52 protein-coding genes (1 of these 52 cut by a window edge) are annotated in these 56713 nt (G+C 74.7%); 35 read left to right on the forward strand and 17 right to left on the reverse strand.

All coding sequences use genetic code 11. The features are described 5' to 3' along the window. Window positions 1–34: 34 nt before the first annotated feature. Window positions 35–1210: an alpha/beta hydrolase gene (locus tag ACFU74_RS07090; RefSeq protein WP_380753023.1), complete on the reverse strand. Its 1176-nt coding sequence runs from the start codon at window positions 1208–1210 to the stop codon at window positions 35–37. Between the two features lie 313 nt (window positions 1211–1523). Between ACFU74_RS07090 and ACFU74_RS07095 the strand changes: the two genes are divergently transcribed. The 7 genes from ACFU74_RS07095 to ACFU74_RS07125 all read left to right on the forward strand — a co-directional run bounded on the left by ACFU74_RS07095 (window position 1524) and on the right by ACFU74_RS07125 (window position 9896). After that, window positions 1524–2552, forward strand: a complete 1029-nt coding sequence (locus tag ACFU74_RS07095; protein ID WP_380753026.1) for a substrate-binding domain-containing protein — start codon at window positions 1524–1526, stop codon at window positions 2550–2552. Beyond that, the gene (locus ACFU74_RS07100) at window positions 2549–3589 is read left to right on the forward strand and encodes an ABC transporter permease (RefSeq protein ID WP_380753028.1); all 1041 of its coding nucleotides are present in this window, start codon (window positions 2549–2551) and stop codon (window positions 3587–3589) included. Before ACFU74_RS07095 ends, ACFU74_RS07100 begins: the two co-directional genes overlap by 4 nt. After that, on the forward strand, window positions 3586–4476 hold the full coding sequence (locus tag ACFU74_RS07105; RefSeq protein ID WP_380753031.1) for an ATP-binding cassette domain-containing protein: 891 nt from the start codon (window positions 3586–3588) through the stop codon (window positions 4474–4476). Before ACFU74_RS07100 ends, ACFU74_RS07105 begins: the two co-directional genes overlap by 4 nt. Continuing rightward, window positions 4473–5579, forward strand: coding sequence for an ROK family glucokinase (locus tag ACFU74_RS07110; RefSeq protein ID WP_380753033.1), 1107 nt, complete (start codon window positions 4473–4475; stop codon window positions 5577–5579). Before ACFU74_RS07105 ends, ACFU74_RS07110 begins: the two co-directional genes overlap by 4 nt. Window positions 5580–6356: 777 nt before the next feature. Then, window positions 6357–8147, forward strand: a complete 1791-nt coding sequence (gene ggt / locus ACFU74_RS07115) for a gamma-glutamyltransferase (RefSeq protein WP_380753036.1) — start codon at window positions 6357–6359, stop codon at window positions 8145–8147. 108 nt (window positions 8148–8255) lie between these two features. After that, entirely contained in the window at window positions 8256–9059 is an 804-nt protein-coding gene (locus ACFU74_RS07120; RefSeq protein ID WP_380753038.1) for an exodeoxyribonuclease III, read from the forward strand. Between the two features lie 165 nt (window positions 9060–9224). Continuing rightward, window positions 9225–9896 carry a hypothetical protein gene (locus ACFU74_RS07125; RefSeq protein ID WP_380753041.1) on the forward strand — a complete coding sequence of 224 codons (672 nt, stop codon included), beginning with the start codon at window positions 9225–9227 and terminating at the stop codon, window positions 9894–9896. 120 nt (window positions 9897–10016) lie between these two features. Here ACFU74_RS07125 and ACFU74_RS07130 read toward each other — a convergent pair whose 3' ends face one another. Further along, window positions 10017–10781, reverse strand: a complete 765-nt coding sequence (locus ACFU74_RS07130) for a lysoplasmalogenase (RefSeq protein WP_380753043.1) — start codon at window positions 10779–10781, stop codon at window positions 10017–10019. A gap of 284 nt (window positions 10782–11065) precedes the next feature. Between ACFU74_RS07130 and ACFU74_RS07135 the strand changes: the two genes are divergently transcribed. Beyond that, window positions 11066–12778: a DUF2398 family protein gene (locus ACFU74_RS07135; RefSeq protein WP_380753045.1), complete on the forward strand. Its 1713-nt coding sequence runs from the start codon at window positions 11066–11068 to the stop codon at window positions 12776–12778. Window positions 12779–13666: 888 nt separating this feature from the next. On the opposite strand, the gene ACFU74_RS07140 is transcribed toward ACFU74_RS07135, so the two are convergent. The 4 genes from ACFU74_RS07140 to ACFU74_RS07155 form a co-directional block, all read right to left on the reverse strand. Further along, the gene (locus ACFU74_RS07140; RefSeq protein WP_380753048.1) at window positions 13667–13858 is read right to left on the reverse strand and encodes a hypothetical protein; all 192 of its coding nucleotides are present in this window, start codon (window positions 13856–13858) and stop codon (window positions 13667–13669) included. A 148-nt stretch (window positions 13859–14006) separates the two neighbouring features. Continuing rightward, complete coding sequence (locus ACFU74_RS07145) at window positions 14007–15653, reverse strand: BCCT family transporter (protein WP_380753051.1); 1647 nt, start codon at window positions 15651–15653, stop codon at window positions 14007–14009. Window positions 15654–15794: 141 nt separating this feature from the next. Then, entirely contained in the window at window positions 15795–16169 is a 375-nt protein-coding gene (locus tag ACFU74_RS07150) for a MerR family transcriptional regulator (protein WP_380753054.1), read from the reverse strand. A gap of 57 nt (window positions 16170–16226) precedes the next feature. Then, entirely contained in the window at window positions 16227–17051 is an 825-nt protein-coding gene (locus ACFU74_RS07155) for an alpha/beta fold hydrolase (RefSeq protein ID WP_380753057.1), read from the reverse strand. Window positions 17052–17442: 391 nt separating this feature from the next. On the opposite strand from ACFU74_RS07155, the gene ACFU74_RS07160 reads away from it, so the two are divergent. After that, the gene (locus ACFU74_RS07160; RefSeq protein WP_380753060.1) at window positions 17443–18807 is read left to right on the forward strand and encodes a sulfite oxidase; all 1365 of its coding nucleotides are present in this window, start codon (window positions 17443–17445) and stop codon (window positions 18805–18807) included. 21 nt (window positions 18808–18828) lie between these two features. Here the strand turns inward: ACFU74_RS07160 and ACFU74_RS07165 are convergent, their stop codons facing one another. Together ACFU74_RS07165 and ACFU74_RS07170 are read right to left on the reverse strand one after the other, a co-directional pair. Next, on the reverse strand, window positions 18829–19485 hold the full coding sequence (locus ACFU74_RS07165) for a TetR/AcrR family transcriptional regulator (protein ID WP_380753062.1): 657 nt from the start codon (window positions 19483–19485) through the stop codon (window positions 18829–18831). 126 nt (window positions 19486–19611) lie between these two features. Beyond that, complete coding sequence (locus ACFU74_RS07170; protein ID WP_380753065.1) at window positions 19612–20520, reverse strand: acyl-CoA thioesterase; 909 nt, start codon at window positions 20518–20520, stop codon at window positions 19612–19614. A gap of 149 nt (window positions 20521–20669) precedes the next feature. Here ACFU74_RS07170 and ACFU74_RS07175 point away from each other — a divergent pair, with 149 nt between their 5' ends. From ACFU74_RS07175 to ACFU74_RS07190, 4 genes are all read left to right on the forward strand, one after another. Then, a complete protein-coding gene (locus ACFU74_RS07175; protein WP_380753068.1) occupies window positions 20670–22082 on the forward strand; it encodes a winged helix-turn-helix transcriptional regulator in 1413 nt (470 codons plus the stop codon). After that, entirely contained in the window at window positions 22079–24832 is a 2754-nt protein-coding gene (locus ACFU74_RS07180; protein ID WP_380753071.1) for a DUF6493 family protein, read from the forward strand. Before ACFU74_RS07175 ends, ACFU74_RS07180 begins: the two co-directional genes overlap by 4 nt. A gap of 538 nt (window positions 24833–25370) precedes the next feature. Further along, on the forward strand, window positions 25371–25895 hold the full coding sequence (locus ACFU74_RS07185; RefSeq protein ID WP_380753074.1) for a TetR/AcrR family transcriptional regulator: 525 nt from the start codon (window positions 25371–25373) through the stop codon (window positions 25893–25895). Between the two features lie 115 nt (window positions 25896–26010). Beyond that, a complete protein-coding gene (locus ACFU74_RS07190) occupies window positions 26011–26367 on the forward strand; it encodes a hypothetical protein (protein ID WP_380753077.1) in 357 nt (118 codons plus the stop codon). Between the two features lie 5 nt (window positions 26368–26372). On the opposite strand, the gene ACFU74_RS07195 is transcribed toward ACFU74_RS07190, so the two are convergent. The 3 genes from ACFU74_RS07195 to ACFU74_RS07205 all read right to left on the reverse strand — a co-directional run bounded on the left by ACFU74_RS07195 (window position 26373) and on the right by ACFU74_RS07205 (window position 28867). Then, window positions 26373–27575 carry an MBL fold metallo-hydrolase gene (locus tag ACFU74_RS07195; protein ID WP_380753185.1) on the reverse strand — a complete coding sequence of 401 codons (1203 nt, stop codon included), beginning with the start codon at window positions 27573–27575 and terminating at the stop codon, window positions 26373–26375. Between the two features lie 271 nt (window positions 27576–27846). Then, a complete protein-coding gene (locus tag ACFU74_RS07200) occupies window positions 27847–28299 on the reverse strand; it encodes a MaoC family dehydratase (RefSeq protein ID WP_380753080.1) in 453 nt (150 codons plus the stop codon). 136 nt (window positions 28300–28435) lie between these two features. Continuing rightward, window positions 28436–28867, reverse strand: coding sequence for a pyridoxamine 5'-phosphate oxidase family protein (locus ACFU74_RS07205; protein WP_380753083.1), 432 nt, complete (start codon window positions 28865–28867; stop codon window positions 28436–28438). Between the two features lie 372 nt (window positions 28868–29239). On the opposite strand from ACFU74_RS07205, the gene ACFU74_RS07210 reads away from it, so the two are divergent. The 21 genes from ACFU74_RS07210 (at window position 29240) to ACFU74_RS07310 (ending at window position 49090) form a co-directional block, all read left to right on the forward strand. Then, a complete protein-coding gene (locus tag ACFU74_RS07210) occupies window positions 29240–30136 on the forward strand; it encodes a hypothetical protein (protein ID WP_380753086.1) in 897 nt (298 codons plus the stop codon). A gap of 138 nt (window positions 30137–30274) precedes the next feature. Beyond that, complete coding sequence (locus ACFU74_RS07215; protein WP_380753088.1) at window positions 30275–30898, forward strand: hypothetical protein; 624 nt, start codon at window positions 30275–30277, stop codon at window positions 30896–30898. A gap of 116 nt (window positions 30899–31014) precedes the next feature. Then, window positions 31015–31824 (forward strand): hypothetical protein, encoded by an 810-nt coding sequence (locus ACFU74_RS07220; RefSeq protein WP_380753091.1) that lies wholly within the window; start codon window positions 31015–31017, stop codon window positions 31822–31824. A gap of 50 nt (window positions 31825–31874) precedes the next feature. Next, a complete protein-coding gene (locus ACFU74_RS07225) occupies window positions 31875–32765 on the forward strand; it encodes an SAF domain-containing protein (protein WP_380753093.1) in 891 nt (296 codons plus the stop codon). A 1-nt stretch (window position 32766) separates the two neighbouring features. Next, complete coding sequence (locus ACFU74_RS07230; RefSeq protein ID WP_380753096.1) at window positions 32767–34041, forward strand: hypothetical protein; 1275 nt, start codon at window positions 32767–32769, stop codon at window positions 34039–34041. Further along, the gene (locus tag ACFU74_RS07235) at window positions 34031–35659 is read left to right on the forward strand and encodes a CpaF family protein (RefSeq protein WP_380753098.1); all 1629 of its coding nucleotides are present in this window, start codon (window positions 34031–34033) and stop codon (window positions 35657–35659) included. Before ACFU74_RS07230 ends, ACFU74_RS07235 begins: the two co-directional genes overlap by 11 nt. Further along, window positions 35659–36684, forward strand: coding sequence for a type II secretion system F family protein (locus ACFU74_RS07240; protein WP_380753100.1), 1026 nt, complete (start codon window positions 35659–35661; stop codon window positions 36682–36684). The genes ACFU74_RS07235 and ACFU74_RS07240 overlap by 1 nt, the downstream gene beginning before the upstream one ends. Next, window positions 36681–37559, forward strand: a complete 879-nt coding sequence (locus tag ACFU74_RS07245) for a type II secretion system F family protein (RefSeq protein WP_380753103.1) — start codon at window positions 36681–36683, stop codon at window positions 37557–37559. Before ACFU74_RS07240 ends, ACFU74_RS07245 begins: the two co-directional genes overlap by 4 nt. Window positions 37560–37618: 59 nt before the next feature. Beyond that, window positions 37619–37897 (forward strand): hypothetical protein, encoded by a 279-nt coding sequence (locus ACFU74_RS07250; protein WP_380753105.1) that lies wholly within the window; start codon window positions 37619–37621, stop codon window positions 37895–37897. Between the two features lie 38 nt (window positions 37898–37935). After that, window positions 37936–38313 (forward strand): TadE/TadG family type IV pilus assembly protein, encoded by a 378-nt coding sequence (locus tag ACFU74_RS07255; RefSeq protein WP_380753108.1) that lies wholly within the window; start codon window positions 37936–37938, stop codon window positions 38311–38313. Continuing rightward, a complete protein-coding gene (locus ACFU74_RS07260) occupies window positions 38310–38804 on the forward strand; it encodes a TadE/TadG family type IV pilus assembly protein (protein WP_380753111.1) in 495 nt (164 codons plus the stop codon). Before ACFU74_RS07255 ends, ACFU74_RS07260 begins: the two co-directional genes overlap by 4 nt. Window positions 38805–38962: 158 nt before the next feature. Continuing rightward, window positions 38963–39439, forward strand: a complete 477-nt coding sequence (locus ACFU74_RS07265) for a hypothetical protein (protein ID WP_380753114.1) — start codon at window positions 38963–38965, stop codon at window positions 39437–39439. Further along, entirely contained in the window at window positions 39439–43458 is a 4020-nt protein-coding gene (locus tag ACFU74_RS07270; protein ID WP_380753117.1) for a LysM peptidoglycan-binding domain-containing protein, read from the forward strand. The genes ACFU74_RS07265 and ACFU74_RS07270 overlap by 1 nt, the downstream gene beginning before the upstream one ends. Window positions 43459–44097: 639 nt before the next feature. Next, window positions 44098–45957: a hypothetical protein gene (locus tag ACFU74_RS07275; protein ID WP_380753120.1), complete on the forward strand. Its 1860-nt coding sequence runs from the start codon at window positions 44098–44100 to the stop codon at window positions 45955–45957. Window positions 45958–45993: 36 nt separating this feature from the next. Then, entirely contained in the window at window positions 45994–46449 is a 456-nt protein-coding gene (locus tag ACFU74_RS07280; protein WP_380753123.1) for a hypothetical protein, read from the forward strand. A gap of 58 nt (window positions 46450–46507) precedes the next feature. Then, on the forward strand, window positions 46508–47104 hold the full coding sequence (locus ACFU74_RS07285; RefSeq protein WP_380753126.1) for a hypothetical protein: 597 nt from the start codon (window positions 46508–46510) through the stop codon (window positions 47102–47104). A gap of 376 nt (window positions 47105–47480) precedes the next feature. After that, window positions 47481–48365 carry a Scr1 family TA system antitoxin-like transcriptional regulator gene (locus tag ACFU74_RS07290; RefSeq protein ID WP_380753129.1) on the forward strand — a complete coding sequence of 295 codons (885 nt, stop codon included), beginning with the start codon at window positions 47481–47483 and terminating at the stop codon, window positions 48363–48365. Then, window positions 48362–48544, forward strand: coding sequence for a DUF397 domain-containing protein (locus ACFU74_RS07295; protein ID WP_380753132.1), 183 nt, complete (start codon window positions 48362–48364; stop codon window positions 48542–48544). Before ACFU74_RS07290 ends, ACFU74_RS07295 begins: the two co-directional genes overlap by 4 nt. A gap of 14 nt (window positions 48545–48558) precedes the next feature. Continuing rightward, entirely contained in the window at window positions 48559–48729 is a 171-nt protein-coding gene (locus ACFU74_RS07300) for a DUF397 domain-containing protein (RefSeq protein WP_380753135.1), read from the forward strand. Continuing rightward, entirely contained in the window at window positions 48726–48908 is a 183-nt protein-coding gene (locus ACFU74_RS07305) for a DUF397 domain-containing protein (RefSeq protein ID WP_380753138.1), read from the forward strand. Before ACFU74_RS07300 ends, ACFU74_RS07305 begins: the two co-directional genes overlap by 4 nt. Further along, on the forward strand, window positions 48908–49090 hold the full coding sequence (locus ACFU74_RS07310) for a DUF397 domain-containing protein (protein ID WP_380753141.1): 183 nt from the start codon (window positions 48908–48910) through the stop codon (window positions 49088–49090). Before ACFU74_RS07305 ends, ACFU74_RS07310 begins: the two co-directional genes overlap by 1 nt. 74 nt (window positions 49091–49164) lie before the next feature. Here the strand turns inward: ACFU74_RS07310 and ACFU74_RS07315 are convergent, their stop codons facing one another. The 5 genes from ACFU74_RS07315 to ACFU74_RS07335 form a co-directional block, all read right to left on the reverse strand. Then, complete coding sequence (locus ACFU74_RS07315) at window positions 49165–49860, reverse strand: hypothetical protein (RefSeq protein ID WP_380753143.1); 696 nt, start codon at window positions 49858–49860, stop codon at window positions 49165–49167. A gap of 438 nt (window positions 49861–50298) precedes the next feature. Next, window positions 50299–51963, reverse strand: a complete 1665-nt coding sequence (locus ACFU74_RS07320; protein ID WP_380753146.1) for an IS1182 family transposase — start codon at window positions 51961–51963, stop codon at window positions 50299–50301. Window positions 51964–52093: 130 nt separating this feature from the next. Beyond that, window positions 52094–52852 (reverse strand): 3-oxoacyl-ACP reductase FabG, encoded by a 759-nt coding sequence (gene fabG / locus ACFU74_RS07325; protein ID WP_380753149.1) that lies wholly within the window; start codon window positions 52850–52852, stop codon window positions 52094–52096. A 103-nt stretch (window positions 52853–52955) separates the two neighbouring features. Continuing rightward, window positions 52956–54143 carry a thiolase family protein gene (locus ACFU74_RS07330; RefSeq protein ID WP_380753152.1) on the reverse strand — a complete coding sequence of 396 codons (1188 nt, stop codon included), beginning with the start codon at window positions 54141–54143 and terminating at the stop codon, window positions 52956–52958. A gap of 38 nt (window positions 54144–54181) precedes the next feature. After that, window positions 54182–55330 (reverse strand): acyl-CoA dehydrogenase family protein, encoded by a 1149-nt coding sequence (locus ACFU74_RS07335; RefSeq protein ID WP_380753155.1) that lies wholly within the window; start codon window positions 55328–55330, stop codon window positions 54182–54184. Window positions 55331–55458: 128 nt separating this feature from the next. Here ACFU74_RS07335 and ACFU74_RS07340 point away from each other — a divergent pair, with 128 nt between their 5' ends. After that, entirely contained in the window at window positions 55459–56184 is a 726-nt protein-coding gene (locus ACFU74_RS07340) for a TetR/AcrR family transcriptional regulator (protein WP_380753158.1), read from the forward strand. Here the strand turns inward: ACFU74_RS07340 and ACFU74_RS07345 are convergent. After that, on the reverse strand, window positions 56127–56713 hold the end of the coding sequence (locus ACFU74_RS07345; RefSeq protein ID WP_380753161.1) for a nitric oxide synthase oxygenase. It continues 670 nt past the right edge of the window; the window shows 587 of its 1257 coding nt (coding positions 671–1257); its start codon lies beyond the right edge, outside the window; the stop codon is at window positions 56127–56129. The genes ACFU74_RS07340 and ACFU74_RS07345 overlap by 58 nt on opposite strands.

Below are 56713 nucleotides of genomic sequence, written 5' to 3' on the forward strand. Positions count from 1 at the left end.
CTCCGGGGCCGCCGCCGTCGTCGGGGGTGCCGCTCTACTGGGCCGGGACGACGCCGGTCAGCCACTCGAAGACGCCCGGCACCATGTCCTTCCACACGTCGCTGGAGTGCGGGCCGGTGGTCTCGACCACCTGCACGGTGGTGGGCGCCTTGGCGGCGGCGGCGATCGCCTGGCCGTCCTCGTAGCCGTCGCCCTTGTTGCCCGAGACGTACAGCGCGACCTTGGGCGGCTGGGCGGCGCCCTTGACGATGGTGACCGGGTTGTTGGCCTCGCGCAGCGCCGGGTCCTTGCCGACCAGCGAGTCCTTCTCGGTCGCCGGGTCGTTGTAGCCCGAGAGGCTGACGCCGGCCCGGTAGCGGTTCGGGTGGGCCAGCGAGAGCTTGGCGGCGCAGTGCGCGCCCGCCGAGTAGCCGGCGATCGCCCAGCGGTCGGCGGACGGGTCGGCCCGGAAGTTGTCCAGGATCATCTGCGGCACGTCCCGGGTCAGCCAGGTGTCCGCGTTGACCTTGCCCGGCACGTCGGTGCAGCCCGCGTCGACGCGGTTGCCCAGCAGCAGGGTGCGCGGCGAGACCAGGATGAACGGCGCCACCTTGCCCTGCTGCATCAGCGGCTTCAGCTGCTCGGAGACCTTGAGCGTGCCGTACCAGGTGGAGGAGGAGCCCGGGTAGCCGGGGATCAGCTCGACCACCGGGAACTTCTTGTCCTTGAAGGCCGGGTCGTCGTACTGCGGCGGCAGCCAGACCAGCACCTCGCCGTCGACGCCGGACAGCGCGCCCTTGAGGTCGGTCTTCCGGACGTCGCCCGGCACCTTGGGGTCGTCCACGCTGCGGAAGGCCTGCTGGACCTTGTTGGCCGGCGGGTGGGCCGCCGCGTCGCTCGCCGGTGCGCCGCCCCCGCCGGCGGCCGCCGGGGCCGCGCTCTGGCCGGAGGCGGGCGCGGCGGGCTCCGGCGGGACGGGGGGTACCGCCCGCACGTGGTTGCCGGTGCCGAGCAGGTCGTCCCAGTTGCCGTAGATGAGGTTGGCGTTGTTGACCATGACGAAGACCATGACCACCGCGGTCGCCTGGCAGAACACGATCATGGCGAGCCTGGACAGGACGCGCACCGGCCCGGGGCCCTTGACCCGGCCCCAGTACCACATCGCCACCGCGATGGAGACCGGCACCAGGAGGACCGTGCAGAGGAGGAAAGGCGTACCTGTCAGTTGCATGAAGTTCTCGTATCCGGGTTCGAAGCCGCCCGGGCCCCACTCGCCCGGAGCGCCACCTCAATGGCATCAGACGGCATGGAACCGGGATCGGTTGCCGTCCGAATCTGTGCGGAACCTGAGAGGAACATCACGTTCGCACGCTGCCCCCCTTTTCGGGTCCGCCCCAGTGTGCCACCCTGGCGGGCTGCCCCCGGACCCCGCATCCAGCGCACTCCCAGGAATCCGGCCCGCGGGGCACGATACCGTCCGGACGGATCGCCCCACCGGGCGAGGCGGTGCGAAGGCGCGTCCGCCGGGAAGCGAGACTATGGGGATGAGCACAACCCGCATGAGTCCCGTCCGCCGGCTGAGGCCCGCCGCCGCCGCGCTGGCCGTCCTGGCCCTCACGGTCGCCGTCGCCGGCTGCAGCAGCACCGGAGGCAGACGCGCCGAGGAGGCCCGCGCCAAGGCCGCGGCCGTCGCCGGCGGCGCCGTCACCACCCCGCGCTGGAAGGTCGCCATGGTGACCCACGCGGGCGCCGGGGACGCCTTCTGGGACACCGTGCGCAAGGGCGCCGAGCAGGCCGCCGCCAAGGACAACATCACCTTCCTGTACTCCAACGACGCGCAGACCCAGAACCAGGTCCAGCTCGTCCAGGCCGCCGTCGACCAGAAGGTCGACGGCCTGCTGGTCACCCTCGCCAAGGGCGACGCGATGGCCGACGTGCTCGGCAAGGCCGAGGCCGCCGGCATCCCCGTGATCACCATCAACTCCGGCCAGGAGTACTCCGCGAAGTTCGGCGCGCTGACCCACATCGGCCAGGACGAGGCCACCGCCGGCCAGGCGGCCGGCAGCGAGCTCTCGAAGCGCGGGCGCAAGAACGTCCTGTGCGTGATCCACGAGCAGGGCAACGTCGGCCAGGAGCAGCGCTGCTCCGGCGCCCGGGACACCGCCGGCGGCGCCTTCCAGGTGATGTACGTCGACGGCGTCAACATGCCGGACGCCCGCGCCGCGATCTCCGCCAAGCTCCAGGCCGACCAGGCGATCGACACCGTGCTCACCCTCTCCGGACCGATGGCGGCCACCGGCCTCCAGGCCGTCCAGGACGCCCGCCGCACGGTCGAGCTCGACACCTTCGACCTGGGCACCCAGGTGGTGGCCGGCCTCAAGGCGGGCACCGTCGGCTTCGCCGTCGACCAGCAGCCCTACCTCCAGGGCTACCAGGGCGTCGACCTGCTCTGGCTCTACCGCTTCAACCTCAACATGCTCGGCGGCGGCAAGCCGGTGGCCACCGGCCCGCAGATCCTCACCGCCGAGAACGCGGACGCCCTCGCCGAGTACGTCGCGAGGGGGACCAGGTGAGCACCTCCGACGTCCTGGCCTCCGAGCACCGGGAGCGTCCGGCCGCGCTGCGCCGGCTGGCCGGGCGGCCCGAGCTGGGCGCGCTGATCGCGGCCGCCGCGGTCTTCCTGGTCTTCGCCGCCGTCGCCGAGCCGTTCCTGCGGGTCTCCTCGCTGGGCACCGTGCTGTACGCGGCCTCCACCATCGGGATCATGGCCGTCCCGGTCGCGCTGCTGATGATCGGCGGCGAGTTCGACCTGTCGGCGGGCGTCCTGGTCACCACCGCCGCGCTGACCTCGTCGATGGTCTCCTACCAGCTCACCGCGGTGACCTGGGTGGGCGTGCTGGTCTCGCTGGCGGTCACGCTGGCGGTCGGCCTGTTCAACGGCTGGATGCTGGCGCGCACCAAGCTGCCGAGCTTCATCGTCACCCTCGGCACCTTCCTGATGCTGACCGGCGCCAACCTCGGCGTCACCAAGCTGGTCTCCGGCACCGTCTCCACCAAGCCGATCTCCGACATGGAGGGCTTCGCCTCCTGCCGCTGGCTGTTCGCCTCCGAGGTCACCGTCGGCGGCCTGACCGTCAAGGCCACCGTCTGGTGGTGGCTGGGCCTGCTGCTGGTCGGCAGCTGGGTGCTGCTGCGCACCCGCTTCGGCAACTGGATCTTCGCGGTCGGCGGGGACGCGGCCGCGGCCCGCGCGGTGGGCGTCCCGGTCGCCCGGACGAAGACCGTGCTCTACCTGTTCGTCGGCTTCGGAGCCTGGGTGCTCGGCCAGCACCTGCTGTTCTCCTTCGACACCGTGCAGTCCGGCGAGGGCGTCGGCAACGAGCTGATCTACATCGTCGCGGCCGTCATCGGCGGCTGCCTGATCACCGGCGGCTACGGCTCGGTGGCCGGCTCCGCGCTGGGCGCGCTGATCTTCGGCATGGCCAGCAAGGGCATCATCTACGCCCAGTGGAACCCCGACTGGTTCAAGTTCTTCCTGGGTGCGATGCTGCTGCTGGCCGCCCTGCTGAACTCCTTCGTCAAGCGCCGCGCCGAACGGGGGCCCCGATGACCGAGCTCCTCTCCCTGCGGGGTGTCGGGAAGACCTACGGCACCGTGCGCGCCCTGGAGGACGTCTCGCTGACCCTGCGGTCCGGCGAGATCAGCTGCGTGCTCGGCGACAACGGCGCCGGCAAGTCCACCCTGATCAAGATCATCGCCGGGCTGCACCGGCACGACGAGGGCACCTTCACGGTGGGCGGCGAGGAGGTCCGCTTCGACTCCCCGCGCCAGGCCCTGGACCGCGGCATCGCCACCGTCTACCAGGACCTCGCCGTGGTGCCGCTGATGCCCGTCTGGCGCAACTTCTTCCTCGGCTCCGAGCAGGGGTACAAGCGCTGGGGCGGGCTGCGGATCGACGCCGACGGCATGCGCGCCACCACCCGCAGGGCGCTCGCCGACATGGGCATCGACCTGCCCGACGTCGACCGGCCGATCGGCACCCTGTCCGGCGGCCAGCGCCAGTGCGTGGCGATCGCCCGCGCCGTGCACTTCGGCGCCGGGGTGCTGATCCTGGACGAGCCGACCGCCGCGCTCGGCGTCAAGCAGTCCGGGGTGGTGCTCAAGTACGTCACCGCCGCCCGGGACGCCGGCCTCGGGGTGGTGCTGATCACCCACAACCCGCACCACGCGTACCTGGTCGGGGACCACTTCACCCTGCTCAAGCGGGGCCGGATGGCCGGCAGCCACCCCCGGGCGGAGATCGGCCTCGAACAGCTCACCACCGAGATGGCCGGGGGCTCCGACCTCGCCGAGCTCTCCCACGAGCTGTCCCGCGCCGAGGTCCCCGGCGAGCAGGCCTCCGGCGGCTCCGGCGGTCCCGGCAGCCCCGGCAGCCCTGGTGGCCGACCCGCCGGCCCCGATCCCGTCGACCCCGCCGAGGAGCGTCCGCAGCCGTGACCAGCCCCCAAGGCGGCACCCGGCCGCCGGTCCTGCCCACCCTGCTCGGCCTCGGGCCGCGCGCCGAGCGCCGCCGCCGGGCCCTGCCCGCCGGCGTGCTGCGGCTGCCGACCATCGGCGTCGACATCGGCGGCACCAAGGTCGTCGCCGGTGTGGTCGACGGCGAGGGCAAGGTGCTGGAGAAGCTGCGCACCGACACCCCGCACAAGTCCAAGAGCCCCAAGGTGGTCGAGGACGTCATCGTCGAACTGGTGCTGGAGCTCGCCGACCGGCACGACGTCCACGCGGTCGGCGTCGGCGCGGCCGGCTGGGTCGACGCCGAGCGCTCCACCGTGCTCTTCGCCCCGCACCTCAACTGGCGAGGCGAACCGCTCCAGGAGGCGCTCAGCGGGCGGCTGCGGTTCCCGGTGATCGTCGAGAACGACGCCAACGCCGCCGCCTGGGCCGAGTGGCGCTTCGGCGCCGGCCGGGGCGAGGAGCACATGGTGATGCTCACCCTCGGCACCGGCATCGGCGGGGCCGTCGTCCGCGACGGCTTCGTGGACCGCGGCAAGTACGGGCTGGCCGGCGAGTTCGGGCACATGCAGGTGGTGCCCGGCGGCCACCGCTGCCCGTGCGGCAACCGCGGCTGCTGGGAGCAGTACTCCTCCGGCAACGCGCTGGTGCGCGACGCCCGCGAGCTGGTCGCCGAGGAGTCCCCGGTGGTCCAGCCGCTGCTGGCCCGGGCCGGCGGCACCGTCGAGGGCATCACCGGCCCGCTGGTCACCGAGGCCGCCCGGGCCGGCGACCCGACCGCCACCGAGCTGCTCTACGAGGTCGGCACCTGGCTCGGCGTCGGCATCGCCAATCTGGCCGCCGCCCTCGACCCGGGCCGCTTCGTCATCGGCGGCGGCGTCTCCGAGGCCGGCGACCTCCTGCTCGGCCCGGCCCGCGACACCTTCCGCCGCACCCTCACCGGCCGCGGCTTCCGCCCCGAGGCCGCCATCGTGCACGCGGCCCTCGGCAACGAGGCCGGCCTGGTCGGCGCCGCCGACCTCGCGCGCCAGGTCGCCCGCCGCTTCCGCACCATCAAGCGCCGCCGGGTGGAGCGCGCCGTGCCGTGACCGCACACCGGGGAGGTCCCCGGCACGACACCATCGGGCGTGGGAGGCGGGCCGATCCTGCCTCCCACGCCGAAGCTCATCCCGGCTGTCCACTCCGGTTCGGCAGCCAGAGCTCTCCGGGGTCGAACTCCTCTTCCATCAGGCCCCCTTGGCGTCCCGCCCACGCTGGATCTCATCCCATGTGACGGTCCGTAGTGTACCGGCGCGAGCCGCACGGACTCGCTCCGCCCGGTCGGGGCGCTGGTCCAGGCCGGCCCGGCACACCCAGACGTCCAGAAGGCGCTCGAACGCGGCGCCGCTCGAAGTCCGGCCCAGTTCCGTGCGGAACTGCATCCGGCGCGCCGGATGCAGCACTGCGGCGATCCCGTCAGGAGTCCGCCGAATGCCGGGGGGCTCGCTGGAGTAGTGATGAGGCTGAGCGCTCAAGGAACCTCCTAGCCTGTCTGTGCCGGTGGCACTGGTGCGGCAGTACGGCGCAGAAGTGCGAATCAGTGCCACCTCACCGCGCCTGAACGGCGCCGTACCATCCCCGCGCGTGCGGGGATCAGTCTCTCCGGCATGCGCACAGACAGGCGAGGAGGGGGCCAACCCCGTCGGGCGGGGAACAGACGCTCACTGTGGAGTCGCGCCGCTACCAGTCTGGACCATCCCCGCCCGTGCGGGGAGCGGATCCGCGGCTGCTCGCGTCAACTACCCATTGGTAGCGGAGCGCCGCTGTTGTCGGGGCCATGCCTCCTGTGAAACAACGGAGTTGACGTCTATTCAGAGGAGTATCGGATGAGAGCACTGGCCCGCGTCGCCCCGCCGCTCCTGCTCGCCACCGCCCTGGTGTGGTCCACCGCCGGACCGGCCGGGGCGGCGCCGCCGCCCGCCAAGGTGCCGGAGGCGGTCGGCTGGGGCGGGGCGGTGGCCAGCGTGGACGCCGACGCCACGGCGGCCGGCATCGAAGTGCTGCGCAAGGGCGGCAACGCCGTGGACGCGGCGGTGGCCGTGGCGGCGGCACTCGGGGTCACCGAGCCGTACTCGGCCGGGATCGGGGGTGGCGGGTACTTCGTCTACTACGACCACGCCACCGGCCGGGTGCACACCATCGACGGCCGGGAGACCGCCTCCCGCAAGGCCGACACCTCGCTGTTCCTGGAGGACGGCAGGCCGCTGCCGTTCGCCGACGCCGTCACCAGCGGCCTGTCGGTCGGGGTGCCCGGCTCCCCGGCCACCTGGGAGACCGCCGTCGGGCTCTGGGGCCGGCGCAGCTTCGCCGAGGTGCTCAAGCCCGCCCAGCGGATCGCCGAGCAGGGCTTCACCGTCGACCAGACCTTCCAGGACCAGACCGCGCTCAACCAGGCGCGGTTCAAGGACTTCCCCGACACCGCGAAGCTCTTCCTGCCCGGCGGCGCGCTCCCGGCCGTCGGCTCCACCTTCCGCAACCCCGACCTCGCCGCCACCTACCGCCAGCTCGGCAAGGAGGGCACCGGGGCGCTCTACCGGGGCGCGATCGGCGAGGACGTCGTCCGCACGATCCAGCACCCGCCGGTCGACCCGGCCTCCGGCCGGATCGCCCGCCCCGGCCAGGTGGACGCCGCCGACCTGGCCGCGTACCGGGTCCGCCGCCAGCAGCCCACCCACGTCGCCTACCGGGACTACGACGTCTACTCGATCGCCCCCTCCAGCTCCGGCGGCACCACCGTCGGCGAGGCGCTCGGCATCCTGGAGGACGGCGAGCTCGCCGGCTACGACGCCACGCAGTACTACCACCACTTCCTGGAGGCCTCGCGGATCTCCTTCGCCGACCGCAACCGCTGGGTCGGCGACCCGGCGTTCAACGACGTCCCGGTCAAGGAGCTGCTGTCCGCGCGCTACGCGGCCTCCCGCGCCTGCCTGATCAGCCCCGACCGCGCGCTCACCAGCCCCGTCGCCCCCGGCGACCCGCGCCACCCGGCCGGCTGCCCGGACGCCGCCCCCGCGCCCGCCGCCGAGCCCTACGAGGGCCTGAGCACCAGCCACCTCACGGTGGCCGACCGCTGGGGCAACGTCGTCTCCTACACCCTGACCCTGGAGCAGACCGGCGGCAGCGGCATCACCGTCCCCGGGCGCGGCTTCCTGCTCAACAACGAGCTGACCGACTTCAACTTCACCCCGCTGTTCCCCGGGGTGCCCGACCCCAACCTGCCCGGCCCCGGCAAGCGCCCGCGCTCCTCGCTCTCGCCGACCATCGTGCTGCGCGACGGCGAGCCCCTGCTGGCGGCCGGCTCGCCGGGCGGCGCGACCATCATCACCACCACCCTCCAGGTGCTGCTCGGCCGCCTCGACCGAGGCCTGAGCCTGGAGCAGGCGATCGCCGCGCCGCGCGCCAGCCAGCGCAACACCGCCGCCACCCAGGCCGAGCCGTCCTTCCTGGCACTGCCCGAGCGGGCCCGGCTGGAGGCGCTCGGCCACGTGTTCGCGAGCACGCCGGAGATCGGCGCCGCGACCGGCGTCGAGCGGCTCCCGGACGGCCGCTGGGTCGCCGCCGCCGAGCCGGTGCGCCGCGGCGGCGGCTCGGCGGCGGTGGTGCGGCCCGCGCCGTGAGGGCGGGCGGGACTGTCGGTGCGGTTCGGTAGATTCGGGGTGGGCGTCCTGACGGGCGCCCGCCCCTGATCGTCCGTACCTCAACCGCCACCGGGAAGGCCGCCCGCCGTGACCGTCCGCATCGCCACCTGGAACATCAACTCCGTCACCGCGCGGCTGCCCAAGCTCCTCGAATGGCTGGAGAGCGCCAAGCCCGACGTGCTCTGCCTCCAGGAGCTCAAGTGCGCCGCCGACGCCTTCCCGTACGAGCCGGTGCGCGAGCTCGGCTACGAGACCGCCGCGCACGGCACCGGCCGGTGGAACGGCGTGGCGATCGTCTCCCGGATCGGCCTCGACGACGTGGTGCGCGACCTGCCCGAGCAGCCCGGCTACCTCGCCGACGGCGCCCTGCTGCCCGACGTCGAGCCGCGCGCCGTCGCCGCCACCTGCGGCCCGGTCCGGGTCTGGTCGGTCTACGTGCCCAACGGCCGCGAGGTCGACCACGCCCACTACCGCTACAAGCTGGAGTGGCTGGAGGCGCTGCGCCGCGCCTCGCTGGAGGACGCGGCCGGCGAGCGCCCGTTCGCGGTCCTCGGCGACTTCAACATCGCGCCGGGCGACGACGACGTCTTCGACGTGGCCGCCTTCGAGGGCCTCACCCACGTCACCCCCGCCGAGCGGGCCGCCCTCGCGGCCCTGGACGCGGCCGGGCTGCACGACGTGGTGCCGCGCCCGCTGAAGTACGACCGCCCCTACACCTACTGGGACTACCGCCAGCTGGCCTTCCCGAAGAACCGGGGCATGCGGATCGACCTCACCTACGCCAACAAGCCCTTCGTGGACGCCGTCACCGACAGTTACGTCGACCGCGAGGCGCGCAAGGGCAAGGGCACGTCGGACCACGCCCCCGTGGTCGTCGACCTGGACCTCTGACCACGGCCGGGTGACGCGCGGTAGCCGGCTCTCCCTCGAACGGGCCAGAGCGGTGGCCGGGCGCGCGGCGGGTGCCTACCGTCGGTGAGTGACCGGGTGTGGTTGTTCGATCACGTGGACGTCGGAGTCCCCGGCCGCGCCCGAGAGAATCCCGGAGGTTCCGGTATGCGCCCCACGCGTACGGCCGCCGCCGCCCTGATCGGCGCGACGCTGCTGACCGGCCTGACCGCCCCGCTGGCGGCGGCCAAGGACGGCACCGCCTCGGTCAGCCCGTCCCAGGCCGCACCGGGCCAGACCGTGACGGTCACGGTCGCCTGTGAGAAGTCCGACAAGCCCACCGCCAAGACGATCACCGCCAACTCCCCGGCCTTCGAGGGCGGCCCCGCCACCCTCACGCTCGGCTCGGACGGTAGGCACACCGGCTCCGCCCGGCTGGCGGACAAGCACGGGGGCGACAACAAGGTCGACGGCAGCTGCCCGGACGGCGCCGCCTTCACCACCAGCGTCACGGTGACGACGATCTCGGTCTCCACCTCCTCCGGTGGCGCCGGGGCGGCGGCGGGCGGTGCGGCCGCGGCGGGTGGTTCCGTCGCGGCCGGCGGCTCCGCGCCCTCCGGCATCGGCGGGTGGAGCGAGGCGGCCGGCGAGTGGGCGGGCTCGCTCGGGCAGTCCGGCGCCGGCAGCCAGCAGGTCGCCCCGCACGGCACGGTGAAGACCGGTCTGGGCGGCTCGATCGCCGCCGACCCGGTGGAGCTGGCGGGCGGTGCGCTGCTGGTCGTGGGCGGGATCGCCGGATTCTGGCTGCTGCGGCGGCGCTCGGGCGCCGGGTCCGCCTGAGGGAACGCCTGAGGGAACGCCTCCGCGGGCCGTGCCCGCGGGCGGGGTGCCGCCGGATGCTCTGGCGTCCGGCGGCACCGTCGTGCGGTCAGGCTGTCGTGCGGTCAGACGGTCAGGCGGTCAGGCGGTCCCGTCGGCCAGGACCGCCGAAGCGTCCTGCGGCTTCCGCTCCTCCAGAGCCTCCTCCAGAGCCCCCTCCCGGGCCTCGGCGGCCCGCAGCGCGCCGGTGGCCAGCAGGTACTGCGCCAGGATGTACGTCGCCATGATCCAGAAGTCGTGCCCCGGCAGCTCCCGCCAGTCGGCCAGCTTGGTGGCGATCAGGGTGTCCGAGAGCAGGAACAGCGCCCCGCCCAGCCCGGTCCGCACGCCCAGCCCGGCGGAGGCCACCGCCGTCGAGGCGAGCAGCAGGCTGTAGCCGGCCACCGGTATCCGCAGGTCCCCGAGGTCCGGCCAGAGCAGGCCCACCATCGAGGCCCAGGCCGCCGCGTATGCCGCCGCGACCACCAGCGTCCGGCGCCGGTCGGTCAGCGCGCCCTGGCCGGCGAACATCGTCACGTAGCAGACGTGCGCCGCCGCGAACGAGCCCATTCCGGCCAGGAAGGCCGGGTCCGAGTCGAGCTGGAGCAGCACGTCCCCGCCCGCGCTCGCCAGCAGCGCCGGCGCCAGCAGCTTCGGCGCCCGCCGGCCGGCCGCGGCGGCGCTGACGACGCTGTGCGCGGCCAGCAGCGGCATCAGCGCGGGCTTGGTGGCGTGCCGCAGCACCTGTGTGTCGGTCAGCAGCGCCCCCAGGTGGGCCGCCGAGGTGGCGGCGAAGCCGGCGAACAGGCCGGAGGCCGAGCGCAGCCGGCCGCCGAGAACGGCGCGGGTGGTCGTACGGATGCTCATGCGGCGGTGTCCTCCGGGTGGGTGGGGGAGCAGGCGGGGGAGCCGGTCGCGGGCGAATGGCCCGTGCCGGGCACGATAGGGGACCGGGGCGGGGGTGCGGAAGAGATTGTTACCGGTGCGTAGACCAGGCGGCGCGCCCGGGGTGACGTGCCGCCCGGCCGACGGGCCTCCCGGGGGCCGCGTGCGAGGGGCGGCCGCGGCCCGGCCGCGGTCCGGCCGGATGTCGCCGCGCCCCGGGCGGCTGCCAGCGGGGGCCGCGCCCAGCGTCTAGTCTGGTCCCCGACATGAAGCAGCAGGAGTACGCGACCGGCGTCGCTCGGACGGCCGGTGGCACGTCGGACGGACGCACGGGCGGGGCGGGGCGGAGCACCACCGACGCCGTCGTCGTCGTACGCGCACCCGCTCGCGTCCCCGCACCCGGCCCTGCACCCGGTCCTGCGGGCGGAGCCGACGTCCCGCAGGAGCTCTCGCCCGACCCCGGCCTGCTCCGGCTCGCGCGCTGGTTCGCGGAGGCCGACCCCGGCACCGCCGACGACCTGTGCGCCGCCTCCTTCGGCCTCTACCCGGCCCGTCACTTCGGCGCCCCCGCCGAACCGTCCGACGCCGGTGCCGGGGTGCCCGCCGCCGAGGTCAGCTGGTGGCACGGCCCCACCGCGCACACCCCCGCGCCGTTGCGCACCCGCGAACCGCGCACCGCCCCCGGCCTGCGCCGCGCCCGGCGGGACGCCGCCGCCCTGCCCGTCGTCCTCTCGGGGGCCAAGCCGGGCACGCCCGGGCGCCACCGCAGGCCCGAACGCTCCCGCACCGCCACCGCCCTCGTGCCGCAGGATCGCTGCGCCGCGACCACCGCAGCCGAACGCCGGATCGCCGCCCGGCTGCTCCTCGCCCACCCGCTGGTCACCGCCTCCGGGCCGCACGCCGACGGCTTCCCGCTGATCCGCCGTCACCGCGACTGGCTCGCCGAGCGCTTCGATACCCTGCTCGGCTACCCCCTGGTGGTCGGCCCCTGGCACGCCCGGCTGCACAAGGCCGGACCCGGCCGCGGCGCCGTCCGCCGTCTCGAACACCCCGCCACCGGCGCCCCGTTCACCCCCGGCGGCTACGCCCGGCTCGCCCTCGTCCTGGCGCTGCTGGTCGACGCCCCCGAACGGCTGCCGCTCGGCCGCCTGCTGGCCGCGCTGCGGGCCGACGGCCCCTGCGACCCCGCCGACCTCGCCACGGTGCTCGCCGTGCTCGCCGACTGGCAGGTGGTCGCGGACGTCCCGGCCGACCTCGCCGACGCGTCCGCCGTCCTGACGGTCGACCGGGAACTCGCCCGTGCCGTCCCGGCCGGCCCGCCCGCGCTCGCCGACGACGCCGCCGACCTCATCCGCCGCGCCGCCGAGGCCGAGCCCGGCACCGCCGTCCGCCGCCGCCTCGCCGAGACCCCGGCCGTCCTGGCCGCCGACCTGCCCGAGGAACAGCGCGCCTGGCTGCGCGACCACCGGCACTCCGGTCCCGCCGCGCTCGCCGACTTCCTCGGCCTGGAGGCGGAGCACCGGGCCGAGGGCGTCGCCCTCCTCGATCCGGCGGAGGAACTCACCGACCTCGCCCTGTCCGGTGCGGGGACGGCCGCCCAGGCCGCCCTGCTGCTGGTCGAACGCCTGGTGGAGGAGGTCCGCCCGCTGCCGGGCGAGACCACCGGCACCGACGTGCCCGTCCCGGACGCGCTGATAGACGGCGTGCTCGGCGACATCGCCGACGAGTACGGCCTCCCGGCCGGCTGGCGCCGCGACTACCTCGCCGACCGCACCGCGCTGCGTCGCGACGCCCTCGACCTGCTCCACCGCATGGGCCTGATCACCACCCGCCCCTCCGGCTGGCTCCTGCGCGCCCCCGCCGCCCGCTACGCCCAGGCCCCCGACCTCCTCCCCGCCCCCGGCACCGGCCGCCACTCCCGCCCCATCCCCACCCCCGCCACCTCCCGCACCGGTCAACCCGCCTGTCGGGGTGGGTAGGGGCTGGCGTCTGTGGTGGCTGTTTGCCACGGGCCGGGCCGTCGTCCATGTCGGCCGACGCGTCTGGAGGCCTGTCTAGCGTCGGCCGGCCGCGCGGTTGCGGCGTTTTCTTCCCGGCACTGGCTGGCCCGCTCGGGTGGGTGGGGTCACGGGGCGGCGGAGTGGGGGTCTGGTCGCCGCGCTGGCCGGGTACGTGGGCGCTGCGTCGTCCTCCTGACCGGGGCCGTCCCCCGGCACTGGCGAGCCCGCTGGGCACCTGTGCTTCCCGCCGGGGTGGGTGGGGTCACGGGGCGGCGGAGTGGGGGTCTGGTCGCCGCGCTGGCCGGGTACGTGGGCGTTGCGTCGTCCTCCTGACCGGGGCCGTCCCCCGGCACTGGCGAGCCCGCCGGGCACCTGTGCTTCCCGCCAGGGTGGGTGGGGCCGGGGCCGGCGGACTGGGTGGGAGGCCGCCACCCACCCCTGTCCACCGGTCGGCCGTATTCCCCCTGGCTCCGCCCCGCGCGGGGCGGAGCCAGGGAGGGAGCGCGAAGCTGCCGTCCCGCCGTCCCGCCGTCCCGCCGTGTCACGCGGCGCCGGCCTCCGGCGTTCATGCGTGCCCGGTGGTGGGGAGCGGAACGGCGGCCCGGCCGCGCCCCCGGGCGGTGGATGTGCGGCCGGTCGCAGCTTCCGTGACGCGGCGGTGTTCCTGCTGCCTGCCGGGGCGGGGTGATGGGGGGCGTGGCCTCGGTGGGGCGGGCTGTGTCGCGAGTCCCGGGTGGCGGGGTTGTGCGGGCGTCGCCTCTTCCGTGAACCCCGGTCATCACGTGCGGGTGTGGCGGCGGTGTTCCTGTCCCTGCCGCGCCGCCGGTTGTGCTCGCCGTTGACGGGCCTGGCCGCGGGCCGGGGGTGCTACTTGTGGGTGGTGGCCGTGGCCGTGGCCGTGGTGAAGGTGGTGTGCTGGACGGTTTCGACGGTGGCGGCGACGCCGAGGGTGCCCAGGGCGATGGAGGCGAGGACGGCGGCGCAGGCCAGGAAGCGGCGGTGGCGCTGGGGCAGGGGGAAGCGCGGTTCCTGGAGGGTCGCCTGGAGGCTGGCGTTCATGGCACCGAAGGTTCCACGCCGGTGTGAACGATCGCTACGTGCGGGTGAAGTCCGGATGGGTGGTGGGCGTCGGTTTGGGCGATATGTGTAACGCCGCAGGTCACGGCCCCCGGGGAGGGACTTTCGGCCCTCCCCGGGGGCCTGTGGTTCACTCGGGAGGGGGACGCCTGGCGCCCTTGCGGACGTCGGCCAGGGCCTCGCCGACCGCGACCCGGACGGCGTCCCGCAGGCCGTGGGAGGGCTGGAAGCGGGACGGGCCGGCGGACGGGTCGGAGCGCAGTTCCTTCACCAGGGCGACGCACAGCATCAGCATCACCGCGACGAACGGCAGCGCGACCAGGATGGTGGCGTTCTGCAGCGCGGTGAGCCCGCCGGCCAGCAGCAGGGCGGCCGCGACGCCGCCCATCAGCACGCCCCAGACCACCACCAGCCAGGTGCGCGGGTGCAGCGAGCCGCGGCTGGACAGCGAGCCGAGCACGAGCGAGGCGGAGTCGGCGCTGGTGATGAAGAAGGTCATCACCAGCAGCACCGCGACCACGCTGGTCACCGCACCGCCCGGGAGTGCGCGCAGCATCTCGAAGAGCGAGGCCTCGGCGCCCTGCGGGATGGTGGCGACGAGGTCGGCGGCGCCGGTGGTGTCCAGCCGGATCGCGGTGCCGCCCATCACGCAGAACCAGATGACGGTGGCCCCGCTGGGCACCAGCAGCACGCCGACCAGGAACTGCCGCACGGTGCGGCCGCGCGAGATCCGGGCGATGAAGGTGCCGACGAAGGGCGCCCAGGAGAGCCACCAGGCCCAGTAGAAGATGGTCCAGGTGCCGAGCCAGTCCTCGTCGGTGAAGGCGCCGGTCTGGGTGGACATGGTGGTGAGGTTGGAGAGGTAGCCGCCGACGGTCGAGGGGATGGAGTCCAGCACGAAGACCGTCGGGCCGACGAGGAAGACGAAGACCATGATCAACGAGGCCAGCACGACGTTGGCGGTGGAGAGCCACTTGACGCCCCGGTGCACGCCGGAGAAGGCGGAGAGCACGAAGGCGGCGGTCAGCGCGCCGATGATCACCAGTTGGGTGCGCTCGCTGTTGCTGACGTCGGAGATGTAGCCGAGGCCGTCGGCCACCTGGAGGGCGCCGAGGCCGAGGCTGGTGGCGGAGCCGAAGACGGTCGCGAACACGGCGAGCAGGTCGATCGCCTGGCCGCGCCAGCCGTTGGCACCGCGCTCGCCGATCAGTGGGACGAAGGCGGCGGAGATCCGGTTGCCCCGGCCCTTGCGGAAGGTGGTGTAGGCGAGGGCGAGGCCGCCGACGGCGTAGATCGCCCAGGGGTGCAGGGTCCAGTGGAAGAGCGAGAATTCGAGCGCCTGCTGGGCGGCGGCCGCGGACTCGGGTTCGACGCCGGAGCCGGGCTGCGGGGAGGCGAACAGCTGGAGCGGTTCGCCGACGCCGTAGAACATCAGGCCGATGCCCATGCCGGCGCTGAACATCATGGCGACCCAGGCCGTGGTGGAGAACTCCGGCTCGTCGTCGTCGCGGCCGAGCCGGATCCGGCCGAAGCGGCTGAAGGCGAGCACCACGGTGAGCACGAGGAACACGTCGGCGGCGGCGACGAACAGCCAGCCGAAGTTGTGCAGGACCCAGCCGAGCGCGGTGCTGGAGGTCCGGCCCAGCGAGTCTTCGGCGAAGACGCCCCAGGCGACGACCCCGAGCACCGCGACGGCGCCGACCCCGAACACGACCCGGTCGAGGGGGAGGGTGGCGGCGGGTTCGTCCGGCGGCTGCTCGGGCGGCTGACTGGTCATGGGGTACCTCTCGCGACGTACTGGCGGACCGACGGCAATGCGTCGACGACATGATCGAAATCGGGATACATGTCGTACTATGTCCAGTTCTCGCCGGGAGAGGCGGCAGGGCACGCCGGGGAGGCGCGACCTGAGCCGGTGTCAGGCGGCCGCGTACGGGAGGGACGGCGGCACGGCGGCGTCCAGGTACCCGGCCAGGGCGTTGCGGCTGCGGGTCAGCTCGTCGATGCGCGCGTCGAGTTCGGCCAGTTCGCCGCGGAGGGTGCCGAGCAGGTCGGGGCAGGCCATCAGGGCGGGCATCGGGCCGGTCGCGCAGGGGAGGATCTGCGCGATCACCCGGGTGGACAGGCCCGCCGCGAGCAGGCTGCGGATCTGGCGGACGCGGACGGTGTCGCCCTCGCCGTACTCGCGGTAGCCGCCGGCCGAGCGGGTGGGTTCGAGCAGGCCCTGCTCCTCGTAGTACCGCAGCAGGCGGGTGGACACCCCGGTCAGGCGGGCGAGTTCTCCGATGCGCATGATCGGACGAACGCCTCCGTCCGGCGGGGTGTTCCCGTCCACCCGGTGCGCAGGCGCTTATCCGGCGGCCGGTCCGGCCGGTCCAGCCGGTCCGGCCGGGTTCGCCAGGAAACCCGTCACCAGGTCCCGCAGTTCGGGCAGCCGCTCCACCATCGGCAGGTGGCCGGACGTCAGCTCGGCCAGCCGCGCGCCGGGGATGCCGCGGGCCAGGGCGCGGTGCTGCTCCGGCGACACCAGGCCGTCCTCGGTGGTGGAGACGACCAGGGTCGGCACGGTGACGCGGGCCAGTTCGGCGCGCACGTCGGCGCGGGCGGCGAGTTCGAACTGCCAGCGGAAGCCCGCCGGGACGGGCCCGGCGGCCAGGGCGGCGCGCAGCCCGGCGAGCCGGTCGGCGGGCAGTTCCTCCACCCAGCTGCGGCCGAAGCCGACGGCCACCGTGTGGTCGGCCCACAGCGCGGGGTGCCCGGTGAGGGCGATGGCCTGGTCGGCGAGCAGCCGGAACCGCTGGGAGCCGCCGGCCACCCCGGCGAGCAGCAGCAGCGAGCGGACCCGGCCGGGGTGGCGGGTGGCGATCCGGACGGCGACGGCGGCGCCGAGCGAGTAGCCGGCGAGGTCGAAGCCGGCCAGCCCCGCGTCGTCGGCGGCGGCCACCAGGCGGTCGGCCAGTTCGTCGAGCGAGTGCCGGGCGCCGGGTTCGTCGGGGCTGTCGCCGGAGCCCGGGTAGTCGGGGGCGACGACGGTGCGGCGGGCGGCGAGGTCGTCGAGCAGCGGGCCCCAGTTGTCGTGGGCGCTGCCGCCCGCGCCGTGGGCCAGCAGCAGGCCGGGGCCGGTTCCGCGGACGATGCGGGCGAGCGGTGCGACGGGGGCGGGGGCGGTGGTCATGGCGCGCTCCTGTACGGGTGGTCCGGGGATCGGTGGGCGGTCGGCCCGCTCCGCACGGTAGGAGTTCACACCGGTGTGAGGGTCAAGCCCCGGTTCGCCTGACGCGGCGTCCGCGGCGGCCCTATGATCCGACCGTGGCCGGGGGAGTGCGCGCCGTGATACCCGCCGGGCGGCCCGTGGCCGTCGTCGGCGCCGCAGGCGCGCCCGTTCCGTCCCGCCGCGGCCGCTGTCGCTGCTGTTGCCGCTGTTGCCGCTGTCGCTGAGTCCCCCCGCGCGCCGTCGCACATCCGCGGCTGTTCCCGCGCCACGACCACGACCGACGCGACGACCACGATTCACGACCACGTCCACGATTCACGACCACGACCCTGATGCGAACGGGAGTGTGCCGATGTCCTCCGACATCCCCTCGGAAGCCGCCCACGACGGGCCGCACGGCCACCGGCGGGGCATCGAACGCCGCGAGCTGCTGCGCCTGCTCGCGGTGGCCGGCGCCGTCGCCGCCCCGGCAGCGGGCGCGCTGGCCGGGGCGCGGCCCGCGGCGGCGGCCCCGGCCGTCCCCGCAGCCCCGGCCACTGCCCCTGCCCCGGCCCCGGCCACTGCCCCTGCCTCGGCCACTGCCCCTGCCCCGGCCGCCGGGCCGGTGCCCGGGATCGTCAAACCGCTGCCCGCCGACTGGTTCGTGCCGCGCGGGACCAACGCCGAGATGCGGTTCGACGCGCTGCGCACCGGCGCGGACGGCGCACCGGTGGGCCGGCTGGTCCCGGTGGAGCGGTTCTTCGTCCGCAACCACACCAGCACCCCGCTGATCGACGCCGCCACCTGGCGGCTGAGGCTGTTCGGCAGCGGCCTGCGCGGCGCCCCGACCGCCGACCGGCCGCTCGAATTCTCGCTCGCGGACCTGCGCGCCCTGCCCGCCCACACCACCACGGCGCTGATCGAGTGCGCCGGCAACGGCCGCAGCTTCTTCGCCGCCCAGCAGCACCAGACCGTGCCCGGCACCCCGTGGACGCTCGGCGGGATCGGCTCGGCCCGCTGGCGCGGGGTGCGGCTGGCGGAGGTGCTGCGCCGCGCGGGACTGACGCCGGACGCGGTGGACGTGATGCCCGCCGGCCTGGACCCGGAGCCGGTCGTCGGTGGGGTGAACCTGGGCCGGGTGCGCCGTCCGCTGCCGGTCGCCAAGGCGCTCGACGACGTGCTGCTGGCCTACGAGATGAACGGCGAGCCGCTGACCCCCGACCACGGTGCGCCGGTCCGGGTGGTGGTGCCGGGGTGGGTCGGGATCGCCTCGATCAAGTGGGTCGGCAGCATCGAGGTCGCGGACCGTCCGCTGTTCTCGCCGTGGAACACCGACTCCTACCGCCTGTTCGGCCCGGACCACCCGCCCGGCGGCAGTGCGCCGCTCACCACCCAGGTGGTGAAGAGCGCCTTCGAGCTCGCCCGCGACGCCGTCCTCCCGGCCGGCCGCGCGCACCGGCTGCACGGGCGTTCGTGGTCGGGCGCGGCGCCGGTCCGCCGGGTCGAGGTGTCGGTCGACGGCGGCCGGCGCTGGCGCCCGGCGGAGCTGCGCGACCAGCCGCGGTACGGCGACTGGACGCGCTGGAGCTTCGACTGGCGCCCGGAGCGGCCCGGCCCGTACGAGCTGCGGGCGCGGGCGACCGACCGCCGGCGGAGGACCCAGCCCGAGGTGACGGTGTTCAACCGCGAGGGCTACCTCTTCGACGCGGTGGTGGTCCACCCGGTGACGGCGGTCTGATCCGACCGTCCCCGGCCGCCGTCATCCGACGTTGGACGGGATCTCGTACGGGGGCGGGTAGGCGGTCTCGTACGGGGTCAGCACCAGCCGCACCACGTCCTCCAGCCGCCGCCGGGCGTCGCCGAGCGTGGTGCGGCCGGTCACCCAGGCCGTCAGCTCGCCCTGCCAGGCGTGGCCGACGATGTGCCGCACCAGGTCGCTCGCGGCGGCCGGCACCTCGTCGGCCATCACCGCCTGGAGCGCCGTGCTGTCGGCCCGGGCCATGCCCTGGAGCGACTCGCTGGCGAAGGGGTCGGTGGAGGCGGCGACGGCCACCCGTAGCCGGGCGAGCTCGGGCTGGCGCTGGTAGGCCCGCATGCCGCCGCGGACGAACCGCACCACCCGGTCGGTGGCGCCCAGGCCGGCGCGCGGTCCGCGCAGCTCCGCCACCAGGTCGGCGAGCAGCAGCCGGTGCCACTCGGCGATGGCCGCCGCCAGCAGGTGGTCCTTGGAGGAGAAGTAGCGGTACGCCGTCCCCAGGGCGACTCCGGACCGCTCGCAGACCTGTTTCATCTGCAGCCGCTCGACGCCGATCTCGTTCACCAGGGCGAGCGCGGCCGCGATCAGGCTTTCGCGGCGTTCGAGCTGACGCGGAGACATCGCCTCCACCGGTCGTGGTGACAGGTCAACCTTGGTCACCCGCACCATGATACGGGCCGGGGCCGCTCAGGAATATGACGCCGACCGGCCGCCCGTCGTTCGCCCCCCGGCCACCGGGTGGTGGCGGGGGCCCACGGCGGGCGGCCGGGGCGGGCCGGACGCGGCTCAGCGCGGCGTGACCAGGCGTTCGCGGATCAGGGCCTCCTGGACGGCGGAGGCCACCAGGCGGCCGCCGCGGTCGTAGAACTCGCCCAGCGCCAGCCCGCGGCCGTCCGAGGAGGACGGGCTGCGCTGCGCGAACAGCAGCCACTCGTCGGCCCGGAACGGCCGGTGGAACCACATCGCGTGGTCGAGCGAGGCCATCAGCAGCCGGGGCGCCTCGGTGCGCTGGAAGAAGTTCGGCTGGACGTGCAGTCCGGCCGTGGAGGCGAGCGTGAGGTCGGAGAGGTAGGTGAGCGCGCAGACGTGCAGCAGCGGGTCGTCGGCGGGCAGCCGCGAGCCGGTGCGCAGCCAGACGAACTGCTGCGGCATGCCGGGCACGGCCGGCGGCACGCCGGGGGCGTCCGGCGGGACGAACCGCAGTTCCAGGTCGCCGAAGCCGGTGTCGGCCAGCGCGGCGCGGGCCGCCTCGTCCCAGAGCGAGAAGGCGTCCGGCAGCTCCTCGGGGCCGGGCAGCGGCGGGCCCTCGCGGTGCCGGTCGGCGGCGGGCTCGGGGCGCTTGAAGGAGGCGGAGAGGCTGAAGACGTCCTCGCCCCGCTGGACCGCGGTCACCCGCCGGGTGGCGTACGAGGTGCCCTGGCGGACCCGGTCGACCCGGTACTCGATGGGGCGGGTCGGGTCGCCCGGCGTCAGGAAGTAGCCGTGCAGCGAGTGCACCGAGCGGTCCGCGCCGATCGTCCGCCCGGCCGCCACCAGGGCCTGCGCGGCGACGTGCCCGCCGAACGCGCGCATCGGCGCACCGGCGTGGCAGTGGCCGCGGAACGTGTTCTCGTCGAGGCGCTCGATCCGCAGCAGCTCGGCGAACGGGCCGACCGTGCCGGTGGCCCGTCTGTCCTGTTCGGTCAGCTCTGTCACAGGCCCAATAGTGGCAGACCCGGGCCGGGTGCCGATGTGACCTGGGTAACCCCGACGGGCGAACACGTTTGCTAGAACATGTTCCATATTTCGAAGACCGGGGAATCTCCGGAGGGTGATTGTCAGTGCCCCGACCTAGCGTGCTCGGCATGTCGCAATCCGCACACGCGTACGCCTATCTGCGCCCGTCCGCCGTCCTCGACGGTGAGGCCGGCCGGAGCCTCGCCCTGGAGACCTCCGGCGGTACCACCCCGCTCGGGGCGGCCGCCCACCCGCGGTTCTTCGCGGGCTTCCTGGCCGAGCCCGCGCCGGCCGCCGCCGCGCTGCTCGCCGTCGCCGACGTCGCCGCCGCCCGCTACTACCAGCCCCAGCTGCGCGCCTCGCTCGACCCGGTGGTCACCGCCAACGGCGACCGGCTGCGCTTCGAGTCCTTCTCCGGCTGCTGCGGCGTCTACGCCCGCCTCGACGTGCTCGCGGCAGGACTGGACGGCGACGAGATCGGCCACGGCACCACCAACGTCGACGTCAACAACCCGCTGCGCGAGGCGCTCACCCGGATCGGCCCCGCCGAGCCGCTGCACCTCGCCGTCGGCCCGGACGCGCTGGAGGTCACCACCTTCGACGGGCCGGTCGTCGAGAAGAAGGTCCCGCTGCCCGAGCGCTGGCTGCGCGGCTTCGCCGAGACCCAGGTCACCGCCGCCGGCTTCGACCTGCGGGCCGAGCTGTCCGCCGCCGAGGCGGTCCGCTTCCTGCGCTCGCTGCCGCGCGGCGGCGGCGGCCGGGCCGGGGCCCGGGTCGCGCAGTGGGTGGTCCCGGCCGGGCGGACGCTGCGGCCCACCACCCGGCCGGTGCCCGGCGCGGTCTGCCTGCCCGGGCCCGAGCGGCTGGCGGCCCTCCAGCGGGTGCTGAGGCACGCGCGGGCGCTGCGGGTCTACGGCCCGCCGGTCACCGGGAGCGGCCCGGCGGCCTCCGCCTGGGAGGTCGAGCTGCCCGGAATGCGGCTGACCCTCACCCTCTCGCCGGACGCCTCCCGGGGCTTCAGCGGCGAGGGCGGGGTGCTCGGCGCGCTCGCCACCGGCTCCGTCGAGCAGGACGCCGACCTGGTCGCCGCGCTGCTCGCCTGGGAGCCGCGGATCGAGATCGCCGAGCTCGCCGAGCAGTCCGGGCTCACCCCGGCCCGGGTGCGGGCCGCGCTCACCCGGCTCGGCACCGCCGGACAGATCGGCTACGACGCCGCCGAGGCCGCCTACTTCCACCGCCGGCTCCCGTACGACGCGGGGCGCGCGGAGGCGGCCAACCCGCGACTGAAGGCGGCCCGCGCGCTGGTCGCGGCCGGGGCGGTGCGGTTGGAGAAGGGTGGTGCGACGGCCGTCGTCACGGTGGACGACCATGTCCAGCGGGTGCGTACGGAGGCGGGCGGCGCGGTCGGCTGCACCTGCCTGTGGTGGGCGAAGTACCGGGGCGGGCGCGGGCCGTGCAAGCACGTGCTGGCGGTCGGCATGGTCCGCGAGGCGCGGGCGCAGGGCAAGGCGGACGGACCGGCACAGGAGGCGGCGCGATGAGCACCGGGACGAAGGACACGAAGGCCGTGAAGACCGTGAAGGCACGGCCGGTGATGGCCCTGACGGAGGCGGTGAAGGCCGTGCTGGCGGCGGTCCGGGAGGGCGAGACCGGGCGGCTCCCGGGGCTGCTGGCCGCCCTCGGGCCGGCCGAGCGGCGCTCCTGCCTCCTGGAGCTCAAGGAACTGCGCCGGGCCAACCGCAACGACTGGTCCAAGGAGGCCCGCGGGCTGATGGGGGCGCTGCTGGTGGCGGGCGCAGGCTGCCACCTCGGCGCGGCCGGCGCCGCCACCTGGATCGGCGCCCGGGACTTCACCGGCCGCTCCTGGGCCCGCCACCCCGCGCTCGCCGACGTCGTCGAGGCGCAGCCGGTGGAATGGCAGATCGACGTGATCGGCCGGCTCGCCGCCAAGCGCGGCAGCGGATGGAGCTGGGACCTCTACCCGCTGATCGAGCGGGTGGTGCGGCGCACCGGCTGCACGGTGCCGGCCTCCGACGACTTCGTCGCCGAGTGGCTGCGCTCGGCCGCCGGGGCGGAGAACACCCCGCGCGGCACCTCCACCACCCTGCTGGAGCGGCTGCGGACGGACACCTTCACCCCCGTCCTGCTGCCCCGGGTGTTCGAACTCGACGACGTCGCCTGGCCGCTGGACCGCGACTACACCACCCGTTCGGGTGACAACTGGCCGGCCGCGATCGCCGGACTCGCCGAGTCCGGGCACTTCGGGCGCGAGGAGCTGATCGGCCTCTGCCTCGGTCGCCTGGTGCGCGGCGGCAAGCTCGCCGACCAGCGCGCGTTCCTCGTCGTGCTGACCGCGCTCGCGCCCACCCCGCAGGAGTACGCGGCCCGGGTCCGCGACCTGCTGGCGCTGCTCGACGGCCTCGCGGCGGTGGCCGGCCACGCCCAGCAGGTGCTCGTCGGCCTGGACGAGGCCGGGCTCATCGAGCCGGAGGTCGCCGGCGAGGCCGCCGCGGTGGTGCTGTTCCGCAGCGAGAAGAAGCTGGTGCGCGCCCAGCTCGGCTGGCTGGATCAGGCCGCGAAGCGCTCGCCCGAGCGGGCCGGACCGGTGGTGCTGGCCGCCGCCGAGGCCTTCGGCCACCCGGACAGCGCCATCCAGGAACGGGCGCTCAACGTGGTCGCCCGCCGGCTCAAGGCGGCCGGCGATGCCGTGCTCCCGCAGCTGCTGGTTGCCGCCGAGGCGCTCAACCCCGCCCACCACGCCCGGGCCAGCGAGCTGTTCGGCGCGCCCGTCGCCGGCTCGGGGGACGACGACACGGCCTGGGCCGAACTGCTGCCGCCCGTTCCGGTCCCCGCCCCGCTCGGCGAACCGCTCGCCACCCCGGAGGAGGTCGCCGAGGAGCTGGCCGTGCTGCGGGCCGCCGAACGGCCGGACGTCCCCGTCTTCGAGCGGGTCCTGGACGGCCTGGTCCGGCACGCCCACCGCGACCGGGCGGCGCTCGTGCGGGCGCTGGAGCCGGTGCTGCGGGTCCACCAGTGGCAGGACGTCGCCCGCTGGCGGGACTGCGGCCCGGGCGACGTGCTGTACCTCGCCGCGGTGCTCGCCGGGAAGGCCGAACTGCACCGGCCCGGCTTCGTCCTGCGGAAGAACGGCCACGACCCGCTGCGCGGCACGGACACCACCGAGTACGGCCACGTGCTGGCCGCCCGGATCTCCGAGGCCGCCGAGCGGGCCACCGCCGACGGCCCGCCGTACCTGCTCGCCACGCCGACCGACGCCACCGGCGCGATCACCGCGAGCGCGCTGGTCGAGCGCCTCGCGGGGTACGAGGCGGCGGGCGTGGCGGCCGGCCGGGCCGACCTGAGCGCCGCGCTGCTGCGGGTCGCCCCGACGGCGGACCCGGCGGTGCTGGCGGCCGCCGACCGGCTCACCTCGGCGGCCGGTCGGTGGGCGGCCGGCTGGCTGCGCGACGGCGGCCTGCCGGACCAGGCCTCGGAGCGGGTGCACTTCGCACCCGCCGCCGACTCCACGCGCAAGCGGCGCTGGAGCACCTGGTGGGAGGACCTGCGGCGGATCGCGGTCACCCAGCGCGGCACCGGCGGCCCGGCCGGCCCGGCGGGCGAACGGCTCGCCGCCGAGTTCCGGGCGCTGCTGGAGGGCACCGAGCCCAGCGTGACCCGGGTCCGCCGCTGGGACGGGTGGATCCGGGAGCCGAATGCGCACTGGGCCGCGATCCTCCCGCACCACCGCGAGGAACTGGCCGCCCGCTGGCTGGACCGGTTCGCCGACTGCGCGGACCGGGAGGGGCGCGGCACCGCCCGGATGCTGGTCGTGCTCGCCGAGGCCGGCGGCCCGGCCGGGCGCGCGCTCCACCTCGCCCTCGCCTACGGCCTGGGCGCCCGCTACCCGGAGGACCGCGCCGCTGCCGTCGACGCCCTGCTCGTCCTCGCCGCCCGCGGCGACCTGGACGGCGCCCTGCTCGGCCGCGAACTGGGCGAGCTGGTGGCGCTCGGCACGGTCAAGGCCAACCGCCTCGCCCAGTCCCTGACCGCCGCCGCCGACACCGGCGCCCACGCCACCGTCTGGTCCGTGCTGGCCGCGGCCCTCCCCTCCCTCCTCACCGGCGAGGCCCAGCGCGGAGCCGCCGAGCTCGTCGCCATAGCCGCCGACACCGCCCGCCGCAGCGCCGCCCGCGGCCCGATCCCCGAAGTCACCACCGCCGCCGCCCGCCCCGGCACCAGCCGCCTCCTGAAAGAGGCCCGAACCCTCCGCGACCTCCTGGGGGCTTCCTGACGCTGCCCCTGTGACGGCCCGGCTCTGTGGCGGTGGTCGTCCACCTGGGGGTGTGGTGGTGGCTTGGCCGGGGTGGGTGGCTTGCCCGCCTTGGCGGGGGCTCCCGGGGGAGGCTCGCAGGTTCCGGGGCCTCCTGACGGCTTCCTGATGCCGCCTGTGACGGCTCTGCCTCGCGGCGGTGGTCGTCCACTTGGGGGGTGTGGTGGTGGCTTGGCCGGGGCGGGTCGCCTGCCCGCCCCGGCGGCAGCCGGCCCCTGGGGGAGGCCGGCACCCATCGTGCCCCCTTGCCTCCATCCGGCCGCCAACCCCACCGCCCCGGCCCGCCCGGTGGGCGGCAGCTGTCTTCGCCAGCAGGAGGTCAGTGCCCTTCCCGACCTCCTCGCCACGCTGTCGGGGTCGGGGGCGCTGCGGTGGTTCCCGGGGGTTGGTGCGGTCGGGTTCCTGGTTGCTCCGCCCCGGCGGCTCGGCCGCCGGGGCGGACCGGGTTTGAGAACGGTCGTTCTTGACCGAGCGTTCTTTAACTCGTAGAGTCCTCGGCATGGGAAGACCACGCGCCTTCGATGAGGAGCAGGCTGTGCGGGCGGCGGCGGAGTTGTTCGCCGTCCGTGGGTACGAGGGGACCTCGGTGGACGATCTGGTCACCGGGCTCGGGGTGCACCGGGGGAGCCTCTACAAGGTGTTCGGGAGCAAGCGCGGGCTGTATCTCGCCGCGCTGCGCCGGCATCTCGACGAAGAGGTGCTGCCGCTCGCGGCGGCGTTGCGGGAGGCCGACGGGCTCGGCGCGTTGCTGGCGCAGGCGGTCGCCGCGTTCGACGGCGGGCCGGCGGCCGGGTTGCTGCTGTCGGCCGCCGTGGAGCGGGCGGGGGGCGATCCGGAGGTCGGTGCGCTGGTCGGCGAGGGGCTGGCGGCACTGGACGGCGCGGTCGAGCAGGTCGGCGGCAACGGGTCCGGAACCGCCGGGGTGCTCGCCGCGACCGTCCTCGGCCTGCGGCTGCGCGCCCGCGCCGGGGCCGGGGGGCCGTCCGCCGACGCGGTGCTGGCCTTCGCCGAACGCGTCGGCTGACCCCCGGTCACCTCGGCCGACTCCGTCACCTCGGCCACCTCGGCCACCTCGGCCACCTCGGCCACCTCGGCCGCCTCGGCCACCACAGATCGTCCATCAGGGAGGAAACAGTTCCATGGCCCGTGTCAGCATCACCGACCAGACCCTCGTCGTCGAGATCGAGGGCCTCGACCGGCTCTGGGCGATCCGCAGCCGGATAGAGATCCCGATCGGCAACGTCCGGGGCGCGACCGTCGACCCCGGGATCTTCCGGGAGCCCAAGGGAATGAAGGTCGGCGGCACCCACTTCCCCGGCGTGATCACCGCCGGGACCTTCCGCTCGGGCGGAGAGTGGGTGTTCTGGGACGTGAAGAACCCCGCCAAGGCCGTGGTGATCGAACTCGCCGACGAGCGCTACAGCCGGCTGGTCGTGGAGGTCGACGACCCTCGCGCCACCGTCGACCTCGTCGAGCAGGCCCGGCGGCCCGCCTGACGCCGTCAGACCGGCACGCCGTCGCCCTCGGCCGCCGCCCGGGGCCGTGACCCGTCGGCGTCGGTGTCGGTGGTCGGGCCCTCCGGCACCACCAGCGGCGCGCCGTCCCGGGCCGGCGCGGCGACCGCCCGCCACCAGCGCCGCAGCTCACCCGGCCCGCCGGGCCCGGCCGGCTCGAAGGGCTTGCCGGGCCGCGGCACCGCCAGCCGGGCGCCCTGCGCCCGGGCGGCGGCGACCACCCGCTCGGCCGGCTCCTCCCACGGGTGCGGGGCGAGGTTGAAGGTGCACCAGTGGATCGGGAGCAGCAGGTCGCCGCGCAGGTCGAGGTGGGCCCGCACGCCCTCCTCGGGCGTCATGTGGACGTCGGGCCAGAAGTCGCTGTAGGCGCCGACCTGCATCATCGTCGCGTCGAACGGGCCGAGCCGGCGGCCGATCTCGGCGAAGCCGTCGAAGTAGCCGGTGTCCCCGCTGTGGAAGACGGTGCGGCCGCCGCCGGCCACCACCCAGGACGCCCAGAGGAAGAGCGGGCTGGTGCGCGGGCCGCGGCTGCAGTAGTGCCGGGCGGGGGTGGCGGTCAGGGTGAGGCCGGCCACCTCGGCCGACTCCCACCAGTCGAGTTCGACGATCCGTCCGGCCGGCACCCCCCAGTGCTCCAGGTGCGCCCCGACGCCGAGCGGCACGGCGAACACCGCGCCGGTGCCGGTCAGCGCCCGGACGGTGCCCATGTCGAGGTGGTCGTAGTGGTCGTGGGAGACCACGACCACGTCGACCGGGCCGAGTTCGGCGAGCGGCAGCGGCACCGGGTGCAGGCGCTTGGGGCCGGTCCAGGAGAACGGGGAGCAGCGCTCGCCCCAGACCGGGTCGAACAGCACCCGGCGGCCGCCGATCTCGGTGAGCACCGTCGCGTGGCCGAGCCAGGTGAGCCGCAGGCCGGAGGCGGGCGGCGCGGCGAGGTCGGCCGGGAGCAGCCGGTGCAGCGGTACGGCGGCGGCCGGCGTCCGCCGGGCGCGGTCGGCCGCCAGCTGGGCGCGGGTGATCTCCAGCGGGCTGCGCGCGGAGACCATCCGGCGGGTCGGGAGGGGGTTGCGGAAGGCGTCGTCGGTGAACTGCGGCGAGCGGCGGATCCGGGCCAGCCGTTCGCCGCGCGGCTCGGCGCCGAAGGCGTCGGTCCGGACCCGGTGCCAGGCCGCCCGGGGCAGTCCGGCCAGCCCGGGGGGTGTGCCGAACGCGGAGGACGCGGCGGAGGCGGCGGAGGACAGGGCCGAGGAGAGGCCGAGGGCGCGGGAGTACCACGGGGCGGCTGGGCGGGGCACGGCACCTCCAAGGACGGCGACGGATACCTGGCATGCCGGGGCGCGTACCACCGACCGGAACGCCGATTCGGTACGACAACCATCTCGTCGGAGATTACTCGCGCTCGGCCCTGCGGACCCGGCGAGCGGTGGCCGCAGTCCGCCGACCAGGGGCCTTCCCGCGCGCTCAGGCGTAGAAACGGGTGATCGTCTCGGCGACGCAGTGCGGCTTGGCGCTCTCCGCGCTGGTGATGGTGAACCGGACCACCGCCTGCACGCCGCCCCCCGCCTCGGTGGCGGAGACCAGTTCGGCCTTCGCCCGGATCGCCGTGCCGACCGGCAGCGGCGAGGGGAAGCGGACCTTCTCCGAGCCGTAGTTGAGCGCCATCCGCACGCCCTCGACGCCGTAGCACTCCTTGGCCAGCACCGGGATCATCGACATCGTGAGGTAGCCGTGCGCGATGGTCGAGCCGAACTGGCTCTCCTTGGCCCGCTCCGGGTCGGTGTGGATCCACTGGTGGTCGCCGGTCGCCTCGGCGAACAGGTTGATCCGGGCCTGGTCGACGGTGTGCCACTGGCTGGTGCCCAGCTCGGTGCCGACGGCGGCGGTCAGCTCGGCGAGGGAGGCGAAGGTCGTCACGGGGGCACTCCTGGGGCAGGCGGGACGGTCGGCGGTGCGGATGCTGCGGTGAACTCCGCAGAGTATGCCTACTCGCCGGTCACCTGTCAGGGGTTCCCAGGAAGGCCGGTGGCTCCCCGGCGCGGACCGGCGGCCGTCAGGAGTGCGGGACGGCGCGGCCGGCCGTGGTCAGCCGGCGGCCGCTGATCAGTTCCGGCACCAGTGAGACGAACATCGGGTCCGGGTCGCCGACCCAGGGCCGCAGGCCCGAGCGCAGCGCGCGGCGGATCTGCTCCGGGTCGCGCACGATGTCGGCCCGGCCGTGCACCAGCACGCTCCACCCGGTCCGGGTGACCGGGTCCAGCTGGTCGGCCTGGAAGGCGACGACGGTGCCGTCCAACCCGCGCGCGGTTGCACTACCCCGGCGCACGGCCAGCAGCAGGCGCCCGTCCGGTACGACCTCGAAGGAGACCGGGAGCACGGCCGGGAGCGCGTGTTCGGTGTACACCACGCGTCCGACGGGCACGGTGCCAAGCAGACGCAGGCACGTGTCCGCGCCGAGTTCCTCCAGTGGGTCGTCACGGTCCATGGGTCCGATGGTCCCTCCCCGGGGCGTGGGCCGACAGGGCCCATGGTCCCTGGGCGGTAGGGCCTTGCGGCCGTCGTGCGGCGCCGGGGGAGGGGCCGGGGCGGTCCCCGGGCACGCACGTCCCGCGTCCGGACGGCGTCCGGACGGCGCCCGGACACGGGATTCGGCCCCGGAACGCCGCCGGAAGGCCCGACGGTGACAGCGCGGGACGGTAGCCTGCCCGGCGGTGGCACCGGGGCACGCCGGGCGTGCCGGGAGCCGGGCGGCGCCGCCGGAGAAGGCTGACGGCGCGCGCGGCAGGGCCGGAACGGACGCGGCGGAACGGTTCGGCGGTCCCGGGAGCCCGGGGCCGGGCAGGAGGGGGCGGTACGGGTGGCAAGTGGGGTCGATCTGGTGGTCATCGGGGCGGACGGCGGGCCGGACCGCGCCTTCGGCGGGTCCGCGCAGGCGGCCGAGGGCGCCCGGTTGCTGGCCGACGTCCTGCCGGGGATGTGCTTCGACGCCGGCGCGGCCGGCAGCCGGGTCACCGTGGTCGAGCCGGGCGCGGACGCCAACGCCATGCTCACCGCCGTCCGGGAGGCGGCCGCCCGCCCGGGCCGCTGGCTGCTGGTCTGCCTGGTGGGCCAGTTGGTGGCCGACCCGCGCGGGCGCCGGCTCGCCCTGGTGACGGCGGGCTCCACCGCCGACAACGCCTACCGGCGCGGGCTGGCCTGGGACTGGGTGGTCAGCGCGATGGTGCACGGCCACCAGGAGGAGGCGATGCTGCTGGTCGACGCGGTCGCCGACAAGGACACCTGGGCGTCGCTGGAACGCGGCGGCGGCGAGGACGGCGCGGGCGAACTGCTCAGCTACTCGCGGGTCCCGCTCTGGGGCCGGATCGCCCGCCACGCGCCCGGCCGCTACACCCCGGGCCGGCGCGGGCGGGAGGCCGTCCTGCCGGGCGGCCCCGGCTCGTTCAGCCAGGCGCTCACCACCGTGCTGCGCGAGGGCGTCCCCGGCGCGCCCGCCGCCGTCGGACCGCACGAGCTGCAACCGGCCGTCGGCGCGCTGCTCGACGGCGGCGCCCCGTACGAGGGAGGGGGCGCAGGTGCGCCGTCGAACCAGCCCGACGCGCCGGGAGTGCGCCTGCTCGTTCCGCCGGAGGGCGGGCGCCTTCTGATGCGCAATCGGGCGGCGGTTCGGGGTGCATTGGCCGGATTGTCGCTTTCCGAGGAACTGTTGGCCATGCTGTGGCGGGAAAGCGCTCCGACGGATCCGCCTTCCGCGTAAGGTCAGGGGGCCGAAGGTGTTGCCGTGAAGCCCCGGTTTGGCGAAGAATCGATGCTCGCGGGGAAACGCCGGCGGTACGGCGGAATTCTTCTGGCGACCCCGGTCCACACCCGGGGCCGGCTGCGACGAGGTGGGGCGATGCGGCAGCGCGGAAATGTGTTGCGCCCTGGGGCGGTTGGGGTCGGAGGGCTGGTTCTGGCGTTGCTGCTGGGCGGCTGCGCGAGCGGCGGGTCCGGTGGTTCCACCGATCGCCTGGGGACGAGTGCGCCGACGGTCGCGGGGGTGACGGCGGTCCCTCCTTCGGGTGGTTCGGCAAACGGCGGGAACGCGCCGACCGAGGGTCCTGAAGGGGCCGCCGCCCGAGACGCCCTGAGTACCTATCAGGACTGGTGGCGGGCCCAGGCGGAGGCGTACGGGCGGGCGGATTCGGACGGTTCGCGATTCCAGACCTTCGCCTCCGGGAAGGCGCTGACCGACGCGCTGGTCAATCTGCGGCAACTCCGCGAAGCGAAACTGGTGATGACGGGTGAGCCGCGGAATTCCCCGGTGGTGAAGTCGGTGGATCTGACGGCCGATCCGAACACCGCCGTGATCGAGGACTGCCTGGATGTCTCCGGGTGGCACCAAGCTGACGCCGCCACCCTCACCGTGAAGGACCCGCCCGACCGGGCCACCCGGTACGTGGCGACCGTTTCCCTGCGACAGTTCGAGACGCGTTGGCTGATCAACGAGTTCAAGCGGGAGGTGGGACGCACATGCTGAAACCGGCACGGCGACTGGTGATCGGCGCGCCGTTGTTCGCCGGATTACTCCTGGTGCCGACGGGGCCCGTGGCGGCGGTGGAACCGGCCCCCACGGGGGGTGCCACCCAGTGCGAGGTGAAAGCCATCTGCGCGGACACCGAGGAGCCCGGTACCAAGCCGACCCCCGGCGGCGGGGGCACCGGAGGCGGGACGGGCGGCAGCTCCAGCGGGCCGCAGGTCTGCACCTTCAACGACCAGAACTTCGCCTGCAACGACCCCGAACTGGGGTGGTTCAGCGCCTCCAGGGGCTGCTACTTCCGTCCGGCCAAGCCGCAGCCGCCGGCCGGCGACCCGCTGTGGGGCGGGCGTACGCCCGGCGACGGCGTGGTCTACAGCCCTACCTGCGTCGGGTCGGACGGCACCCTGACCCCGGCACCTCAGGAGTACTCCGCCACGCCGCCCGCCGGGCCACCGCCGGACAACCCGCAGGCTCTCGCCGTCAAGGCCAGGGGCCAGGTCGTCTTCCCGGAAACCAAGCCGGCTGTCGCCCCCGAAGGTAGTTCGGTGGTGGGCGCGCCGGTCTGGCTCTGGCTGCGGGACGCACAGCCGCCCGCGCCGGGAAGGGCCGAGGGCAACACCATCACCGTCACCGTCACCCCCCGCCTGGCCTGGGTGAAGTGGGAGTTCGGGGACGGCACGAGCGTCACCTGCGAGGGCGCCGGTACGCCGTACGACCCCAAGTACGGCGCGAGCCCCTCGCCCACCTGCGGGCACGTCTTCAAGACCGGCTCGGGCACCAGGAAGGACGGCAAGTTCTTCGGCAAGGTCAGAGCACAGTGGTTCGGTGATGTGACGGTGTCCGACGGCACCAGGATCGATCCGATCGAGATCCCGGTCATCGAGGACTTCGAGTTCCGGGTCGCCGAGGTCCAGGTCCTCAACTAGCGCACAGCAAACCCCGACGAACGAACGAACGCGAGGAAGGCCGAAGCCCGGTGGAGAACCGTACAGTTGCCACGCCCGGCCCCGGCACGTCCGCCACGGCGACCGCGGCCGGCGCCGCGACCGCCCCGGCGGCGGTGCCGGAGTCGCGGCGCGGGGCGCCGCGCAGCCCCGGGCGGACGCTCGGTGCGCGGCGCCGGCGTCCCGCCGTGCTGGCGATGGCGGTGGCCCTGATAGCCGCCGGCGGGCTGGGCGGCGCGGTGCTGTACAACAGCACCGGTCAGCGGGTCGCGGTGCTGGCGCTGGCCCGGGACGTGCCGTGGGGCCAGGTGCTGACCGAGGCCGACCTGGTGGTCGTCCGGATCGCGACCGACCCGGCGCTCAAGCCGCTGGACGCCGCCGACCGGGCCAAGGCCGTCGGGATGCGGGCCACCACCGACCTCCACCGGGGCGGGCTGCTCACCAAGTCCGACCTCGCGCAGTCGCTCGTCCTCAACCCCGGACAGCTGCTGGTCGGTGTCTCGGCCCGGCGCACCCAGCTGCCGGCCACCCGGCTCCAATCGGGCCAGCCGGTGATCGTCGTCTACACCCCGGACGGGACGCGGTCCGAGACGCTCGCCGCCACCGTCTACACGGTGGGCCGGGTGGACACCGACGGCAGCCAGGTCTTCGACGCCGTCGTCGACCAGGCGGACGCGGGCAAGCTCGCCGCCTGGGTCGCCACCGGACGGATCCAGGTGCTGGTGGCGCCGCGCGCGGCGGCCGGAACGCCTGCCGCCGGGGCTCCTACGCCGACCGGCGCCCCGGCCTCCGGCGCTCCCGCCTCCGCCACGCCGCCGGCCGCCACCGGTGCACCCGCCACCGGTGCACCCGGCGCCGGGACCCCGGCCGCGGGCCGCCCCGCGACGGCGCCCGCCGCCCCGGCCGGGGCGGGTGGGAACTGACATGGCCGTGATCGCGGTGGTCGGCGCTCCGGGGGCGCCCGGCGCGACCACGACGGCGCTGGCGCTGCTGCTGGCCTGGCCGCTGCGGCCCGGCCGCCGCGTCCTGCTCGTCGAGTGCGACCCGGACGGCGGCGCCGTGCTGGCCGGTGCCCTGGAGGGCCGGGTCGAGGCGGTCTACGGGCTGCGCAACCTCGCCGTGGCCGACCGGCGCGGGCTGCTCGCCCAGGCCCTCTGGGAGCAGTTGATCGACATATCGCCGGAGGGCAACGCCGAACGGCTGCTGCTGCCGGGCCTCACCGACCCCACCCAGGCCCCCGGCCTCGCCTACACCTGGGAGCCGCTCATGGAGGTGCTGCGCGGGCTGGAGCCGCAGGGGTACGACGTCATCCTCGACCTCGGCCGTTCCGGCGCGGGCGGCACCAGCGCGGTGCTGGCCCGCCGGGCCGACGTGGTGGCCGCCACCGTGCGCACCACCCTGCGCGGGCTGAGCGCCGTCCGGCCCCGGCTGACCGCGCTCGCCGAGGACCTCGCCACGGCCGGCACCGGCTCGGACGCGCTGGGCCTGCTGCTGATCGCCGAGGGGCCGTACTCGGGGACGGAGGTGTCCCGCGAGTTCGGGCTGCCGGTGCTCGGGCTGCTGCCGCACGCGACGCGCACGGCCAAGGTGCTGTCGGACGGCGGGGACGTCAGCGACCGGCGGTTCGTCCGCTCGGAGCTGATGCGGACGGCGCGCTCGGCGGCGGACGAGATCCAGTTGGCGGTGCGGCGCCGGCGCCAGCGGCTCGCGCCCGCTCCGGCGCAGCCCGCCCAGCTCGCGCCGGCACCGGCGCCCCGGCCGGCCCCCGCTCCGGGGCCGGTCGGCCCGGTCGCCCAGCCCGGACCGCAGCCCGCCCCGGCCGGGTACGACTACGCGCGCCCCGCTCCGGCCGCCGTTCCGCAGCCCGGGCCGGTGGGGCAGCCGGGGCAGCCGGGGCAGCCCGTCCAGCCGCCGCAGGCCGCGCCGCCGTACGGGGCCGCGCACCACCAGCAGCCGTACGGCCCGGTGCCGCCGGTGATCACCACGGGCCCGGTGGCGCCGCTCGCCGGGCTGGCGCCGCAGCCGGCCGCCCCCGCGCCGTTCCCCGGGCACGGCGCCCAGCCGTACCCGGGACAGCCGGGACACCCGGGGCAGTCAGGAGAGCCGGGGCAGCCGTACCCGGCACAGCAGGGACAGCCCTACCCGTACGCCCAGCCCCACCACGAGCCCGTCGACGGGGAGGTGCTCCGTGCGCGGTAGCCCGCTGCACCAGCAGCCCGCGACCGACCCGGCCGCGCTGCCCTGGACGACGCCGCTGCCCGGGCCGGTCCACCCGGTGGCCCCCGGCCCGGTCGCCCCGGCCGACCAGCCGCGACCGCAGGCCGCCCACGCCCACCCCCCGGACGCGTCCGCCGTGTCCGCCGCGTCCGCCGTGCCCACCGCCGTCCCCTCCCAGCTGCCCTCGCTCGACCTGCGCGGCGCCGGCACCCGCCCGGCCGTCGACCCGCAGGTCGCCCGCGAGCTCAAGCGCCAGGTCGCCGCCGAACTGCACCAGCAGATCACCCGGCTGACCGCCGGATCCGGCACCGAGCCGGACCGCGCCACCCGTCGCCAGCGCGGCCGCGCGCTGATCGAGGAGGCCGTGGCCCGCTGGTCCGACGCCTACGCGCAGACCCACGGCATCCCGCCGACCCGGGACCAGGACCGCGCGCTCGCCGAGGCCGTCTTCGACCTGCTGTTCCGGGCCGGCCGGCTCCAGCCCTACCTCGACGACCCGGAGATCGAGAACATCCTGATCAACGGCTGCGACGACGTCTGGGTCTCCCGGGTCCACCAGCCGCTGCGCCAGGTCCCGCCGGTCGCCGACAGCGACGCCGAACTCGTCGAGCTGCTCCAGGACCTCGCCCGCCAGCACGGCGGCGGCGAGCGCACCCTGTCCACCGCCAGCCCCACCCTCGCCCTGCGCCTGGAGGGCGGCATGCGCCTCCAGGCGCTCACCGAGGTCACCCCCCGCCCCTACGTGGCGATCCGCCGGCACCGGGTGGCCTCGGCGACGCTGCCCGAGATGGTCCGGCTCGGCACCCTGGACACCACCCTCGCCGCGTTCCTGGCCTCGGCCATCCGGGCCCGGAAGAACGTGATGATCACCGGGACCCAGGGCGTCGGCAAGACCAGCCTGCTGCGCGCGATGGCCGCCGAGATCCCGCCGGACGAGCGGATCGGCACCCTGGAGTCGGAGTTCGAGCTCTGGCTGCACACCCTCGGCCATCTGCGCCAGGTCGTCCCGATGGAGGCCCGCGAGGGCAACGGCGAACGGGTGGACGGCCGTTCGGCGGGCGAACTGACCATCGGCGACCTCATCCCGGCCGCGCTGCGGATGACGCTCTCGCGGATCATCGTCGGCGAGGTCCGCTCCGGCGAGGTCGTCCCGATGCTGCGCGTCATGACCAACGGCGAGGGCGGCTCGATGTGCACCCTGCACGCGCGCGGGCCGCACATGGTCGTCGACCGGATCGCGGAACTCTGCCTGGAGTACGGCTCGCACATGACCGACGCACTCGCCTACCGGCTCACCGCCAACGCCGTCGACCTCATCGTGCACGTGGCGATGGTGGACGAGACGGCCGTCGGCGGGCGCCGGCACCGCTTCGTCTCGCACGTCCTGGAGGTCACCGGCCTCGGCGAGAGCGGCCGGCCCGCGCTGAACACCGTGTTCGGGCCGCGCCCCGACCTCGGCGAGCCGCGCGCCGTCCCGCACACCCCGCCGCAGTGCCTGGACGACCTGCGCCGGGCCGGCTTCGACGCCGCGCTGCTCGGCTCCCGGTACGGCAGCTGGGCCGCACCGCTCCAGCTCCGGATCGGCGGTGGCGTCCGATGATGCCGCTCTTCGTCCTGTGCGGCCTGGCCGTCGCGGCCGGGCTGGTCGCCCTGGCGGTCTGGGCGCGCGGCAGCGAGCCCGTCCCGGAGGACGCCGAGGAGCCGGAGGCGCTCAACCCGCTTGCCTCCCGGCTGCACGTGTTCTGGTACGGCGCGCCCGGCACCGCCTCGCACCGGGTGGCGCGGCTGCGCCGCATCCAGCTGCCGATCGCGCTGATCGGGGCGCCGCTCGGCTGGCTGTTCACCGGCATCCCGCTGACCGTGCTGCTGGTGCCGCTGGCGGTGTTCGGCCTGCCCTGGCTGTTCGACGCCACCCGCTCGGACACCGACCGGATCGAGCGGCTGGAGGCGCTCTCCGAGTGGACCCAGCGGATCGCCGACGTGCTGCTGCTCGGCGTCGGCCTCAACCAGGCCATCGTCACCAGCCGGCGCACCGCGCCCGCCGCGATCGAGGCCGAGGTCGGCGAGCTGGCCGCCAGGCTCCAGGCCCGCTGGCGGCCGGAGGAGGCGCTGCGGCTGTTCGCCGACAGCATGGCCGACGCCACCTCCGACAAGGTGCTCGCCGCGCTGCTGCTGCGCGCCGGGGACAGCGGCCCGGGTCTGGCCCGGGCGCTGTCCGACATGGCCGAGTCGGTGCGCGAGGAGGTCCGCCAGCGGCGCACCATCGAGGCCGACCGGGCCAAGCACCGCACCACCATCCGCTGGCTGGTCGGCATCATCCTGCTGGTCGTGGTGGTGGGCTCGTTCAACACCGAGTACACCCGCCCGTACGGCACGGTGCTCGGGCAGATCGTGCTCGGCGTGGTCTGCGCGCTGTTCGTCGGCGTGATCGCCTGGATGCGGGCGCTGGCCTCGTACCCGCCGGTGCCGCGGCTGCTGGAGATGGACCGGCGCAGCCGTCCCGGCCGGGCGCTGCGCCGCCGCCGGCCCGGTGCGGACGGCGCGGAGGGCGCGGGCGCCGGGGCCGAACCCGGCTCCGCGACCGGGACCGAGGGCGGCGCACGACTGTTCGGGGAGGCGCGATGATCTCGCCGTGGGCCGTACTGGCCGGTTCCGTGGCGGCCGGCGGCGTCGCCATGCTGATCGCCGAACTCCGGCCCGCGCCGCCCGACCTGGGCCAGGCGCTGGACCGGCTGCACCGCACCCCGGCCGAACGCACCCCCGACCCGGACGAGCGGCCGCGCTGGTTCGACCGGATCGGCGAGCGCTCCGTCACCCTGCGCGGGGTGCGCATCCCCGAGCGGGAACTCGCCCTGATCGGCCGCACCCCGGCCCGGTTCATGGCGCACAAGCTGCTGTTCGCCCTGCTCGGCCTGGTGCTGCCGCCGTACCTGCTGGTGGCGGCGCTGCTGCTGGACGTGAACCTGCCGTTCGCGCTGCCGCTGGTGGTCGGGCCGGTGCTGGCCGCCATGCTCTGGTTCGTGCCGGACGCGATCGTGCGCGGCGAGGCCAAGGAGGCGCGGGTCGAGTACCTGCACGGCATCGCCGCCTACCTGGAACTGGTCGCGATGGAACGGGCCGCCGACCTCGGCCCGGCGGAGGCGCTGCGCCGGGCCGCCGCGGTCGGGCGCGGCGCGGTGTTCCGCCGGATCCGTGACGCGCTGGACCGGGCGGCCACCGACCGGCTGCCGCCGTGGGCCGGACTGGAGGCGCTGGCCGCGGAGTTGGGTCTGATCCCGCTCCAGGACCTGGCCGACATCATGCGGATCTCCGGCACCGACGGCGCGGCCGTCTACGACACCCTGCGGGCCCGCGCCAAGGGCCTGCGCGGCGAGTTGATGGCCGAGGACCTCGCCCGGGCCAACGCCGACAGCGAGCGGATGGTCGCACCGGGCTCCGCGCTGACCATGCTGATGACCGTCTTGATCATTTACCCCGCGCTCTACAAGATGCTCAACTGAACCGCCCCGCACGGAGGTCCGCGCCTCCGTCACCACACCTCACCTCTCGGGAGCACCTGATGAACGCTCATCTCAAGACATTCGTCGGCCGATTGGCAGGCGCGACCCTGCTGCCGCTCCAGTTCGCCGTGATGCTGTTCCACTTCCGGATGGGCCGGGCCAAGGCCGCCCGGGCGCGCGGCGACAAGGGTGCCATCAGCATCGAACTCGCGCTCGCCGTCATCGCGCTGGTGTTCATCGCGGGCCTGGTGACGTTCGCGCTGGTCGGCCTCAAGGACAAGGTCGTCGACAAGGTCAACGAGGACCCGGACTACCACGGGGAGAACGGCCCCAAGTGACCCGCCGTCGTCGCCTCCGCCGTTCCGACCGGGGGTCGATGAGCCTGAGCCTGGCCATCGTCTTCCCGGTCGTCCTGCTCCTGGTCCTGGCCGTCGCCCAGACCGGGCTGTGGTGGTACCACCGCCAACTCGCGCTGACCGCTGCCCGCGAGGGCGTCGACGCGGGGCGGATGCAGGGGGGCCGGAGCGACGAGCAGAAGAACGAGGCCGCGCGCCGGCAGGCGGAGGACTTCCTCCAGCGGCAGGGGAGCGCGGAGCACCGGGTGGTCACGGACGGCAGTTCGCCGGTGCTGATCCGGGTGACCGTGGAGGTGAAGGCGCCGGTGATCGTGCCGTTCATCGCGCGGCCGACCGTCACCCAGTTCGCCGAGTCCCCGCGCGAGCGGTTCGTCCCGCCGGTGGTGGTGAACCCGTGAGCGCACAGGTGAGCGGGCCGGCCGGGTGGGTGCGGCGGTTCGCCGTGCGCCGCCCCGCCCGGTCGGCGCGCGGGCGCGACCGCGGCAGCGCCGCCATCGAGGCGGCGATCGTCGCGCCCGCCGTGGTCGCGCTGATCCTGGTCGCGGTCGCGGCGGGCCGGGTGCAGACCGCCGGCGGCTCGGTGGAGGCGGCGGCCCGGTCCGCCGCCCGGACGGCGTCACTGGCGCGCAGCGTGGACGGCATGGACGATGCCGTGGAGGCCGCCGCCGAGCACGCCCTGGCGCAGGAGGGCGTGCACTGCCGGAACACCGACAAGGCGGCGCTCGTGCACGGCGAACTGGTCAGCCACGGGGTGACGTTGGCGACGGTCGAGGTGACGGTGCGGTGCGAGGTCGGCCTGGGCGACCTGGTCGGCGGGCCGGACGTTCCGCTCACGAAGACCCTCACCGGTCGGTTCGTCTCGGTGGTCGACCGGTACCGCGGCCAGTGAGCGGCGGGCATGATGATGGTGTGTCAGGTCGTGGTACGGGTGGTGACGGTGTTGTGAGGACGAGCGGGCCGGACGGGGATTGGGGAGCCGTCGGGCGGGGGAGACGCATGCGGAGGGCGCCCGGGGGAGGGCGGACGGACCGGTGGGGAGGGAACGCCATGGCACGCGGACGCGCGGTGCGGCGGTTCCGCCGCACCAGGCTCGGCGGGCCGTTCGGCGCACGCACCGACCGGGGCGCGCTGTCGATCTTCGTCGCCATGTGCGCGGGCTACGTGGTGCTGGTCATCGCGCTGGTCATCGACGCCGGCGGCAAGCTGCGGCTGGCGGAGCGGGTCGACGGCTACGCCCAGGAGGCCGCCCGGGTGGGCGGCCAGCAGTTGGACGAGGCGGCCCTGTTGCAGGGCCAGGGCTACAAGGTGCGGACGGCGTACGCCGAGGAGGCGGCCAACAGCTACCTCAAGCTGTACGGCCTGAAGGCCAAGAAGGTGGACTTCTTGGACGGCGGAGCCACCGTCGAGATCACGGTGGAGGCCGAGTTCCGCCCCGTCATGCTGGGCGACCTCGCGAAGCGGAAGGTTACGGGCAAGGGGCGTGCCACCCTCGTCCACGGAGTCAAGGAAGCGGAGACCGACTGATGGCCGCGCCACGCGTCAAGGACCAGACCCGTGCCGGGCGTCCGGCCCGGGGTGTGCCCACCACCACCCCCGCGTCCGGCCGGCGGCCGGCGCCGCAATCCTCCCACCGGGCCGGCGGCGGCGGGCGGGGCGGCCGGGGTGGCAGAGGTGGCCGGGGCGGCGCCGTGCTCGGCGCGCTCGCGGCCCTGATCACCCTGCTCGGCCTGCTCCTCGGCCTGCCGGCGCTGCTGCTCTACGGCACCGCGGCGGTGGCCGACATGGGCGAACTCGCCCCCGACGGCCTCGGCGCGCTGCTGACCAGCCCCGACGACGGGCGGCTGTTCCTGTGGCTGCTGGTGGTGGTCGGCTGGGTCGGCTGGGCCTGCTTCGCGCTCTCCGTGCTGCTGGAGATCCCGGCGCAGCTGCGCGGCCGGGTGGCCCGGCGGATCCCGGCCTTCGGCTGGAGCCAGCGGGCCGCGGCCGGACTGGTCGGCGCGGTCATCGCGCTGCTGCCGGTGGCCGGCGGGGCCTTCGCCGCCACCGCCGAGCACGCCCCCGTGCCGGCCGCCGCGACGGCTGCCGTGACCGCCGGCCCGCAGCGCGTCGCGCTGCCCGCCGCGCAGGCCGCACCGTCGCTCGCGCCCGCCGCCGAGTCGCAGGCCTCCTACACGGTGCGCGACAGCCGCCCCGCCGACAGCCTCTGGTCCATCGCCGAGCGCCAACTGGGCTCCGGTGAGCGGTGGACGGAGATCGCCAAGCTCAACGAGGGCCGGGTGATGGACGATTCGGGCAACCGCTTCGACGCGGAGCGTCCGATCCACCCCGGCTGGAACCTGCTGATGCCGGCCGACGCCAAGCCCGACGAGGCCAAGCCCGCCGCGCCCGCCGCGCCCGCCCCGGCCGGGACGCCGCAGGCCGGAACCGCCGGCGGCGCGGCCCAGGGCGGCGGCACCGTCACGGTCAAGGAGGGCGACAGCCTGTCGGCCATCGCCGAGCGGGCGATGGGGGACGCCGAGGCGTGGCCGCAGCTGTTCGAGGCCAACAAGGGGGCCCAGGCGCCGGACGGCGAGCGGCTCACCGACCCGGACGTCGTCGCGCCCGGCATGGTGCTCACCCTGCCCGGGGCGGCCGCGCCCGCCCCGACCCCGGCGCCCGCCCCCGCTCCCGAGCAGGCGCCCGCGCCCGCGCCGACCCCGCCACCGCCCGCGCCGAACACCCAGGCACCGTCGGCGCCCGCCGCCGAGACGCCCGCCCCCGCGCAGCCGTCCGCGCCCGCGCAGGCCCCGGCGCCCGCCCAGTCGTCCGCGCCGCAGGCCGACCCCCAGGCGCCCGCCGCCCACGCCGAGCAGGCCCCGGACGACGACTACACCGTGGCCCTCGCCGCCTCCACCGTCGGCGTCCTGCTCGCCGCGATCATGGTCGGCGCCGTCGCCCGCAAGCGCGGCGGCCAGCTGCGCGCCCGCCGCCCCCGGCACCGGATCGCCCTGCCCGCCGCCCCGGCCGCCGCCTTCGAGGCGGAGCTGAAGGCCCGCCAGGACGACGCCGGACTAGACCTGCTCGACCGCGCACTGCGCAGCATGGCCCGCAACACCGTGCGCGGCGGCAAGCGGCTGCCCGCGATCGTCGCCGCCCGGATCACCCCCGGCCGCACCGTCGAACTCCACCTCTCCGGCGCGGTGGCCCCCATCGCGCCGTTCCGCGCCGCCCACACGCCCGACATCTGGTGGTGCGCCGCCGACTCCGACGGCCTGCTCTCCCCGTCCCAGGCCCGCAAGACCGCCGCCCCCTACCCGGCGCTGGTCACCCTCGGCTCCGCCGCCGACGGCTCGGTGGTCCTCGCCGACCTGGAGACCGTCCGGCTGCTGCACCTGTCCGGCCACCCGGACGACGCCCGCGACGTGCTGCGCACCCTCGCCCTCGAACTCGCCCACAGCCCGCTCGCCGACCGCCTCCACCTGCACCTGGTCGACCTCGCCGAGGAGGTGCCGATCAGCGGCCCCGCCGCCGAGCGGATCCACCGGCACACCACCCTGGAGGCCGCGCTCACCGCGCTCGGCCCGCGCACCGCCAAGGCCCGCGCGACGCTGGTCGCCGCCGAGGCCGCCAGCCCCCGGGACGCCCGCAGCCGCGGCCTGGCCGACGAGTCCTGGGTCCCCGAGATCGTGCTCTGCGCCCACCAGCCCGGCGGCGAGGTCCCGGCCGAGCTGGGCCGGCTGCTCGACGCCCGTCCCCGCACCTGCGTCGCCGTGGTCACCCGCGCCCCCGAGCGCGGCACCGGCCCGGTCGCCCGCTGGACCCTCCCGGCCACCGGCCAGGCCACCATCCCCGGCCTGCACCTCACCCTGGAGCTCCAGCGGCTGACCACCGGCCAGTACGAGCAGGTCACCGAACTGCTCCGGACCGCCGACGACGCCACCCAGCACCCCGCACCGGCCTGGACCCTGGACGGGGAGGAGCTGGATCCGGCCGACCTGCCGGTGCCCGTCCCGGTGCTGGCGGGTGTCGGCGCCGCCGGCGGCCCGGGCGGGGACGGCCCGGCGGGCTTCTCGCTCGCCGCGCTGGACGCCGCCCTCGGCGGGCCTGACGACGGGGACGACGCGGACGGCGACGCCGACACGGGGGCGGCGGGGCCGCGCCTGCTGGCCCGGGTGATCGGCACGGGCGCCAGCCCGTTCGCCGGCACCGACCCGGCGGCGCCGCTCCCCGGCAGCGCCGGGCCGGCCGCGCTGCCGGTGCCTCGGCACCTGATCAACGGGCTCGGCCGCCAGGCCGGCTCCTCTGCTCCGGCCTCGACCCCGGCTCCGGTCTCCGCCTCCGCCTCCGCCGCTCCCACGGGCCCGGCCGCCGCGTTCCCGGTGCCGGCCGCGCCGCCTGCGGACGCCGCCGACGGTTCCGGCGGTTCCGGCGGTTCCGGCGGGGGCGACGGGTTCGACGGGTTCGACGGGGACGAGACGACGCAGAACCTCGGCCTGCCGGGTCCCGTCGCGCCCGTCCAGCCGGTGGCCCCGGTGGTCCCGGCCGCGCCCGAGGAGGTACCCGCCCTCGACGCCGCGCCCGTTCCGGCGGCCGTCCCCGCGCCCGTCCCGGCGGCGGAGCCGGTGCCCGAACCCGTGCCGACCCACGACCCGGCCCCCGCGCCCACGGCCGCCGACCCGCGCGTCCCCGCCCGCCCCGAGCCCGGCCCGGCCGCGTCCGCCCCGGTCGCCCGCACCGCCTCCGGGCGCAGCGACAGCGACGACCTGCTCGCCATCCTCCGCTCCCCGGAGGCGCACGCCACCCGGGCCACCCCCCGGATCCGCCTGCTCGGCCCGGTCGACGTCGCCGGTACCGGCGGCAACGCCGAACCGGGCGCGGTCGTCCGGCTCACCGAACTCGCCGCCTACCTGGCCCTGCGCCCCGGCGCCGACAACGCCGCCCTCGACCACGACCTGCACCCCGGCGCGGCCCACCTCGACCCGCACCCCACCGCCGCCGACGCCCGCAGCCCGCTGCCCGACAAGATCGGGGACCTCGCCGCCTGGCTGGGCACCGCCCCGGACGGCCGGCCGTTCCTGGCCACCGACCAGGCCGAGGGCTACACCTTCGCGCCCGCCGTCACCTGCGACTGGGACGAGTTCCGCAGCCTCTACCGGCGCGGCATGCGCAGCACCAGCGCCACCGCCGACGCGGCCCTCGCCCACGCCCTCGCCCTGGTCCGCGGCGCCCCGTTCGCCGAGGCCCCGCCCGCCGCCTACGGCTGGGCCGAGAGCGAGCGCCAGGACATGATCGCCGCGATCGTCGACACCGCCCACGAACTCGCCGCCCGCCGCCTCCAGTACGGCGACCACCGCAGCGCCGAGGCCGCCGTCTTCCGCGGCCTCGCCGTCGCCCCGGACGTCGAACTGCTGCACCGCGACCTCTTCTACGCCTACGCCTCCGCCGGCGCCCGCGACCAACTCCTGCGCGCCGTCAACCGCCTGGACGCCCTCAGCCGCCGCACCGGCCGCGACCTCGACGCCGACACCGTCTCCCTCCTCCGCGACCTCCTCGCCGGCTCCTGACCTCCCGGAGTAGGAAGTCGGCCCACCCGACTTCCTACTCCGGCTCCCAAACGACGTTCCGCCTCGCCAGCCCCAGACCCCGGTAGGGATCTGGGGCTTTCGCCTGCCAGGTCCGGAGTGGGAGGTCGGTGGGGCCGACTTCCCACTCCGCCGCTCTGCCTGAGGAGCCGAGGTCTGCCCGACTTGCCATCCGCTGCTGCGTTCCCGTTCCGCTCGCCACCTTCCGACCCCGCGCCACCTGCGGCGCGGAAGGCCGGCCCAGCGGCTATTCGCCCCGCCAGCTCCTGGCCTTTGGTGGCGAGCTGGGGCTTCGTCTGCCAGGTCTGGAGTGGGAAGTCGGCCTGCCCGACTTTCTGTTCCGCCGCCTGCCTGGGGAGTCGAGGTCTGCCCGGCCGGCATCCCCTCCTGGTGGCGGGCCGTCGGCACTTGATCCGGAGTGGGAAGTCGGCCTGCCCGACTTCCCACTCCGTTGCCTCGGCGGGCTGGCTGTTGGGGCAGGGGAGTGGGGGAGTGCGACCCGGCCTGGATCGGGTGTGGCGGGATCTCGTAGGGTGGCGCACACGGGTGTGGTGACAGGCACCACGCGGGGTTCGAGGCAGCAGACGCCGCTGGGCGGCGGGGCGGGGCGGTGACCTGGAGATGGCGGAGACGAAGGTGGTCCCCGGAGGTCCCGAACCCGTACCGGACGCGGGCCCGCGGGACGCCTACGAGGAGCACCCGCCCGGCCCGGCCGCCCTGTACGAGCCACCCGCCCCCGGGCCGGTGCCCGGGCCGCCCGAGCCGTCCACCGGATGGACCGTCACCGGCATGCCCGCGATGGGCGGCCTGCCCGGCGGCCCGGCCGTCCCGCCGCCGCCCTACACCGCCCCCGGCGCCACCCCCGCGCACGGCCTGCCCGGCATCGGCGGCGGCCTGGGCAACGGGCCGCGTGGCCGCATCCTGGTCGTCGAGGGCGGCTACGGCACCTCCGGCCGCCGCACCTGGGGCCGCGGCGGACCGGCGCAGGCGCCGGTGCTGTCCGCGATGCTCGCCGCCGTCTCGCCGCAGGTGCTGCTCGCCGTCGACGCCGTCGACGCCGTTCACCTGCCCGGCGCCAGCGACCCGCACACCGTCCTCGCCCACCTGCGCGCCGCCGCCCGTCACCCCGGGCCGCTGCTCGTCCACCTCGGCGGCCACCTCCTCGCCGACAAGCGCGGCGGCCAACTCCACCTCACACTGCGGGACTCCAAGCCCGGCAGCATCCGCCAGGACGGCCTCGCCTGGCAGGCGATCGCCGGTGAACTGCGGCACCGCCCGGCGGACTGGCAGACTCTGGTGATCGCCGACCTGAGCGCCGACCAGAACGCCTGGCCGCTGCTCCAGGGCACCGTCTCGCCGCTCGGCGAAGGCCTGCCGTTGTGGGCGGTGATCAGCCCGGACCCGGAGCAGATCGGTACCTTCACCCGGGCGCTGATCGAGGCCCTGCACGGCGGCCGACCGGGTGCTGAGGCGGTCCTGGCCCCCGAACAACTGCGCCAGCAGGTGTACTCGGTGCTCCGCCCCGACGTGATCGTGCTCAGCACGCACGCGCCGGACCGCCCCGTGTTCCGCAACACCGCCCGGCGCGGCGACGGCCCGTTCGCCGACGCCGTCCCGTACGAGGGGCCGAGCCCGGCCGCCGTGCTGCCCCGGCCGGCCCCCGTCCAGGAGGACTCCCCTTGGCCGGCGGACCGGCCGTGGAGCGAGCCGCCGCGCGACGCGGTCCCGCAGGACGCGGTCCCGCACGACACTGTGCCGCAGCCCCGCCCGGCCGTCACCCTGGACAAGCCCGCCGCCGTGGCGCAGCCTGCGGACGGCCCGGTGAGCCTGCTCAAGCCTGGGGTGCCGCCCACCCCGCCGCTCCCGCCGCGCCCGGCCGACCTGCGGAAGCCCGACGCCTGGCAGCCGCCGGCCCCTGAGCCGACCGACGCGCCGACCGACGCGCCGGCGCCCGCCGAGGCGGCTCAGCAGGCCGAACCGGTCGAACCGGCCGCGCCCGCCCCCGCCCCCGTGCCCGCCCCTGAAGCCGCCGAGCCCCGCGCCGACTACCGCGAGGTGATCGGCCGGATCGTCCGCAGCGCCGACGCCGGCGACCACGCCGCCGCCATCGACCTGGCCTTCGCCCTCGAACTGGAGGCGATCGCCGAGCACGGCCCGGTCTCCGCCCCGGTGCTCCAGGTCCGTCAGGTCCGCGCGCACGTCTCACGTCTCGCCGGGCGGCTCGCCGAGGCGGCGGACATCTACCGCGAGGTCGCCCTCTCCCTGCTCCGCACCCAGGGCGCCGAGCACCCGGAGACCCAGCACGCGGCCACCAACGCCGAGGCCTGCTGGCGGGCGATCCGGGACCGCGCCGAGGCCCTGCGGATCGCCCCGGAGATCATCGAGCTGCGCGCCCACCTCCCGGGCCCCGACGGCCGCAAGCTCCGCGCCGCCGAACGCCACCTCGCGGCCCTCGCCGCCGCCGTCCCCGACCCCGCCTGATCCGGGATGGGCATCCTGTCGGGAATCGCGAACTTCATGACCGAGTGGCGGGAGAACCGGGGCCACGTCAAGCGCTCCCGCCGAACCGGCGAGCCATGGCCGGAGACGGGCGTGGCGGAGTTCATCGCGGCGGTCGAGGCTTCGGGATTCTTCGAGTCGGTGGACGTGGTGCCGGTCCAGCCACCGCGGCTCTTCGATCTCCACCTGGAAGCCTCGGAGGACTACTTCATCCTCATGCTGGTGGACGGCCACGACTCCTGCCGGATCATGTTCGACAGCTATGTCTTCGACTGGGTGCCGACATGCCTCGCGCTCGAATTCATTCAGACCGTCATGACCGGCGAGGTCGAGGTGACCCTGTCGGGCCGTCATGTGCTGCTGGGCGTCCCGCTGGCCGGGGAGGGGACCTGGCGGGATTCCCGGATCTTCCGGGGCGAGTTCGAGCCCTGGGAGGCCCGGGCGATGGCCCGGGGCCGGTCACCGGAAGCGTGACGGGCGAAGCCGCACGGAGCTTGACCTCAAGCGCGGTTGAGGTTGGAGGCTGGAGCCCATGACTGCCATCGTCGCCGGCCTCCGGCCGGACGCACTGCCCGACCCCGCCCGTCCGGACGCGGGCCTCGTCCTGGCATCCCTGTGGCGCACCGGGGGGCTCGAACAACAGCACAAGGTCATGTCCGGCGTCATGGACGCCTGGGAGCAGGCCCGGTTGCCGGCCGCGTACCTTGCGCGGCACTGTCTGGCGGGGTCCGACGGCCGGACCATCCTCAACTTTGCCCAATGGACAAGTCCCGGAGCGCACCGGGCCTTCGCCGCCGACCCTCGCAACCAGCAGACCCTGGGCAGCGCCGTCCAGTCGCTGTACTCGGCCGATCCGCCAGGCCGTTACGTGCCGTACCGCTTCGCGGGACGGCGCGATGGAGCCGCCCGCTACTTCACCGCAACGTGGCACGACACCGAGGACGACGGGACGGCCCGGTCGCTCGCCGATGAGTTGATCGAGCGTGCCCCCACCGCCCCGGTGGCGGAGTATTTCTACATCGACGAGGCCGGGCGGCAGCTCCTCGTGCTCGCCGGGTTCCAGGACGAACCCGGCGGAACCGGCCCCTGGTTCCGCCCGTTCCGCGGGCTGGTGCGGTCGGCACACTAGGCGACCGGCTGGCGGAGTGGGAAGTCGGCCGGTCCGACTTCCCACTCCGTTGTGGAGCACGGTGGTGCACGCCCGGCGCGCGGAGGTGAGCGCGAGGTGCGATTCGAACCCGTGCCCCGGTACGCGCCCGGCTCCGCGACAGTGATCGGCGTGGATGGAAGTGCCTCCGGTTCAAGGGAGTTGAGTGTTGGTGCGATCGCTTGCGGCCCGGCGGGACGGCGACCGGCGATGGAGCGCGGCCCGCAAGCGTCGAGAAGGATTTCGGACTCTGTGAGAAGCGGCCGTTTTCCCGGCCTACGCTGACGGTGCATCCGGCGGGCACGGTGCGTGCCGGAGCATGTGCGGACAGTGTGACCGGAGAACAGGGGAGGCCGAAGTGGATGAGGTTCAGGGCGGCGGCGAGAGTAGCGACGTGGCGCGTCCGCAGCTGGACGAGGACCTGTCGGGGCTGTCGGACTTCCTGCGGGCGATCGGTCGGCAGATCAAGCTGCTGCGCGAGCGGGCGGGGCTGACGCAGAAGGAGTTCGCCAAGGAGGTTGGCTACACCGAGAGCCTGATCGGGGCGGTGGAGCAGGGAAAGCGGACGCCGCAGCGGGAGTTGTTGGAGGCGTCCGAGCGGGTGCTGGACGCGGGAGGGCTGCTGCTCGTCATCGCGCAGGACATCGAGCAGGCGAAGGCCCGGGCGCGCGTGCGGCACCCCGAGTGGTTCCGGAGCTACGCCAGCCTGGAGGCTTCGGCCCTCGAACACCACGACTGGAGTGCCTACCTGGCGCCGGGACTGCTCCAAACGGAGGACTACGCCCGGGCTGTGTTCCGAATGCGGCAGCCGTTGCTGGCGGAGGAGACGGTCGAGATCCGCGTGGCGGCTCGGATGGCGCGACAGGAAATCCTCACTCGGTGGCCCCACGCGGTGTTCAGCTGGGTGATCGACGAAGGTGTTCTGAACCGGCGGATCGGCGGGCCGGAGGTGCACAGGAGGCAGCTCGAACGGTTCCTGGAGATCGGGGACACCCGTGGTATGACGCTTCAGGTCATGCCGATGGACCGAGTCGAGAACGCGGGTATGGACGGCTCGTTCATCCTGATCACGCCCAAGGGGCGCCCGCAGACCGGCTACATGGAAGTCCAGACGAACGGTAGGCTCATCACGGATGCGGAGGAGGTTCGTCTCCTGAACGTGCGGTACGGCACCCTCAGGGCGCAGGCGCACTCTCCGCAGGAGTCCCTGTCCTTGATCGAGAAGATGCTGGGAGAGCGATGAACAGCGATCTGGTGTGGTTCAAGAGCAGCTACAGCGGCGGCGAGGGCGGCGCTTGCGTCGAGGTCGCCGATGCTACCGAGTTCGTCATGGTGCGTGATTCCAAGGACAAGTCCGGTCCCCAGCTCGCTTTCTCGGCGGTGGCGTGGCAGTCCTTCATCGAGTTCGCGCAGTCGGTCTGATGAGCGACAGTCCGGTGTGGTTCAAGAGTAGCTACAGCGGAAACGAGGGCGGAGACTGCATCGAGGTCGCCGAGACTGTGGAGTCGGTGTTGGTGCGTGACTCCAAGGACAAGTCTGGTCCCCGGCTCTCCTTCTCCCCGGCCGCTTGGCAGTCCTTCGTCGAGTTCGCGCAGGCGGCTCGATGAGTGGCGATCTGGTGTGGTTCAAGAGCAGCTACAGCAGCAACGAAGGCGGCGACTGCGTCGAGGTCGCCGCGACTGCGGAGTCGGTGCTGGTCCGTGATTCCAAGGACAAGTCTGGCCCCCGGCTCGCGTTCTCGTCGGCTGCTTGGCAGTCGTTCGTTGAGTTCGCGCGGTCCGTCTGATGAGCAGCGATCTGGTGTGGTTCAAGAGCAGCTATAGCGGCGGCGAGGGTGGCGACTGCGTCGAGGTTGCCGAGGCGGCCGGGTTGGTCTTGGTGCGTGACTCCAAGGACAAGTCTGGCCCCCAGCTCGCCTTTTCCCTGGCTGCCTGGCGGTCCTTCGTCGATTTCGCGCAGTCGGTCTGACGGTGCGTGCGGCCGTCCGCCGGTCGGCGGACGGCCGCTCTGCCGCTCGGGTCTGGTCGAAGCCGGCCCGCTGGTCAGGTCTTGCTGATGGAGAAGACGTAGCTGGTGCCGACGCAGACGTTGCTGTTGGACGAGCCGGTGACGACCCACCCCGCCGGGCGGGGCGAGTAGGAGCACACCACGGCGGACGTCTTGTTGGTGATGTTCTCGATGGTGTACTCGACACCGCTTCCGGCGCAGGTCGTGCTGCTGCGCGCGCTCGTGACGACCCATCCGGTGGGGATCGGGGAGAAGGAGCACGGCCAGGCGGTGGTCAGACCGGCGGTGTTCCTGATGGTGTAGTCGACGCCGCTTCCGGCACAGGTGCGGCTGCCGCTGTACGAGGCCGTGACGACCCATCCGGTCGGGATGGGCGAGAAGGAGCACACACTGAGCGGGGTGGTCAGGCCGGCGGTGTTCTTGATGGTGTAGTCGACGCCGCTTCCCGCGCACTTGATGCTGCCGCTGTACGAGCCGGTGACGGCCCACCCCGCCGGGATGGGCGAGAAGGAGCACACGTCGAAGTACGTCTGCCCGCTCGAATCGCTGATGGAGTACTCGACGCGGGTGCTGGGACAGTTGCGGCTGCCGGACGAGTGCGTGATGACCCACCCGGTCGGGACGGGCTCGTTGGAGCAGATGGTCCTGCTGGCGGTGACCTGCTGCGGAGCCGCCTGTGCCTGCGCCGTTGCGCCGGTCATCATTCCCAGGAGCAGCAGCGCGAACGCCACCAGATGCGGTATGCGGTTGCGTAAGGTCTTCAAAATCGGCCTCAGATCTTCTCGACAGCTCCACAGCTTGCGCTGATTCGGGTGAGATCGTGTCAGATCTGTTTCTGTGCGACCAGAGTGCCTCCTGCGCCCGGCGCCCGAGATCGACGGCAGGAAGGCGACGGCCTGCACCACGCGGACGCTGTTGGTTGATTCGGGGTGAAGTGCTGCGAAGTGGCTGGTGCGGGCGCGGGTGGTGGGGGGTGTGGATCGGTTCGAGCATCGCGCTGTTCGGGACGGTGGCGGCCAACTGCTCCCGCCAAGGCTGGAGCAGGAAGTCGGCCCGTCCGACTTCCTATTCTTGGAGGCAGGGACGGAACCGGGCACGGGTTCCGGCGGCTCCTTGCCTCGCGGACGCTGTTGGCGAATTCGGGGTCGTGATCATTTTGCCCCGCCGAGCTAGTGCTCGGCGGGGCGAAGTGCTGCGAAGTGGGTGGTGCGGGTGCGGGCTCGGGGCGTCTCGGTGAGGTGGGCGTCGATGCGGGCTAGGTTGATCGCGGCGGCGGTGAGCTGGTGCTGGAGGCTGGTCTTCGCGAAGCCTTGGTACCGGGATCTGCGCAGGCCGCAGCGCTGGATGCCCTGGGAGAAGGTTCCCTCGACCCCGGCGCGGATCTTGTAGCGCTCTTTCCAGTCGTCGGTCTGCTGGAGTTCTCGGGCCTGGCGGATGGCCTGGTGTTCGTCGTGGTGGCGAAAGGTCAGCTCCCGGCGTACCGCCTTCGGGGAGCTGACGCAGTCCCGCAGGTGCGGACAGGGCCGACAGTCGGCGGGCGAGAACTGCACCCGGATGACGGGAGTGCCGCGGTGGGACAGTGCCTGGCGCCACTGGCCGGTGGTGCGGCCTCCCGGGCAGGTGACCTGCTGGTGGTCCCGGTCGATGGCGAAGGATTCCTGGCCGAAGGCCTTGCTCTCGCCGGTGGCCTGGGCGGTGGTGTCGGCCCGGATCGGACCGTGCAGCTCGACGCCGTGTTCACGCCGGGCGGCCACGATCTGGGCGGCGGTGGGACAGCCGGCGTCGACCCAGTGCTCGCCCGGTAGGCAGTCCCGTTCGGCGAGGCCGGCGTGGATCGGCTCGACCATCACGCTGTCGGGGACGGTGGCCAGGGTGGTGACGGCGTTCGTGACCAGGTTAGGGACGTCGGTCTCGCAGGTTTCGGTGACGTGGACCTTGTAACCGTCCCAGAGGGTGTCACGCTTCACGCTGCCGCGCGCCTCGGGGTCATAGGGCGTGACCAGGCGTGTCGCGCCCGGCGGCCGGTCTTTTGGGTCCCGCCGCCTCACCTCGCCCTCGACAAGGTGGAACTGCTGGACCCACACCTGCCGCAGAATCTCCACCGGCCCCAAGTCCCGCAGTTCCTGCGGCACTTGGGGCGAGAGAATCGCCTCAAGCAGTCGCATGCCGTCGGCGCCGATCCGCAACCCCGTCTCATCCCGCTTCGCGCGGGACTTCGGGAATCGGGACTCCTCGGCCCGGGTCGCGTAGTGCCGGAACCACTCCGGGTCGGCGACCTCCACCAGCCGGCCGGGGTCGGCCCGGGCGAGCGCGTTCAACGCGGACCGCAGCGTCTCGGCCACCATCTCCAGCCAGCTCAGTTCACGGGCCGCCGACAGCACATGGGTGGAGTCGGCCCGGGCCCGGCCCGTCGTTCTCAGCAGCCCCTTGGCCCGGGCCGCGTCCAGGATGCCGTCCAGCACCCGCCGCCCGGCATCCGCTTCGACCAGCCGGTCCCTGAACTCCGACAGCACCGAGAAGTCGAAGCCGGGATCGCCGAGTTCCAGACCGAGGGCGTACTTGAAGTCGATCCTCGCCCGCACCGCCTCCGCGGCCTGCCGGTCCGTCAGCCCCTCGACGAACTGCAGCACCAGCACCAGCGCCAGCGCCGGCCGGCCCGGCGACCACGCCGGCTTACCCCGCACCGGGAACAGATCCGCGAACCGCTCGTCCGTGAACAGAACCCCCAGCTCGTCCCGGATCCGAATCGCCAGGCTGCCCTTCGGGAACGCCGCTCGCGCCACCCTGACCGTCTCCGCCGGAACCTCGCCCGGCCCACCCGAACGCATCGACACCAAACCACCCCGCAAGGACCAACGCCGGTCTCCGAGACAAGTCTCGGAGGCCGGCGTCACTCACCGCAGCCGATCACTCACATTCGCCAACAGCGTCCCTCGCGCAAGGGGCCGCCGGAGGAAGCGGGTGTCAGCGAGCCCCGCCGTTGACGTACAGGGTCTGGCCGCTGACGTAGGAGGCGTCCTCGCTCGCCAGGAAGGCGACGACCGAGGCGATCTCCTCCGGCTGGCCGACCCGGCGCAGTGGGGTGCGGGCGGCCACCTCGGTCTGGTGGTCCTCGGCCGTGGCGCCGACGCGGGCGGCCGTGGCGGCGGTCATCGCGGTGGCGATGTAGCCGGGGGCGACCGCGTTCACGTTGATGTTGAACGGGCCGAGTTCGATGGCGAGCGTGGCCGTCAGGCCCTGGATGCCGGCCTTGGCGGCGGCGTAGTTGGCCTGGCCCCGGTTGCCGAGGGCCGAGCGCGAGCTGAGTGAGACGATCTTGCCCCACTTCTGCGCGACCATGTACTTCTGCGCCACGTGGCTGCAGTTGTAAGCGCTGGTCAGGTTGACCGTCAGCACGGCGTCCCAGTCGGCCTTGGGCATCTTGAAGAACAGGTTGTCCCGGGTGATCCCGGCGTTGTTGACCAGGATGTGCAGGCCGCCCAGGTCCTCGACGATCTGGGCGAACACCGTCTCCACGGCGTCGTAGTCGGCCACGTCGCAGCCGTACGCCCGGGCGGTGCCGCCCTTGGCGGTGATCTCCTCGGCCGTCCCGGCGGCCCGCTCGGCCGTGAGGTCGACCACGGCCACCGCCGCGCCCTCCTCGGCCAGCCGGCGCGCGGTCGCCGCGCCGATGCCCTGCGCGCCGCCGGTGACGACGGCGACCTTGCCTGCGAAACGAGTCATGGTGCTGCTCCTCCGGTGGAAGTCCGGCTGACAGCTGACAGAATCTGTTATCTGAAATCTGTCAGCTGTTATCTGATATCTGTCAGTTGTCAGTTGTCAGCCCTCAGGCGGACTCCACCAGCACCGCCGTGCCCTGCCCGACGCCCACGCACATGGTGGCCAGGCCGCGGCGACCGCCGGTGCGGCGCATTCGGTGCAGCAGGGTGGTGAGGATCCGGGCGCCGGAGCCGCCGAGCGGGTGGCCGAGGGCGATCGCACCGCCGGCGGGGTTGACCAACTCCGGATCGATCCCCAACTCATCGACAGAGGCCAGTGCTTGAGCGGCGAATGCCTCGTTCAGCTCGGCCTCCTCGACGTCCTCCAGCGCCCAGCCGGCCCGGGTGAGCGCCTTGCGGGTGGCCGGCACCGGCCCGATGCCCATCACGTCCGGGTGCACGCCCGCCGAGGCGCCGGCCACGTAGCGGCCGAGCGGCTCCAGGCCGAACTCGCGCAGCGCCTCCTCGCTGACCAGTACCAGCCCGGCCGCGCCGTCGTTCATCGGCGAGGCGTTGCCCGCCGTCACCGTGCCGCCGGGGCGGAAGGCGGGCTTGAGGCGGGCCAGCTTCTCCAGGCTGGTGTCCTCGCGGATCGACTCGTCCGCCCCGACGCTCACCCCGTCGGCCCGCTCGACCGGGATCAGCTCGGCGTCGAAGTGCCCGTCCTTGCGGGCGGTGGCGGCCCGCTGGTGGCTGCGCAGCGCGAAGGCGTCCTGCCGCTCCCGGGTGACCCCGTACCGGGCGGCCACCTCCTCGGCGGTCTCGCCCATCGAGAGCACGCCGTGCAGTTCGGCCATCCGGGGGTGGGTGAGCCGCCAGCCGAGCCGGGTGTCGTAGGTCTCGATCCGGTGCGGCAGCGCCTCGTCGGGGCGGGGGAGGACGAAGGGGGCGCGCGTCATCGACTCGCAGCCGCCGGCCACCACGACGTCCGCCTCGCCGGAGCCGATCGCCCGGGCGGCCATGGTGACCGCCTCCAGGCCGGAGGCGCAGAGCCGGTTGACGGTGGCACCGGGGACGCTGTCGGGCAGCCCGGCGAGCAGGACGGCCATCCGGGCGGCGTTGCGGTTGTCCTCGCCGGCCTGGTTGGCGGCGCCCCAGTAGACGTCGTCGATCCGGGCCGGGTCGAGGGCGGGCAGGTCGGCGAGCAGGGCGCGCAGCACGGTGGCCGAGAGGTCGTCCGGGCGGACCGTGGCGAGGGCTCCGCGCAGCCGGCCGATGGGTGTGCGGCGGGCGGCGGCGAAGTAGACAGGACGCACGACGTCGGGCTCCTTGTCGGGAGAGGGGGGACGGTGGGTCAGAAGGCGTTGACGCCGGTGAGCGCACGCCCGATGAGCAGCTGGTGGATCTGGCTGGTGCCCTCGTAGAGGGTCATCACCCGCGCGTCGCGCAGGTACTTGCCGACGGGGTACTCGTCGATGAAGCCGTAGCCGCCGAACACCTGGAGGGCGTTGTTGGCGGCCCGCACCGCCGCCTCGCTCGCGAACAGCTTGGCGACGGAGGACTCGGTGGCGAACGGCAGGCCGCGTTCGATGTGGTCGGCGACCTTCCAGGTGAGCAGCCGGGCGGCCTCGACGTCCACGGCGATGCCGGCGAGCAGTTGCTGGACCAGCTGGTGCGAGGCGATCGGCTTGCCGAACTGTTCGCGCTCCCCGGCGTAGCGGACGGCGGCGTCCAGGCAGGCGCGGGCGATGCCGACGCAGCCGGCTGCGACCGACATCCGGCCCTTGGCGAGTGCCGCCATGGCGACCGTGAAGCCCTTGCCGACCTCGCCGAGCCGGGCGGTGTCGGGCACCCGGACGGCGTCGAGGGCGAGTTCGGCGGTGGCCTGGCCGCGCAGGCCGAGCTTGCCGTGGATCTCGGTGCGGGTGAAGCCGGGCAGGTCGGTGGGGACCAGGAAGGCGGTGACGCCCCGGTGGCCGGGCTCGCCGGTGCGGGCGAAGACGAGTGCGACGTCGGCCCAGGTGCCGTTGGTGATGAAGGTCTTGCCGCCGCTGAGCAGCCAGTGGTCGCCGTCGCGCACGGCCCGGGTGGTGAGGTTGGCGGCGTCGGATCCGGTGCCCGGTTCGGTGAGGGCGAAGCAGCCGAGCGCCTCGCCGGAGGTGAGCCGGGGCAGCCAGTGCCGCTTCTGCTCCTCGGTGCCGAAGGCGTTGACGGACTTGGCGACCAGGCCGAGCGAGACCGAGACGATGCCGCGCACGGCGGAGTCGCCGCGGCCCAGTTCCTCCAGGACCAGGCAGTAGGCGAGGTGGTCGCCGCCGCTGCCGCCGTACTCCTCGGGGACGGTCAGGCCGAGTAAGCCGAGCTCGCCGAGCCTGCCGACGATCGCGCGGTCGACGGACTCGGCGCGGTCCCAGGCGGCGGCGTGCGGCACGATCTCGCGGTCGGTGAAGGAGGCCGCGAGTGCGCGGACGGCGGCCTGTTCCTCGGAGAGTTCCAGGTCCATCGGGGCGCCCCCAGTTAAACTAGCGCTGCAAGTTTTACGAGGGGACTGTAGCCCCGGCCGGCCGCGCTGGGAAGGGGCACCTGCCAGAATCGGTCCCCACCCCCACCCGACCGGAGGAGCCGCGCCCGATGCCCCGCCCGCGCACCCCCCTGCTCAACCGCGAGCGCATCGTCGCCGCCGCGCTGCGACTGGTCGACGACGAGGGGCTGGCCGCGCTCTCCACCCGCCGCCTGGCCGCCGAGCTGTCGGTCAGCGGGCCGTCCCTCTACAACCACTTCGCCACCAAGGACGAGCTGCTGGACGCGGTGGTGGACGGCGTGATGGGCGAGGTCGACCTGTCGATGTTCGACCCCGGGACGCCGTCGCCGTCGCCGTCGCCGTCACCGACGCCCTGGCCGCAGGCGCTGCGCGACTGGGCCCGCTCCTACCGCGCCGCGCTCGCCGCCCATCCGAACATCGTCCCGGTGCTCGCCCAGGGCCCCGGACGGCGGCCGAACGCGCTGCGGCTGGCCGACGCCGTCTTCGGCCACCTGGTCGAGGCCGGCTGGCCGCGCGGGCAGGCGACCAGGATCGGCGCGCTGATGCGCTACTTCGTCACCGGCTCGGCGCTGGCCTCCTTCGCGGCCGGCTTCCCGGAGGACGCCGGGGTGTACGACGCGGCCGACTACCCGCACCTCGGCGAGGCGCACCTGCTGGCCGAGCACCGGGCGGCGGTCGACGAGGGCGCCTTCGAGACCGGTCTCGACGCCCTGCTCGACGGGCTGGTGCTGCGCTTCGAGAGGCTGGAGCAGCGCGGTCACCAGGGCTCGCGGGCCACGAACGCCGGGCGCAGCGCGGGGTCCACCGGGTCGTAGTACCGGTGGTAGACGGGGGTCAGCCCGCCCGAGACCGGCGGCACGATCCAGCTCCAGTCGGCGGGCGTCGGCCGGCCGGCCCGCTGCTCCTGCGCGATGTGCCGCAGGAACCGCTCGGACTCGGTGTGGTGGTCGGCCATGGTCACCCCGGCCTCCTGGAAGGAGTGCAGCACCGCGACGTTCAGCTCCACCAGCGCCCGGTCCCGCCAGAGCGTGCGCTCGCTGGAGGTGTCCAGTCCGAGCCGACCGGCGACGGTGGCCAGCATGTCGTAGCGGTCGGCGTCGGCCAGGTTGCGGGCGCCGATCTCGGTGCCCATGTACCAGCCGTTGAACGGCGCGGTGGGGTAGCGCACGCCGCCGATCTCCAACGTCATGTCGCTGATCGCCGGGACGGCGTACCAGCGCAGGCCCAGCTCGGCGAACCACGGGTGGCCGGGGTGGGAGAGCGGGACCTCCAGCGTGGTGTCCTCGGGCAGCTCGTACCAGTACGGCCGCTCGCCGGGCCGTTCCTGGATCAGCAGCGGCAGTA

This window comes from Kitasatospora sp. NPDC057500 (assembly GCF_042802195.1).
Lineage (GTDB): Bacteria > Actinomycetota > Actinomycetes > Streptomycetales > Streptomycetaceae > Kitasatospora.

Bases quoted from the DNA above. Each gene is read 5' to 3' on its own strand.
- ACFU74_RS07090 (WP_380753023.1), bottom strand. From the start codon at position 1,210: ATGCAACTGACAGGTACGCCTTTCCTCCTCTGCACGGTCCTCCTGGTG.
- ACFU74_RS07095 (WP_380753026.1), top strand. From the start codon at position 1,524: ATGAGCACAACCCGCATGAGTCCCGTCCGCCGGCTGAGGCCCGCCGCC.
- ACFU74_RS07105 (WP_380753031.1), top strand. From the start codon at position 3,586: ATGACCGAGCTCCTCTCCCTGCGGGGTGTCGGGAAGACCTACGGCACC.
- ggt (WP_380753036.1), top strand. From the start codon at position 6,357: ATGAGAGCACTGGCCCGCGTCGCCCCGCCGCTCCTGCTCGCCACCGCC.
- ACFU74_RS07125 (WP_380753041.1), top strand. From the start codon at position 9,225: ATGCGCCCCACGCGTACGGCCGCCGCCGCCCTGATCGGCGCGACGCTG.
- ACFU74_RS07130 (WP_380753043.1), bottom strand. From the start codon at position 10,781: ATGAGCATCCGTACGACCACCCGCGCCGTTCTCGGCGGCCGGCTGCGC.
- ACFU74_RS07135 (WP_380753045.1), top strand. From the start codon at position 11,066: ATGAAGCAGCAGGAGTACGCGACCGGCGTCGCTCGGACGGCCGGTGGC.
- ACFU74_RS07140 (WP_380753048.1), bottom strand. From the start codon at position 13,858: ATGAACGCCAGCCTCCAGGCGACCCTCCAGGAACCGCGCTTCCCCCTG.
- ACFU74_RS07145 (WP_380753051.1), bottom strand. From the start codon at position 15,653: ATGACCAGTCAGCCGCCCGAGCAGCCGCCGGACGAACCCGCCGCCACC.
- ACFU74_RS07150 (WP_380753054.1), bottom strand. From the start codon at position 16,169: ATGCGCATCGGAGAACTCGCCCGCCTGACCGGGGTGTCCACCCGCCTG.
- ACFU74_RS07155 (WP_380753057.1), bottom strand. From the start codon at position 17,051: ATGACCACCGCCCCCGCCCCCGTCGCACCGCTCGCCCGCATCGTCCGC.
- ACFU74_RS07160 (WP_380753060.1), top strand. From the start codon at position 17,443: ATGTCCTCCGACATCCCCTCGGAAGCCGCCCACGACGGGCCGCACGGC.
- ACFU74_RS07175 (WP_380753068.1), top strand. From the start codon at position 20,670: ATGTCGCAATCCGCACACGCGTACGCCTATCTGCGCCCGTCCGCCGTC.
- ACFU74_RS07180 (WP_380753071.1), top strand. From the start codon at position 22,079: ATGAGCACCGGGACGAAGGACACGAAGGCCGTGAAGACCGTGAAGGCA.
- ACFU74_RS07185 (WP_380753074.1), top strand. From the start codon at position 25,371: ATGGGAAGACCACGCGCCTTCGATGAGGAGCAGGCTGTGCGGGCGGCG.
- ACFU74_RS07190 (WP_380753077.1), top strand. From the start codon at position 26,011: ATGGCCCGTGTCAGCATCACCGACCAGACCCTCGTCGTCGAGATCGAG.
- ACFU74_RS07205 (WP_380753083.1), bottom strand. From the start codon at position 28,867: ATGGACCGTGACGACCCACTGGAGGAACTCGGCGCGGACACGTGCCTG.
- ACFU74_RS07215 (WP_380753088.1), top strand. From the start codon at position 30,275: ATGCGGCAGCGCGGAAATGTGTTGCGCCCTGGGGCGGTTGGGGTCGGA.
- ACFU74_RS07230 (WP_380753096.1), top strand. From the start codon at position 32,767: ATGGCCGTGATCGCGGTGGTCGGCGCTCCGGGGGCGCCCGGCGCGACC.
- ACFU74_RS07240 (WP_380753100.1), top strand. From the start codon at position 35,659: ATGCCGCTCTTCGTCCTGTGCGGCCTGGCCGTCGCGGCCGGGCTGGTC.
- ACFU74_RS07245 (WP_380753103.1), top strand. From the start codon at position 36,681: ATGATCTCGCCGTGGGCCGTACTGGCCGGTTCCGTGGCGGCCGGCGGC.
- ACFU74_RS07250 (WP_380753105.1), top strand. From the start codon at position 37,619: ATGAACGCTCATCTCAAGACATTCGTCGGCCGATTGGCAGGCGCGACC.
- ACFU74_RS07255 (WP_380753108.1), top strand. From the start codon at position 37,936: ATGAGCCTGAGCCTGGCCATCGTCTTCCCGGTCGTCCTGCTCCTGGTC.
- ACFU74_RS07265 (WP_380753114.1), top strand. From the start codon at position 38,963: ATGGCACGCGGACGCGCGGTGCGGCGGTTCCGCCGCACCAGGCTCGGC.
- ACFU74_RS07270 (WP_380753117.1), top strand. From the start codon at position 39,439: ATGGCCGCGCCACGCGTCAAGGACCAGACCCGTGCCGGGCGTCCGGCC.
- ACFU74_RS07275 (WP_380753120.1), top strand. From the start codon at position 44,098: ATGGCGGAGACGAAGGTGGTCCCCGGAGGTCCCGAACCCGTACCGGAC.
- ACFU74_RS07280 (WP_380753123.1), top strand. From the start codon at position 45,994: ATGACCGAGTGGCGGGAGAACCGGGGCCACGTCAAGCGCTCCCGCCGA.
- ACFU74_RS07285 (WP_380753126.1), top strand. From the start codon at position 46,508: ATGACTGCCATCGTCGCCGGCCTCCGGCCGGACGCACTGCCCGACCCC.
- ACFU74_RS07295 (WP_380753132.1), top strand. From the start codon at position 48,362: ATGAACAGCGATCTGGTGTGGTTCAAGAGCAGCTACAGCGGCGGCGAG.
- ACFU74_RS07305 (WP_380753138.1), top strand. From the start codon at position 48,726: ATGAGTGGCGATCTGGTGTGGTTCAAGAGCAGCTACAGCAGCAACGAA.
- ACFU74_RS07310 (WP_380753141.1), top strand. From the start codon at position 48,908: ATGAGCAGCGATCTGGTGTGGTTCAAGAGCAGCTATAGCGGCGGCGAG.
- fabG (WP_380753149.1), bottom strand. From the start codon at position 52,852: ATGACTCGTTTCGCAGGCAAGGTCGCCGTCGTCACCGGCGGCGCGCAG.
- ACFU74_RS07335 (WP_380753155.1), bottom strand. From the start codon at position 55,330: ATGGACCTGGAACTCTCCGAGGAACAGGCCGCCGTCCGCGCACTCGCG.
- ACFU74_RS07340 (WP_380753158.1), top strand. From the start codon at position 55,459: ATGCCCCGCCCGCGCACCCCCCTGCTCAACCGCGAGCGCATCGTCGCC.